Raw genomic sequence first — 57,671 nt, 5'->3', positions numbered from 1 at the left:
ACGTGCGCGCCAAGGTCGACCTGCCGCACTTCGACAACTCCTCGATGGACGGGTATGCCGTCCGCGCCGAGTCGCTCGCGGCCGCCGGTGACAGCCCGGTGCGGCTGCGGATCGTCGGCGAGGTCGCGGCCGGCAGCCACCCCACCTTCACGGTCGGTCCCGGGGAGGCCGCCCGGATCATGACCGGTGCGCCGATCCCGGCCGGGGCGGACGCCGTCATCGCGCTGGAGGACACCGACGGCGCCGCGACCGGCGAGGTCGAGTGCCGCACGTCCGTGCCCGCCGGCCGCTACATCCGGACGCGCGGCGAGGACGTCGCCTCGGGGGCCGTCATCGTCCCGGCCGGTGAGGTCGTCGGCGCCCGCACCATCGCGCTGCTGGCGGCCTGCGGGCTCGCCGAGGTCGAGGTGCACCGGCGGCCGCACGTCGTCGTGCTGTCGACAGGGGCCGAGCTCGTCGCGCCGGGAGGAGCCCTGGCCCCGGGCCAGATCCACGACTCCAACTCCTCGATGCTGTGGGCGGCTGCCGTGGGAGCCGGGGCGTCTGCCGAGATCCGCGATGCCGTCGGCGACTCGGAGGAGGAGCTGCTCCGGGTGCTCGCGGAGATCGTGGCGGACGCCGACGTGGTGGTCACGAGCGGCGGTGTGTCGATGGGCGCGTACGACGTCGTCAAGGGCGCGTTGAGCGGCAAGGGCATCGAGTTCGTCAAGGTCGCGATGCAGCCGGGCAAGCCCCAAGGCTACGGGCTGCTCTCCGGCCCCGGTGGCAAGCGCGTCCCGCTCTTCGCCCTGCCGGGCAACCCGGTGTCGTCCTTCGTGTCGTTCGAGGTCTTCGTGCGTCCGGCCCTGCGCCGGCTGATGCGGCTGACCCCCGAGAAGCGCCGCCTGCGTCCGGCCACTCTCATCACCGGCGTCGAGTCCGTCGGTGGCCGAAGGCAGTACGGCCGCGCCGTCGTGTCCCGGTCGGCCGAGGGCACCCTCGTCGCCGTGCCCGTGGCCGGGCAGGGGTCGCACTTCGTCGCCGACCTCTCCCGGGCCAATGCTCTCTTCGTCGTTCCCGAGGACGTCACGGACCTCGTCGCCGGGGAGGTCGTCGACGTGCTGGTCCTCGACAAGGACGCCTGATGGGCGACCCGACCGGACCACGCGAGCCGACCGCGCTGACGCACGTGCGTGCGGACGGCAGCGCGCACATGGTCGACGTGTCTGCCAAGGCGGTGACGACCCGGGAGGCCAGCGCGGCCGGGCGCGTGCTCCTGAGCGCGGAGGCCGTCGCGGCACTCCGCTCCGGCCGGGTCCCCAAGGGCGATGCCCTGGCCGTCGCGCGGATCGCCGGCATCCAGGCCGTCAAGCGCACCCCCGAGCTGATCCCGCTGGCCCACCCGATCGCGGTGCACGGCGTGGAGGTGGACGTCACCGTGGCCGACGACGGCGCCGACATCACCGCGACGGTCCGCACGGCGGACCGCACCGGCATCGAGATGGAGGCCCTCACCGCCGTCTCCGTCGCCGCGCTCGCCCTCATCGACATGGTCAAGGCCGTCGACAAGCATGCCCGCATCACCGACGTGCGGGTCACCGCGAAGTCGGGCGGACGCTCGGGCGACTGGCATGAGTGACCGCCCCGGCCTGGGCCGCCGCGCGGTCGTCGTCACCGTGTCGACCCGCGCTGCGGCCGGCGTCTACGCCGACACGTCGGGCCCGGTCATCGTCGAGCGGCTGCGCGGCTGGGGCTTCGAGGTCGGCTCACCGGTCGTCGTGCCGGACGGCGACGAGCTCGGCATGGCGCTGCGCGAGGTGCTGGGGAGCGAGCCGGAGCTCGTGCTCACCACGGGCGGCACGGGTCTGACGCCGACCGACCTGACCCCGGAGGAGACCGCGCCACTGCTCGACCGTCTGGTGCCGGGTGTCGCCGAGGCGATCCGCGCGGCCGGAGTGGCCAAGGGCGTGCCGACCGCCATGCTGTCGCGCGGCCTCGTCGGCCTCGCCGGGCGCACACTCGTCGCCAACCTGCCGGGCTCCCGGGGCGGAGTGGCCGACGCGCTCGATGTGCTCGAGCCGGTGCTGGGCCATGCCCTCGACCAGATCCCCGGCAGTGACCACTGAGGTGATGCCTCGATGACCTTGTGGCTCAGGCAGATCCCGCCGGTCCTCACCCTGATGGACCGGCACCTGTCGACGACGTCGACCCTGCGCGCCGACACCTCGTGGAGGCTCGCATGAGGATGCCGTGGCGTCCCCATCTCGATGGTCAGGCCCGCTGGCCGGTCCTCCTGGGAGACACGTCGGCCACGCCGCCCATCGTGCTTCGGCCGCTGCTCGTCGCCGACGAGCGTGACTGGCAGCGGGTGCGGCGGGAGAACGCGGCGTACGTCCAGCCCTGGGAGCCCACGCTTCCCCCGGGCTCCCCGGCACGCGCCCCCGTGACATTCCGGCAGTTCGTGCGCGACCTCGACGTGGAGGCGCGCGCCGACCGGGCGATGCCCTGGTGCATCGAGGTGGGCGGGCGAATCGTCGGTCAGGTTCACCTCTTCGGGATCGTCAGGGCCGCGCAGCAGTCGGGGGCGGCGGGCTACTGGCTCGACGAGGCGGTCACCGGTCAGGGCATCGCCACCCGGGCGCTGGCGCTCGCCATCGACCATGCGCTCGGTGCCGGTGGTCTGCACCGCGTCGAGGTCAACATCCGGCTCGACAACGTGCCGTCGCTCAGGGTCGTCGAGCGGCTCGGGCTGCGCGACGAGGGAGTCCGGCAGCGCTTCCTGCACATCGACGGTGCCTGGCGCGACCACCGGTCCTTCGCCATCACGTCCGAGGAGCTCGCGGGCTCGAGCCTGACGGAACGGTTGTCACACCCGTAACACCAGCCTCTTGCGCGACACGCCTCGAATGTGCAGGGCCGTCGCGGACCGGGGTCATACCGTGGGTCACGTGCCCGTCAGCAGCCTGATCTTCGTCGTCATCGTGGCGATCTGGGCCGCCTATCTCGTGCAGCACTGGGCCCGCCGCCGCGAGGATGCAGCCGCCTCCCGCTCCGTCGAGGGATTCTCCGAGGCCATGCGGGTGCTCGAGAAGCGCGCGTCCCTGCCGACCACGGAGCTGCGCACCCCGCGGCCCCACTCGTTCGCCGTCAAGCCCGCCGTCGCCGTCCGGCCCACGGTCGACATCAAGCGCGCCGTCCCCGCCGGGACCTCCCGCCGCCACTCGCCGCTCGTGGCCCGACGTGGTGACGATCGCGTCGCGGTCTCCGCGTCCGCCCACCACGACGCCGGCTCCGCGCGGGGCCACGCCGTGGACGACATCGCCCCCTACGCCACCGAGGTTCCCCGCATGCCACAGTCAGCGCGCCCGTCGAGCAGCTACCGGCGCCAGTCGCGAGCGGGGCGTCCCGCAGCGGTCGCTCCGGCGCGGGTTCCGATGGCACAGCGGCGTATCCGCGCGCTGCTGCTCCTCGTCGCGGTTGCCTGGCTGCCCGTCTCGGTGGTCCTCACGGTCACTCGTGTGCTCATGTGGGTCTCCATCCCGTTCGCCGTCCTCACCGTGGTCGCCGTGCTGGTGTGGCTGCGGGCCGAGGCGCAGGCCGACCGGCTGCGCACCAGCAGCACCGCGGAGCCCGGTGCGCAGGCGCGTGGCCGTCGCGCCGGCCGTCGCCACGACGAGGCTCACCAGACCCACGATGCCTGGACGGCCGCGCACCACCTGCCGATCGTCTCGATCGAGGACACCCAGGTCATCCGCAGCGCGGTCGGTGCCGGTCACGGCGAGGTCCTTGCGGCCTCCTCGCAGTCCCAGACGGTCGTGGCTGCCGAGCGGGCCGAGCCTGGCGTCTTCGACGTGCAGGCCCCCATCTCGGCGCAGGCCGTTGCTGCGCCGGTGGCCGAGCCGGCCGCCGAGGGCAGCTGGAGCCCTGTCCCGGTGCCGCGGCCGACCTACACCCTCAAGGCCAAGGCGGAGCCGCGCTACACCGAGTCCGGGATCCCGGCCGACGTGTTCGACACCCCCGAGTTCGCCGAAGAGGCCGAGGAGCTCGACGACCGGGCCCTCTTCGCGCGACGCGCCGTCTCCCAGTAGGGACGGCGCCCAGTCGCCGCGGACTACACGCTCGGCTTGGTGGCACGCACGATCGCCGAGTGCATCCCCGGCGCGACCGCGTGCGCGAACTCCACTGTGGCGTCGACGAATCCGGCGCGTGTCAGTCCGTCCACGTACTCGGTCCGGGACAGGGCGCCGGCGATGCACCCGACATACGAGCCGCGTTCGGCCCGGTCCGCCGGGTTGAGCTGGTCCTCGGCGACGACGTCGGAGATGCCGACCCGCCCGCCCGGGGCCAGCACGCGGAACATCTCGGCGAGAACGGCCGACTTGTCGGTGGAGAGGTTGACCACGCAGTTGGAGATCACCACATTGACCGACCCGTCCGGGAGAGGCACGTCCTCGATGGCGCCCCTGAGGAAGCGCACGTTGGTGGCGCCGGCCCTGGCCTTGTTCGCCTCGGCGAGCTCCAGCATCTCCTCGGTCATGTCGAGCCCGTAGGCGAAGCCGGTGGGCCCGACCCGGCGGGCAGAGAGCAGCACGTCGATCCCGCCGCCCGAGCCCAGGTCCAGGACTCGCTCGCCCTCGTGCAGGGCTGCGACCGCGATCGGGTTGCCGCAGCCGAGGCTGGCCGCCAGCGCCTCGGCCGGGACCTCGCCCTGCTCCGCCAGGCCGTACGAGCCCGCCCCGAACTCCTCATCGAGCACGCCGGAACCCCCTGCGGTGCAGCAAAGCTCACCACAGCCCGCCTCTGCGGTACCGCCCGCCGTGACCGCACGAGCCGCTTCCGCGTACCGCGCTCGCACCTGCTCCCGCAACACGTCACTTCCGGTCATCAGGGTCACTCCTCCATCGATGGACATCAATACGTCTAACCTCCATCACGCATCGATGTTTGTCAATGGATGTGCGATGATCGGTGCCATGACCCACACCCGTACCAGCGCTCCTGAGACCGTCGGGCGAGCGCAACCCCTGCCGGCCGGAGCGTGCTGCTCCAACGTCACGGCCGGCATCCTGGGCGAGGATGACGCCCAGCGCCTGGCCGCGTCCTTCAAGGCCCTCGGTGACCCGACCCGGGTCCGGCTGCTGTCCCTCATCGCAGCCGGCGGGGGCGGAGAGGCGTGCATCTGCGACCTGACCGAGGTCGTGGGGCTGTCCCAGCCCACCGTGTCACACCACATGCGCCAGCTCGTCGACGCCGGGCTCGTCACCCGCCAGCAACGTGGCAAGTGGGCCTACTACGCCGTCGTCACCGATGCCCTCGACGCACTGGGCGGCTCACTCAGCACGGCCGGGTGAGCAGCGACCCGCTGGCCGACCTCGCCCGTCGCTGAGGACACGCGTGTCGGGCGCCTCGGCACACGGCATACGCCCTCGAGTCAGGCGTTGAGCGGTCCGCCGCCTTCATCGGCGGCGGCCTCCATCTCACGGTCGATCCGACCCTCGGAGTCGTCGCTGAACAGGTGTTTGCCGACGGCGTTGAGCACCGCGGCGAAGGGCACGGCGACGAGGGCTCCGACGATCCCGGCGATGATCGACCCGGCCGCGATGGCCAGGATGACGGCGAGCGGGTGCACGCTGACCGCCTTGCCGAGCAGGAACGGCTGCAGCACGTGCGCTTCGAGCTGCTGCACGCCGATGACGACCGCCAGCATGATCAGCGCGATGCCGGGGCCGTGCGCGACGAGCGCGAGCAGGACGGCGACCGCGCCCGAGAGCAGCGCGCCGACGATCGGGATGAAGGCCAGCAGGAAGACGAGGATGCCGATCGCGAAGGCGAAGGGCACCTTGAGGATCGCGGCGCCGACCGAGATGCCGACCGCGTCGACGAAGGCCACGATCATCGTCGCGCGCACGAAGGCCGAGAGCTGGTGCCACGCGATGGCGCCCGACGAGTCGACGCGGGGACGGGTGGCCCGCGGGAAGAGGCACACGACCCAGCTCCAGATGCGCGGGCCCTCGTAGAGGAAGAAGAAGAGGGTGAACAGCGCGATGAAGAGGCCCGCGAGGAAGTGCGTCGCCGTGAGGCCGACCGACGTGGCGGTGTCGCCCAGGTTGCCGGACTCGCTCACCTTGTCCCGGACGGTGTTGAAGTACGAGTCGAACTGGGCGTCGCTGACCTTGAACGTCGTCCGCACCCAGTCGCGGATGCGCTCGAGGCCGGTCGCGACCTGGCTGGTCAGGTCGGCGAAGCCGCTGCTGAACTGCGACCCGACGAGCGTGAAGAGCGCGCCGATGAGCAGGATGGTGCCGAGCAGCGTGAGTCCGGCAGCGGCGCCGGGCTTCATTCGCTGGTGCAGCCAGTTGGTGACGGGTCGCAGCAGCGCGGTCAGCAGCAGCGCGATCGCGACCGGCACGACGATCTCGGACACGGAGCGGATCGCGAGCGACAGCACGAAGACGGCCGCCCCGATGAGGAGCAGCCGCCACGCCCAGTCGCTCGCGACCTTGATGCCGGGCGGCACCGCGGCCGCCTCGACACCGGGCAGCTCGCCCGTGGCCGCAGTCGCGTCCGCGTCGGGGCGCCCGGTGCCGGCGACGTCGCGGGTCGGAGCGGGCACGGTCGGCTGGGGATGCGTGGCGGCGGCGGGGTTGTCGGTCACCACCACACCGTATGCCGCGGGGCGCTCCTCGCGCGCGACCCACGCGAGCGGCGCCGCTTCCCGCGTACGCTCGGCGGATGAGCGCACCCGACGAGCGCAGTCGCCCCACTCTCGGTGTCACCGGCTCGACGGGATGGCTGGGCGGCCTGGTCGCCAGGGACCTCGCCGCGCGCGGTGTCGCACAGCGGCTCCTCGTGCGCGACGTCGCGCGCGCGCCACAGCTGCCTTCGTCGGTCGCGGCCCAGTGCAGCTACCGTGACGCCGACGCTGCGCGAGCGGCCCTGGACGGCGTCGAGACGCTCTTCATGGTGTCGGCCGCCGAGAACCAGGACCGGCTGGAGGAGCACCGGGCGTTCGTGGACGCCGCGGCGGCGGCCGGGGTGCGCCACGTCGTCTACGTCTCGTTCTTCGGAGCCGCCCCGGACGCGACGTTCACGCTGGCGCGGGACCACGCCGCCACCGAGGAGCACCTGCGGGCCTCGGGGATGGAGTGGACGTTCCTGCGCGACAACCTCTACCTCGAGTTCATGGACCAGATGGTCGGGCAGGACGGCGTCATCCGGGGTCCGGCGGGCTCCGGTCGTGCCGCCGTCGTGTCGCACGACGACATCGCCCGGGTCGCCGCCGCGGTGCTGCTCGACCCCGCCGCGCATGCCGGGGTCACCTACGAGCTGACCGGGCCCGAGGCGCTGACGTTCGCCGAGATGGCGTCGGTGATCTCGGAGGTGACCGGCCGGCAGGTGCGCTTCCAGGACGAGACGCTCGAGGAGGCGTATGCCTCGCGCGCGGCCTACGGGGCGCCGGACTGGCAGGTCGACGCCTGGGTCTCGACCTACACCGCCGTCGCCGAGGGGGAGCTGGGCGGGGTCACCGATGACGTCGAGCGGATCACTGGTCGCCGCCCGATCTCGCTGCGGGAGCACCTCGAGTCCCAGCGCGCGTCGAGGTGATCCCGTCTGCCCCGTGCGTGCCGGCATCACCTCGATCGGTGATCGGCGGTGCGGGGCGGGTCAGCCGACGAGGGCGGCCGTCTGGCGCGCGATCGCCAGCTCCTCGTTGGTCGGCACGACCGCGACGGTCACCGCGGCGCCCTCGGGTGAGATGACGCGGGCGTGCCTGGAGCGGGCGGCGTTCCGCGCGCGGTCGACCTGGATGCCGAGCCCTTCGAGTCCCTCGGTCACAGCAGCCCGCACGGAGATGCTGTTCTCCCCGACCCCGGCGGTGAAGACCAGGGCGTCGATGCCACCGAGGATCGCGAGGTAGGCGCCGACGTAGTGCTTGAGCCGGTGGACGACCACGTCGAAGGCGAGGCGGGCGTCCCGGTCGCCCGACGCGAGCCGCTGCTCGAGCTCCCGGAAGTCGTTGACGCCGCTCAGCCCGAGCACCCCCGACTTCTTGTTGAGCAGCGTGTCGATCTCATCGAGCGTGAGACCTGCTTCGCGCGCGAGGTAGGCGTGCAGCCCGGGATCGACGTCGCCGGAGCGGGTGCCCATGACGAGACCCTCGAGCGGAGTGAGGCCCATCGAGGTGTCCACGGCCCTGCCGCCACGCACGGCGGAGGCCGAGCAGCCGTTGCCGAGGTGGAGGATCACCTGGCGCAGGTCCGGGAGCGGGCGACCCAGCAGGTCGGCTGTGGCCTGCGCGACGAACTGGTGCGACGTGCCGTGGAAGCCGTAGCGGCGGATCGAGTGCTTCTCCGCGAGGTCGCGGGGCACGGCATACGTGGACGCCTCTGCGGGGAGGGAGGCGAAGAAGGCGGTGTCGAAGACGGCGACGTGGGGCACGTCGAAGCGCTTGCGTGCTGCCTCGATGCCGATCGCCGCAGCTGGGTTGTGCAGTGGCGCAAGGGCGCTCAGCCGGCGTATGCGATCGAGCACTTGGTCGTCGATGACGACCGGCTCGGAGAAGTCGGGGCCGCCGTGGACCACCCGGTGGCCGACGCCGCGCAACGGCAGGTTGCCCAGGTCGAGCCCTTCGTCGCGCAGACTGGCGGCCATCGCCTCGAGCGCGGCCGCGTGGTCGGCGACGTCGCTGCCCGACTCACCGATGCGCTCGACCACCCCGCCCGTGCGGACCTGGCCCGACTCGGGAAGGACCAGCTGGTACTTCAGCGACGACGACCCCGCGTTGAGGACGAGGACGGGACGGTCGTCCGTGGCCTGGCTCATCGGGTGCCTCCGTGCTGCCCCGGCACGCCCTGCGCCTGGATCGCGGTGATGGCGACGGTGTTGACGATGTCGTCGACGAGCGCGCCGCGGGACAGGTCGTTGACCGGCTTGCGCAGGCCCTGCAGCACGGGCCCGACGGCGACGGCGTGGGCGCTGCGCTGCACGGCCTTGTACGTGTTGTTGCCGGTGTTGAGGTCGGGGAAGACGAAGACGGTGGCATGACCGGCCACGTCGGAGTCCGGCATCTTGGCGCGGCCGACACCGGGGTCGATCGCCGCGTCGTACTGGATCGGCCCGACCAGCGCGAGTTCCGGTGCGCGCTCGGACACGAGCTGCGTTGCGGCGCGGACCTTCTCGACCTCGGCCCCCGAGCCGCTGGCACCCGTCGAGTAGGAGAGCATCGCCACCCGTGGCTCGATGCCGAACTGCTGCGCTGTCTGCGCGGACGAGACGGCGATGTCGGCCAGCTGCTCGGCGGTCGGGTCGGGGATGACCGCGCAGTCGCCGTAGACGAGGACCCGGTCGGCGAGGCACATGAGGAAGACGCTCGACACGGTCCTGACGCCGTCGGCCGTCTTCACGAACTCGAGCGCCGGCCGGATCGTGTGGGCGGTCGTGTTGACCGCTCCGGACACCATGCCGTCGGCGAGGCCGAGGTGGACCATCATCGTGCCGAAGTAGGAGATGTCCGTGACGACCTCACGGGCACGCTCGATCGTCATGCCCTTGTGGGTCCGCGCGGCGGCATACGCCTGCGCGAAGCGTTCGACGAGCTCTGGGTCGGTGGGGGAGACGACGCGCGCGGCGTCGAGGTCGAGGCCGAGGGCTGAGCCGCGGGCCCGCACCGTCGTCTCCTCGCCGAGCAGCGTGAGGTCGGCGACGCCGCGGCGCAGCAGCACGTCGGCCGCCTCGAGGATCCGGTCGTCCTGGCTCTCGGGGAGCACGATGTGCTTGCGGTCCGAGCGGGCGCGCTCCATGAGCTGGAACTCGAACATCAGCGGCGTGCGCACCTCGGAGGCGGACACGTCGATGGCCTTGAGCAGGGCAGCCTGGTCGACGCTCTCGGAGAAGAGGCGCCGGGCCGTCTCGATCTTGTTGCGCGAGGCCTTCGTCATGGGACCGCGCACCTGCATGAGCCGCTCGGCGGTGCGGAAGGTGCCGTCGTCGGTCAGGGCGATCGGCAGGTCCTGTTGCACGCCGGCGGACAGCCGCGAGATGGTCTCGGGGATGGGGTAGCCGCCCGTGAGGATGATCCCGGCCAACGTCGGGAAGGTGCCGGACTGGTGGGCGAGCAGGAGCCCGGGTATGAGGTCGGTGCGGTCGCTCGGCGCGATGACGGTGACGTCCGGGCCGAGCCGCGCCAGGACGTTGGGCAGGCTCATCGCCGCCACGATGAGACCGAGGCTGTCGCGGTCCATCCACGACTCGCTGCCGAGGACGAGTTGGGCGCCGATCGCGTCGGCGAGCGCGCGGAAGCTCGGGGCCGAGAGGAGCGCGTTCTCCGGCATGGCTGCCGTGACGGGGAAGGGCAGGGCGGTCAGCACGGCGCGCACCTCGTCGAGATCGGCCGGGTCGACGCGGTTGGCGACGACGGCGACCGTCTGGGCGTGGTTGGCGCGCAGCTCGGCGACAGCGCCGTCCGCCGCTACCCGGATCTGCTCGGGCGTGCGGTCCCGACCATGCACGACGAGCACGACGGCCGATCCGAGGTTGGCGGCGACGCGCGCGTTGAAGGACAGCTCGGTGCCGGTGGAGACATCGGTGTAGTCCGAGCCGAGCACGAGGACGACCTCGAACCGCGCTGCGAGCGCCCCGAAGTGCTCGACGATCGAGTGGAGCGCCTCGTCGGGGTCCTCGTGGGCCTGGGCGTAGGTGACGCCGAGGGCCTCCTCGTAGGTCTGGTCGACGCCGGGCCGGCTGACGAGCATCTCGACGATGTGGTCGACCCCGTCGTCCGGGCCGGCGCCGCCCAGGGTCGTCAGGGGGCGGTAGACGCCCACGGACCCGACCTCGCGGATGAGGGCGTCGAGCAGGCCGAGGGCCACGGCCGACTTGCCGGTCAGGCCCTCCGGCGAGGCGACGTAGACGCTTCGGCTCACACGCCGAACCTATCGGGCCGCAGCGGGCCGGGCAGGGAGGCTCAGGCGGTGGTTCGCACCCCCAGGCGCTCGAGGAGGCGCACCGCGTCATGAGGCGCGTGCCCCTTGGCGTCGTTGTCGAAGTAGACGTGGACGTCGTGCCCGTCCTCCATCCACGCGCGGCACGAGCGGGCCCACCGGTCGAGGGACTCGTCGGTGTAGCCGCTGGCGTAGAGCTCGGTCTCCCCGTGCAGCCGCACATAGCGGAAGTCGCTCGTCGCGTCGTCCATGACCGGCCACTTGCCGGCGCTGTCGGCGATCACGAGGGCGACGCCGTGCTCGGCGCACAGCGCCCGTGCCTCCTCGGAGTCGAAGCTGTCGTGTCGCGGCTCCAGCGCGTGCCGGATCCGGACGTCGACCTCGCACGTCGTGAGAATGCGGTCCGCCTTGAGCTTGTCGTCGTGCTTCTCCGCGAGCAGTGCCGCTTCGGCCGTCGAGCGTGGCAACAGCTCGAAGAAGCGCCGGACGCGCTGGGGGTCGAAGCGGACTCGCTCCGGCAGCTGCCAGAGCACCGGGCCGAGCTGTGGCCCAAGGGCCAGCACGCCGCTCGCGAAGAAGTTCGCCAGCGGCGTCTCGACGTCACGTAGCGCCTTCATGTGGGTGATGAAGCGGCCACCCTTGACCGCGAAGTCGACGTCGGCGGGGACGGCGGCCCGCCACGCGGCATACGAGCTCGGTCGTTGGAGCGAGTAGAACGAGCCGTTGACCTCGATCGAGGTCATCCGCTCGGCGGCATACGTCAGCTCGAGGCGCTGGGGGAGGCCCTTGGGATAGAAGTCGCCCCGCCAGGACGGGTATCGCCACCCGGAGACACCGATCCGTGCGTGCGGCATGTCCGGTCCTTACCCTCGGGCCCGCCCCCAGCCCCCGTCGCACCCGGTGAGGGGGTGTCAGTCCGGGGTGGACGCGTCGCGAGGATGGTCGTCCTCGTCCTCGTCGGGCACGACGGCGAGCTGTTCCAGACGGTCCGCGTCGTCGACCTCTGGGGACGCCTGGTCCGCGAGTGGCACTCCAGCCTCTGCGTCGACGTCCGCATCGGGGTCGAGTGCGGTCTGCTGCTCCAGGAAGTCCGCCTCAGGGGCGTCCCCGGTGGGGTCAAGACGTCCTGCGGTCATCACTTCCTCCTCTCTCGTGGTCCTGCCATGCCCGCCACGATGACGCCCACAGTGCCGCCCTGTCACGTTCGCGCGGCCACTGCAGATCCTGGCGTCGTTCCCTTGATCCAGAATGCCGCAGGTGCTACACCAAATCCATAGAGCGAAACACAGATTGACCTCCAACCGCGCGCTGGCGGCGCTCAGCTTCTCAGCTTCTCAGCGTCGCCGCGGTGGCGCGGTGGCGCCGCGTCTCGTAGTAGGTGCGCAGGAGACGGATCGTGCGCGAGGATCGGGACATGGGCCGTTCACACGATGAGACCGAGCGCAAGTACGACGTCGGCCCGGCCACCATCTTCCCGAATCTCGCCGGGACGGAGGGCGTCGACTCGGTCGGCCAGCCCCAGACGTTTGAGCTCGAGGCGGTCTACTTCGACACGCCCCGTCTCGATCTCGCCCGCAGCGGAGTGACCCTGCGCCGTCGCACGGGCGGCAGCGACGCAGGATGGCACCTGAAGCTCCCGGCTGGCCCGGACACCCGCACGGAGCTGCAGGAGCCGCTGGGGTCCGAACGCGCTGTGCCACAGAGCTTCCGGACGCGCGTGCGCGCCCTCGCCCGCGGGCGAACCCTCGAACCGGTCGCCACCCTGCGGACGCAACGCCGTCAGTACCCCCTCGCCGACGGTGCCGGTGCGGTGCTCGCTCTCGTCACCGACGACAACGTGCGGGCGCAGCGGCTGGGCGACGACGAGGAGGAGATGGTGTGGCGGGAGTGGGAGGTGGAGCTCGGTGACGGATCACCCAGCCTGCTGGACGCCGTCGAGGGACAGCTCTTGGACGCCGGCGCTTCTCCGGCCACCGTCAGCTCGAAGCTGGGGCGTGTCATCGGAGAAATGCTCCCGGCCGGGTCGTCCCGGCATTCGACGGTCGACCAGGCCTCCGGAAAGGGGAAGCCCACCGTCCGACAGCTGCTGGCCGCACAGCTGGGCCAGCACCTGGCTCAGCTGCTCGAGCAGGACGCCGGCGTCCGCGCCGACCACGCAGAGGCGGTTCACCGGCTCCGCATCGCCGCTCGACGGCTTCGATCGACACTGACGACCTTCCGCCCCGTGCTCGACACCTCGGTCACCGACCCAGTGCGCGAGGAGCTTCGCTGGCTGGGTGAGGAGTTTGCACGGGCCAGGGACGCGCAGGCACTGCGTGAGCACCTGGACGCCGCCCTCGCCTCGGAGCCTGTCGAGCTGGTCATCGGACCGGTGAGGGCCCGCCTCGACGACGAGCTCAGCGCTGCGTACACCACCGGCAGGAAAGCGGCGGCCAGCGCCTTGGACAGCGACCGCTACGTCCGACTGCTCGACTCCCTCGAGGAGCTCGTCGCCTTCCCGCCGCTGCAGTCAGCGGGCGACCGGGGCGCCAAGAAGGTGATGCCCGGCCTGCTGGCCCGAGATGTGAAGCGTCTGAGGCGAGCAGTACGAGGAATCGACGCAGCCGACCCCACGGAACGTGACGCCGCGTTCCACGAGGCACGCAAGAAGGCCAAGCGCCTGCGATACGCCGCCGATTCCGCCACCCCCGTCCTCGGCAAACGCGCCCGCTCCCTCGCGGCCGACGCGAAGAAGCTCCAGGAGGCCCTCGGAATCCACCAGGACACGGTCGTGGCTCGTGGGCGGCTCCGGGACTACGGAATCCAGGCTCACCTCGACGGGCAGAACGGCTTCACCTTCGGCCGCCTGCATGCCCTGGAGCAGGCCCGAGCCGAACGGGCTGAGGCAGACTTCGCGGCCCTGTGGGCAACGTTCGACGAGAAGCAGCTCGAGCGCTGGACCCGGTAGGCCGAGGGTCGCCACGCCCTCGCGTCCGCGAGCGTTCAGGGCTCGTTCACCTCCCCGGGCTCTTGGGCGCCGTTCGGATGGGTAAGAGCAGTTACATGTCACCCGCAGGAACTGGTTCCCCGTCCCGGCGCAAGAGGCAGTCCGTCGTGGGTGCGGCCATGGTCCTCACCTTGGGCTGCGCCGCCGCCGGATCAGCCGGCTCCGCACACGCGGCGCAGTCGGTTCCCGCTGGACACGCGTCGAGCCCCTGGCCGGCCACGTTGCCGCTGGGCCCTGGCGGCCTCCGCGAGACCCGGACGACGGCGACCGTCGAGCCCGGCGTGACGATGACCCACATCCTGCGCGGCGCCTACGACCCCAGCACGCCGTGGGTCGTGGAGCTGAGCATTCCCTCGAGCAGCACCAGTCCTGACCCCGATGCGCCCCCACGATCGGTCCAGGACCGTGCCTCCGCCGATGACCTGGTCCGTCGCCTGACGGCTGCCGGCTTCGACGCGCAGAGCCAGCCGGTGCGCCAGCCCGCCGTCGCCGACGTCCCGGCCGGTGTCATCGGCTACCGGGTCCGGGCAGCGTCCACGTTCCCGTCCCAGGCCGACGCCACGGCATACGTCACCCGGCTTGAGGCCGCGGGCTTCACGGCGCGTTCCTGGTATGCCGGGTGGGACGGCGCCAGCATGGCCAAGGGCCAATGGAGCATCAACGTGCTCACGATCGACCCGCGCCAGTTCCGCGGACACCTGGGTGCGACCTTCGGGCCGGACCTGGTGGACCGCGAGACCACCACGGCTCTCGGCGCGTACGCCCACGCCAAGGCTGCGGTCAACGGCGGCTTCTTCGTCCTCGACCCGCAGGCGGGCGCGCCTGGCGATCCCGCCGGGGTGGGCGTCTACGGCGGCGTCCTGGAGTCGGAGACGGTCGCCGGCCGCCCGGCTCTCGTCCTCGACGACCGAGCCCGTCACACGCGCGTCGCCCGACCGGTGTGGAGCGGCAGCCTGCGCACGGGGTCCTCGAGCCTCGCCCTGGACGGCATCAACCGGGTGCCCGGCCTGATCCGCAACTGTGGTGGGGATGCCAGCGACCAGCCGACCGACCACCCCATGCACGACACCACCTGCACCGACCAGGATGAGCTCGTCGCCTTCACCAGCGCCTACGGCCCCTCCACCCCGGCAGGGCCCGGCGCGGAGGTCGTCGTCGATCGCAACGACCGCGTCCTGCGCGTCGAGGCACAGCGAGGCACGACGCTTCTGCGGGGTCAGCGCTCGGTCCAGGCCATCGGGACCTACACCTCGAACCTCTCCGGCCTGCGTCCAGGCCAGGTTGCGCGGCTCGACCTGCGCCTCACGGAAGCCGGCAGAGGCACCCTGGTTCGACCGGGAACGACCGTGGTCAACGGGGGTCCGCAGCTCCTTCGCGACGGCGTCGAGTACATCACCCAGAACACGGACGGGATGGTCCACCCGGGTGACCCGTCCTTCGCCTACGGGTGGGTCCTACAGCGCAACCCGCGCACCTTCGCCGGTGTCGATGCAGCGGGACGCACCGTGCTGGTCACCGTCGACGGCCGCCAGCCCGACCAGCTCGGTTTGTCGATTCCGGAAACAGCACAGGTGGCACGATCGTTGGGCATGCGCGAAGCCGTGAACCTCGACGGCGGCGGCTCCACGGCCATGAGTATCGACGGTCGCCTCGTCACCCACCCCTCTGATGCCTCGGGAGAGCGGCCCGTGGGGGATGCGATCGTCGTGCGCTAGTCCGCGAAACGCCTCACGCTGATGAGCGGACGTCTGCTCACCGCCTGCACGAGAGCCGCCTGTTGCCCGTGCGAAATCTGGCCGCGCGCCATCAGGCGGTGGACGCTAGAGGCGATGGGTGCGCAGCCGGAGGGCGTTGCTGATCACGCTGACGGAGGACAGGGCCATGGCGGCTGCGGCGATCATCGGAGAGAGAAGCAGACCGAAGGCCGGGTAGAGGACGCCGGCGGCGAGGGGGATGCCGGCTGCGTTGTAGACGAACGCGAACACGAGGTTCTGGCGGATGTTCGACATGGTGGCCCCGGACAGTGCCCGGGAACGCACGATGCCGGTCAGGTCACCCTTGAGGAGGGTCACGCCGGCGCTCTCGATGGCGACGTCGGTGCCGGTGCTCATGGCGATACCGACATCGGCGGCGGTCAGGGCGGGGGCGTCGTTGACGCCGTCGCCGGCCATGGCGACGACCCGGCCTTCGGCGCGGAGGGCCTGGACGACGTCGCTCTTGTGGTCGGGAAGGACCTCGGCCTCGACGCGGTCGATGCCCAGGCTGCGGGCGACGGCCTGTGCGGTGACCTTGTTGTCGCCCGTGAGCATGACGACGTCGATTCCGTCGTCGCGCAGTGACTTCAGCGCGGCTGGTGTCGTCTCCTTGACCGGGTCGGCAATGGCGAGCACGCCCGTCACGCGACTGTCGACCGCGACGTAGACGGCGCTGGCGCCGTCGGCCCGCAACCGGTCCGCTTCGGCGTCCATGCTGGCCGTGTCCACGTCATGACCGGCCAGGAACCTCTGGCTGCCCACGAGGACACGCCGGCCGTCAACCGTGCCGGTGACGCCCTTGCCGACGGGCGCGTCGAAGTCCGTGACATCAGGAATGCTGAGGCCGGCGTCGGTGGCGGCCCGCACGATGGCCATCCCGAGCGGGTGTTCGCTGGCGCGTTCGACGCTTGCGGCGAGCCGGAGGACCTCGTTCTCGTCCGTGCCGTCAGTGGCGGTGACGTGGGTGACGGAGGGGCGGCCCTGTGTCAGGGTGCCGGTCTTGTCGACGACGAGGGTGTTCACCTTCTCCATGAGCTCCAGTGCTTCGGCGTTCTTGATGAGCACACCGAGGGAGGCGCCACGGCCGACTCCGACCATGATCGAGACCGGCGTTGCGAGGCCGAGGGCGCAGGGGCAGGCGATGATGAGGACGCTGACCGCGACCACGAGGGCGTGCGCGAGGCGGGGCTCGGGTCCGACGGTGGCCCAGACGATGAACGCGACCAGCGCGGCGACGATCACGACGGGCACGAACACGGCCGAGACCCGGTCGGCGAGGCGCTGGATGGGCGCGCGGGAGCGTTGCGCGTCGGCGACCATCTGCACGATGCGGGCGAGCATCGTGTCGCGGCCGACGTTCTCGGCGCGCATGACGAGCGACCCGGTCTGGTTGACCGTGCCGCCGATGACGGCGTCGCCCGCCTTCTTGGTGACGGGCATCGACTCGCCGGTCACCATGGACTCGTCCAGGGTCGAGCGGCCGTCCTGGACGGCTCCGTCGACGGGGACGGACTCGCCGGGGCGGACGCGCAGCAGGTCGCCGACCTGGACCTGGTCGAGGCTGACGTCGGCTTCGGTGCCGTCCTGGCTGATGCGGTGTGCGGTCTTCGGAGTGAGGTCGAGCAGGGCGCGGATGGCGCCGGACGTGCTCTCCCGGGCGCGGAGCTCGAGAACCTGCCCGAGCAGGACGAGCGTGGTGATGACGGCGGCCGCCTCGTAGTAGACGTCGACCGTCCCGTCCATCCGGAAGGCCTCCGGGAAGATCTGGGGCGCGACGGTGGCCACGACGCTGAACAGCCAGGCCACGCCGGTGCCCATCGCGATGAGGGTGAACATGTTCAGCTTCATCGTCCGGACCGAGGTCCACCCGCGCTCGAAGAACGGCCATCCGGCCCACAGGACGACCGGCGTTGCCAGGACGAGCTGGGCCCAGGTGGCCACGGATGCCGGGATGGCGTCGTGCAGGGCGGGGATCAGGTCCCGACCCATCGAGAGGATGAGCACGGGGATGGTGAGGGCGACGGCGACCTTGAATCGGCGGGTCATGTCGGCCAGCTCGGGGTTGGGGCCGCTGTCCGCGGTCACGGTGACCGGTTCGAGGGCCATGCCGCAGATGGGGCAGGTGCCAGGGCCCGGCCGTCGGATCTCCGGGTGCATCGGACAGGTCCACTCCGCGACATCCCGGGCGGCTACCGCGCTGTCGGAGGGGTGCTCATGCTCATGGTGCGGACGGGCTGCGTGGTCGTGCGCGCTGGGGTCGTGGCCGGAGCTCGCTTGCCGTGCCGGACTGTCCAGGTATGCGTCAGGTTGCGCCTCGAACGTCGCGCGGCAGCCGGCGGAGCAGAAGTAGTAGTCGTGGCCGTCCCGCTCCAGGTGCTCGCTGGTGGCGGGGTCGACGTCCATGCCGCACACGGGGTCCAGCTCCAGGGAGCTCGTCGAGGAGATCGAGTGTTCGCCGTTCCTGTCCATGCGGCCAGCATACCCCCGGAGGGTATAGTCGCAAGGTGTCGCGGTCAGCTGTGGCCGGCCCGCCACGACTGGTGGGCGCTCTCCCTCGTTGACCTGGACCCGGGGGCCGGCCGCACCAGGCAGCGGTCCACGGCTCCACGCCGTGCAGTTCAAGGCCGCCCCCGAGGCGGCCTTCGGCGCCTACGTCGCGGCGACAGTTCCAGGTGTCTGCGAAACGGTGCGCAGGCTTCGGCAGCGGGCCTAGGTTGAGCACTGTCGGCCCGCCTCACTGCTGGGCGCAGCCACCGGTGGACCAGGATCAGCCAGCATGCCGAGGGCGGTCCCTTCCCGAAGGGGGATGATGACCGTGGTCCGTGAAGCCGCTCGCGAGGCGCCCGGCTCGCCGGTGTTGTTCATCGTGGACGCCGATCCGCAGGCTCGGGTCGCGGTGGAGTCCGCGCTGGTAGGCCGCTTCGGCGCCGACTACCGAATCCTCGTTTCCGCAACGCCCGAGGACGCGCTGACCGAACTGCAGTCCCTGGCGGCCCAGGGCGGCGAGGTGGCGCTCGTGGCAGCCGATGCGCATCTGCCCGGCATGGACGGCGTTGACCTTCTTGGGCGTGCCCACGCACTCCATCCCGGTTCCTGGCGAGTTCTGTTGGTGGCCATGGACCGCTACCACACGACCGTCCCGGTGACCGAGCTGGCGTCGCTTCGACGGGCGGCCGCGTTGGGGCAGATCGACTTCTCGGTCGTGAAGGGATGGGTCACTCCAGAGGAGTGGCTCTACCCGCAGATCCAGGACGCGCTGTCGGCCTGGACGATCACGCACCGGCCGACTCACGTGGTCTACCGGATCGTCGGCGAGCGGTGGGCCCCACGCAGCCACGAGCTGCGTGACCTGCTGACCCGAAACAGCGTCCCGTTCGAGTTCTACGCCCCCGACTCGGAGGCCGGCCAGCGGCTCATCGAGGACGTCGGCATAGACGTGAAGCGCCTTCCCGCCGTGATCCACCATGACGGGTCGGTGCAGCACGACCCGAGCCTCGCGGAAGTGGCAGCCGCCCACGGGATCGAGACCCGGCCGTCGCCGGACGTCTATGACCTCGCGATAGCGGGTGCAGGCCCGGCCGGTCTGGGGGCTGCCGTGTACGGCGCCTCGGAGGGGCTGCGTACCGTGGTCTTGGAGCCGCACGCCATCGGAGGGCAGGCCGGCACGAGCTCCATGATCCGCAACTACCTCGGCTTCCCCCGAGGAATCAGCGGCGGTGGGTTGGCCCATCGGGCCTGGGAACAGGCTCTGCTCTTCGGCGCACAGTTCGTCTTCATGCGCGAGCTGACCGGGCTGACCCCACGCGGTGACAACGTCGTGATGGCGCTCGGTGACGGGAGGGAGGCGGTCGCGAGGGCGGTGTTGATCGCGACCGGTGTGACCTACCGCCGGCTCCACATCCCAGCACTTGACCGCATGGTCGGGGCGGGGGTGTTCTACGGCGCGCCGGGCGTCGAAGCCCCCGCCATGGCGGCTGAGCACGTGTGCGTTGTGGGTGGGGCCAACTCAGCCGGTCAGGCCGCCCTCCATCTGGCCAGGTTCGCCTCTCGAGTCACCATGCTCGTCCGCGGGCAGTCCCTCGCCTCGAGCATGTCCGACTACCTCATCACCCAGCTGGAGGCGACTCGCAACATAGACGTACGACTCGGCACCCGCGTTGCCGACGGCGACGGCAACGCGCGCCTGCAGAGCCTGACGCTCGAGGACGTTCGGACCGGCCAACGTGAACAGGTCGCTACCGCAGCCGTATTCGTGATGATCGGAGCCGAGCCGCACACACACTGGCTCAGTGGTCTGGTCGAGGTGAACGATCGTGGATTCATCCTGACCGGCCGCGACATTCCCCAGGGCGTGTGGCCGCTGCACCGCCAGCCGCTGCCGTTCGAGACCAGCCTGCCGGGCGTGTTCGCGGCCGGTGACGTGCGGTTCGGCTCCGTCAAGCGCGTCGCCGGGGCAGTCGGGGAGGGCTCGGTCGCCGTCGGCTCCGTCCACGAGTACCTCACTGCGCTCGACTCACGTGACCGGCGGCCCTCCGCTTCGGACCGATGAGACGCCGGCGGACGTCGGTCTCAATCGGTCAGCAGAGGACCCGGGAGAGCGCCTGCGTGCGCATGACGGAGCCGACCCGACTGCCGCGGTGGTCACTTGGACAGTGGTCGGCCGTTTCGGACCGAGGACACGACATCGAGGATGGCCTGCGTTGTGGCTGTGGCGTACCGCTCGTCGGTGATGAGCCCGACATGGCTGGCACCCTGAACCACGCGGTGCGAACTGTCCGTCGACAAGGTGGCCAGCTTTTTCTGCGCAGCGTCGTGGGTGGCGTCGGTTTCGGCGCCGGCGGTGAGGACTACCTGCGGTTTGTCGCCGAAGTCGGTGAGCATCGCGGCTTCTGCTCCGGAGGCGTTGGCCTGGACGAACTCGTCGATCCAGCCGGGGACGTAGCCGGCGGTTGCGGTCTTGGCGCGGATCTCGTCACGCGGCTGCGGGGGCAGATCGCCGTAGCCCAAGGTCCCGATCAGCCGCACCACGCCGACCCTCGCAGCCGCGGCCCCGAGGGCTGCGACCCGGGAGGTGGCGGCGTCGTAGGAGCCGGGGTCGAACGCTTTGGCGTTGGCCGGGTCGGCCTGGGTGGCCGGGTTGGTGGCGTCGATCAGCACCAGGCCGGCGACGTCGTCGGGGTAGCGGTCGGCGTGGGTGAGGACGTAAAGGCCGCCGAAGGAGTGACCGGCCAGAACGTACGGTCCGGGAACGTGGGCGCGTTGCAGCAGCGTGTGCAGGTCAGCGGCGACCTGGGTGGCGTCCTGCGGGCTGTCTGTGGGCTCGCTCCAGCCGCGACCCGGACGGTCATAGACGCAGACCCGGGTTCGGGCGGCCACGGCGGGGGCTATCCGCGCCCAGACCGACGAGAAGTCGCCTCCTCCGGGTTGCAGGACGACCGTCGGGCTGCCGGAGCCCGTGCAGTCCAGGTGCAGGCGGTGTCCGCCCACGTCGACCAGTTGACCCGTCATCGGGTAGGCCGTCGCATCCGCCTGTTCCCGAACGGTTTCGTAGCCGCCGCCGACGGCGGCGAAAGCCATCACCGCCAGGACCGGGTAGAGCAGCCAGAATCGGCTCTTGCTGTGCAACTGTCGGCGCGCCTGGAAGTAGATCCAGATCACCAGTGCCAGCAGCACCGGGGGCCATGCCCAGTTCAGCACCGTCCGTACGGAGTCGCCGAACGCGATCAGGAGAAGGCCACTCACGCCCATCACCAGCGCTGGTACTGCTGCCCATCGCTGGGGTTGATCCGTGTACCGCGTCGAGAGAACCGCCAGCATCGCCCAGCCCACGGCAAATCCACAAAGGGCTGCACCCGTCACGTGGTTCTCGTCGGGCGAGACGAACGGGGCGAGAACGAGCAGCAGGGCGGCGAAGAGCCCTGTGGCCAGTGACACGGCGACAATCCGGCCGATATGACCTTGCCCTTTGGGAGCTGGACCATCGTCCGGACGGACGCGCCCTGGCACGGTGGGCGTGGTAGCCATGGCGCCTCCTACCGCATGCGGCGCAGCGCCAGCACCGCCGACTGCGGTGAGTACGTTCCGTCATCTCCGACGGTACGCTCGCGCCCGTCGCCTTGATCCGACATGGCAAGATCCGCGCCAAGAGCACATCGCTTGGATCGCCTTGAAGAACAAGTGGACTCAGGCCGCTCCTCGGTAGAACGCCCTGCCGATCCCAAAGTCGCGGACGACCTGATGCTGCGGCACGCCGTCCGCGACCCGCCGACGGATCAGAGCCCAGTCCTCCACTGAGATCACCCTGCCGGCGACAGGTGGGACGGGGTTTCTGTCTGGTGGAGCTGAGAGGACTCCGTCGCCTCGGCTGCCCTCCGGTTACTCCTCGAATCACTGAGTCGCAAAACGGCAGAGAGACCTGACGAAAAGCGTGTCCGGTATCTCTGCCGTTGGTGGAGCTTGTCACGCCGAGGCATCGCAGGTGCGGTTGAGACCGAGTAACGCCTACGCGCGGCCAGAGCTGGTTCCCGTGGGCGGGTTGGCTCTTGGCGGAGTGGAACCGGACGATCACCTGACGAATCCGGTCGGCGTTGACGTCGACGTGAAACGTCAGGTGGTCGTTGCGGACGCTCTCGTGCTTGTCGAGGAGCGACAGCGGTTCGGGGAACATCCCCATCCGCAGGCGCGCGTCCAGGCTCATTCGCGTGTCATGGTGCTCGATGGTGCGTCAGACCCGCGACGCATGGCGTCCCGCACGGTCAGGGATGCCCACTTGGAAGAGGCGGCCGTCCATCCCCGGTCAGAAGATCACGTCGTGGCTGAAGACATCGACGGGGCATCTTCCTGGTCGCCGCCAGGTGCTCCTCAGCGTCGCGGACGGCGCGCGCCGGCTCCGGAGCGGCCCTTGGTTGCTCAACCACTGGTCACGCCGCCGAAGATCAGCCGGAGGCTCTCGCCTCAGCCTCGCGCAGACGCGCGCAAAGGGTTTTGAGAAGGCGCCGGGCGAACTCGGGATCCTCGTCGATCACCGCCTCGAACTCCTGGTGGGGAATCGCCATCGCCTTCAGGGGCTCGAGCGCAGTGACGGTCGCGGATCGCGGTCGACCGTCGATCATGCTGATCTCGCCGAAGTAGTCGCCCGGGCCGAGGGTGTGCAGCTCACGACCGTCCTTGCTGACCGTTGCTGATCCCTCGATGATGAGGTGGAAGGCCAAGCCACCGCGGCCCTCCGTCGCCACCGCCTTCCCCGAAGGGTGCGAGACCTCAATCGACGCGCTGGCCAACCGCTTCAGCTGCATCTTCGACAGGTCCCGGAAGAGGTCCACGTTGGCGATGACCGCCTCGTGCGCTCGATCTCGTGCCATGACGGGCTCCTCTCAAGCCAGTCCTGCACATTATGCCCCGGCTGCGGTCTGGGCCTGGCCAATCGGGGTAGATTCCGTCCGGCGCAACGCAGAAGACAAGAGCATCCGCAGAGTCTTGGGGATTCGTATAGCGACCGCACAGTGGCTACTTGCGGACTGGTTGCAGGATCGGTGTCCGGCCAGACTCGGTCCAGGTGCTCGGCGAGACGCTCTCATATGCGGCTGCCCACCAGCGTCATTGGTGTGGCTCTCTCATGGCATGCGCTCTCGTCGGGTACCGCGCGAGGAGAGGCTCGAAGGGGGTTTGTCCTGCTCGGAAGTGGCAATCCTCCCCGCTTCCACATCACCTGGGTGAAGGAGGAGGTGCAGGGCGATGGGCGTGATCATCGGGATGGACCCGCACAAGCGTTCAGCCACGATCGAGGTCATCGTGGCGTCGACCCGGGACGGTCCAGGCGTGGATGGGTCACGAGTCCATCGGCACCACGAACCGCTACCTGCACTGCCTCGGAACAGGGGTCGATCTGGCCGGTCTGGCGAGGCTCAATGTGACCCGGGGGACACCGGGGGGACACCGGGGGACACCGGGGGACGCCGGGGGGACACGTCGACGAGAGGCGCGCGAACGACAAAGAGAGGCCCCCGCCCTCTCCCGCGAGTTTCCGCAGGTGGGACGGGGTTTCTGTCTGGTGGAGCTGAGGGGACTCCGTCGCCTCCGCCGCGCTCCGGCTCCTCCTCGAATCACTGAGTCCCAAAACGGCAGAGAGACCGGACGAAAAGCGTGTCCGGTCTCTCTGCCGTTGGTGGAGCTGAGGGGATTCGAACCCCTGACCTTCTCATTGCGAACGAGACGCGCTACCAACTGCGCCACAGCCCCTTGGTGCGAAGGAACGATAACACCAGGCCGACCGGCATACCCAATCGGTCGGAGGGCCGCGAGCGCCTTCGGGGGCGCGTCGTTCAGGTCACGGCTGGAAGGTCAGGACCAACGCAGCCCAGGTCCCCGAGGTCTGCCCATCGGCCTTGAACGTGCCCGTGGCGGTCGGGAGCTGGTATGCCCGCCCGAGGCTCGTGCTTGCTGCGGAATGGGGGGTCAGTCTGGTCCAGGACGTGGACCACGTAGGACTGGTGGAGGCGGTGAACGAGGCGACGGCCGCGAACACGACTTCACGCGCCGATGTGGTCGTAGGGGTACTGCCGGACGAGAACGCCACGGTGGTGCCTGTCGCGGAGGCGACCCGGTCCACGCGGGTCACGCCGGTCAGCTCGTCGGCAACCAGCCGGTAGGTCGTCGAACCGGGGAAGGTCGCCGTGATCCTGGCGCCGGCCGGCAGGGGCTTGGTGGCCAACCCCGTCAGGACGACGAGGCGTCCGCCACCGGCCGGCACGTCCCGGGCGACGGTGTAGCTGTTGCCCGCCGTGTCGGTCACGGCCACGGCGCCGCTTGTCGACTTCGCGAGGATCTGAAGCGTGACCACCACGAGGTCACCCTGACGCACTCCGGCTGCGGGGCCCACAGTGACCACCCCCGAACTGTTCCTACTGGTCGCTGAGCTGGTCCCCAGTGAGGCCACGTAACCGGGCAGGGGAGCCGCCGTGGTGACGGTCTGCTGGGCGGTGGTCCTGAGGCCCGAGGCGTTGGTGACGGTCACCTTCACGGTGAAGGTGCCAGCGACGGTGTAGGTGCGGGTCGCCGTGGGGCTGGCCTGCGCGACCACGGTGCTGCCGTCGCCGAAGTCGAACGCATAGCTCAGCGCCTGGCCCTGTGGGTCGCTCGAAGCAGATGCGTCCGCCGTGACGGCCAGCGGCGTCGTGCCGCTGCTGGGTGTCACGGACAGTTTGGCGACGGGCGCCTGGATCGGCGCGCCGGTTGTGACGGTCTGCTGCGCAGTGGCGCTCAGACCGGAGGTGTTCGTGACGGTCACCTTCGTCGTGAACGTCCCTGCGGTGGTGTAGGTGTGCGTCGCGGTCGAACCACTTTGCGCGGGCAGCGTTGTGCCGTCACCGAAGTCGAACGCATACGCCAGCGCCTGCGCCTGTGGATCGGTCGACGCGGAGGCGTCAGCCGTGACGGTAAGCGGTGTCGTGCCGCTGCTCGGCGACACGGTCAGCTGCGCGACCGGTGCCTGGGGCGGCGGGTCACTCACCGCGACCGTCTTGGCCGCCGTGTCGTTGAGCTTCGCGGTGTTGGTGACGGTCACGCTGACCGTGTACGCGCCCCCAGCGGCATACGTGTGGGTGGCGGTCGGACTGGACTGCGCCGGCAGCGTCGTGCCGTCCCCGAAGTCGAAGGCGTAGGTCAACGCCTGGCCCTGCGGGTCGCTCGAGGCGGACGCATCAGCCGTCAGGGCAACGGGGGCCGTGCCGCTGCTCGGAGTCACGGTCAGGGCGGCGGCCGGCGGCAGGACCGTCGGCGGCGTCGTCGGGGTCACCGTGGCGGTGCTCGAACTGCTCAGGCCAGTCGCGCTGCGGACCGTCACCGTGGCGGTGAACGTGCCCGGGTTGACGTAGACGTGCGTCGCCGTCGGGCCGCTCTGCGCAGGCAGCGTCGTGCCGTCACCGAAGTCGAAGGCGTAGGTCAACGCGGCTCCCTGCGGGTCGCTCGAAGCAGAGGCGTCCGCCGTGACGCTCAGCGGCGCCACCCCGTTGGAGGGCGTCATGAGCAGGGTTGCGGCCGGCGGCTGCGTGGCCGGCGGCGCGGTCACCGTGACGGAGCCGCTGGCGATCCCGGTCACCCCGGAGCTGTTGCGGGCGGTGACCGTGACGGCATACACGCCCGCGTTCTGGAACGTGTGGCTGGCGACCGGGCTCGCCTGGGCGGGCAGAGAGGTCCCGTCACCGAAGGTGAAGCTGTAGCTCAGCGTCTGACCCTGGGGGTCCGTGGACGCGCTGGCGTCGGCCGTGACCGCCAGGGGCGCAGCCCCTTGGACGGGCGTGAGCACCAGGTCGGCCGATGGCGCCTTGACGGGCGCCGGGGCGGCGGGCTGGAACTCGTACGCGCCGAGGTCGTCGAACAGCCGCGGACCAGCGGCGAACTCGTTGCTGACGCTGGGGTCTCGCACCCGGGGATAGCCGAGGATGTCGGTGGGCTGTTCGCCCGGTATGCCGCTGTCCCCACGATCGATCGCCGGTGAACCCTCGGTGAGCCGCAGGTCCCACGCGCCGGCGTCCGCGAACTTCGGGTCGGCCTGCACGCCGGCTCCCTCCTGCCCGGAGGCCCGCTGCATCGAAGCGAGGCTGGTGTAGGTGGAACCCCACGCGTACATGACGCCGCTCTTGCTGAGGTTCACCAGGTTGTGGTTCGCCGTGGTCGTGCTCTGGGCACCGTCCCAGACGCCGATGTTGCCGGCGCGACGCGCACAGCTGATGCCTCCGTATGCCGGGTAGACCGCGTTGTCGACCACCACATTGTTGGCGATCGCGTAGGTGCCGGAGGTCGCGCCCTCCAGGTTGAGGCCCGTCGTGCAGTTGCGGAACACCGTGTTGCCGAGGATCGTGCCGCCGGTGACGTTGAGGTTGTCGATGCCGTGGTCACCGTTGTCATAGGTCACGTTGAGGGTGACGAGGTTGTTGTTCGCTCCCGTGTAGAGCTGGATGCCGGTGTCCTCGTTGTCGTGGGTCACGTTGCTCGTGATGATGTTGCCCGGACTGGTGACGTTGATGCCGTTGGCGTTTCGCTGCCAGCCCTGGGCGTTGTAGCTGGACTCGTTGTTGGCGACGGTGTTGCCCGTCGACGTGTTGGTCACGTAGATGCCGGTGTCGCTGTTGTGGTTCGTGTTGTTGCTGGACACGGTCGAGCTGTTCGTGGCGCGGATGCTGATCCCGGGGGCGGTCGCGCCCTGTACCTGCCGGCCCGTATTGGTCACGGTGTTGCCGCTGACGGTGATGTGGTCGCTCTTGCTGACGTAGATGCCGTCGCCGGTCGTCCCCGTGAAGGTCAGGTTGGACAGCGTGATGTAGCTCTTCGTCGCGAGGTAGGCCCCGTTGGCGACGCCGTTGCCGATAACGGGGCTGCGGCCGGGCCAACTGGTGATCGTGATGGGTGCGCTCGCCGTGCCCGAGAGGGACGGCTTGATCGTCTCGACGTAGGTACCCGCGCCGATGTAGAGCGCGCTGCCCGCCTGCAGCCCGGTGACCGCCTTGGTGATCGTGCAGAACGGCGCGCTCGGCGTGCCGTTCCCGGAGTCGCTGCAGGACGGGCTGGTCTTGTCGACGTAGAAGTCGTACTGCACCTGGTCCACCTGGGTGGCTGCCCAGCTGGCGGAGGCCTGCGTGCCCAGGGCCAGCACCAGCACCGCGACGAGCACTGAGGCAAGGCCACCGAACAGTCGGCGACGACGGTGCCCATGGCCACCGCTCCTGGGAGGGCGTGCACGGCGTGCGGGTCGGGCCCGGACTGGCGACTCCATGCCCAGCACGCTAGGTCGGTGGGCTGCCCGAGGGCACCGCCGAACAGCCGACGGTCGGCTACGTCGTTCTGCGTACCCGTGCCGACCCGGCGGGTCGCCTCACACCCAGCTCGGGAACCACATCCGGGCCTGCCACTCCGAGAGGGGGATGACGTCGGCCACGTAGATCGGGAGGAAGAAGGCGAACAGCCCGATCGTGAGGAGCACGAAGGTGCCCATGACGCCGTAGCCGACGCGGCGACGGGTCAGCGACGCCTCCCGCCCACCGACGACGAGGCCGAGGACGTAGACGCAGGCGAGCACGACGTAGGGCACGAAGGCCACCTCGTAGAACGAGTAGATCGTCCGGTTGCCGAGGAAGAACCACGGCAGGTAGCCCGCGAAGAGGCCGCAGAGGGTCGCGCCGGCACGCCAGTCGCGGCGCAGCGCCCACATGAAGAGCAGGACGAAGATCGCGAGCGTGCCGCCCCACCAGATGGAGACGGTGCCAAGCGAGGTGATCGCCTTGCTGCACTGGTCGACGAGGCACCCGTCGGCGCCCTTCTTCGGGCCCTCGTAGAAGAAGGACGTCGGCCGTCCCTGGATGAGCCAGGACCACGGGTTGGTCTGGTAGGGGTGTGACGAGGTGATCGACTGGGTCGAGGCGTACATCTGCTGGTGGTAGGCCCAGAGCGAGCGCCACCAGTCGGGCAGCCAGGTGTACGGCGTGTCCGGGTTGTTCTGTGCCCACGTCCGGAACGAGCCACCCTTGGTCAGGATCCAGCCCGTCCAGGTCGCCACGTACGTGACGACAGCGGTGACGACGAGCTGGACGAACGCGTACGGCGCGTCCCTGACGACCGCGCCGGCCGGCCAGCCGCGAATGCCGGCGGTACGCCGTGCGCCGAGGTCCCACAGCACGGTGAGCAGCCCGAAGAAGACGAGGAAGTAGAGCCCCGACCACTTCACGCCGGTGGCCAGCCCGAGCATGATGCCCGCCACCCAGCGCCACGGTCGCCAGCCGAGCCCCGGCCCCATCCACGAGGTGGCCGCACGCGAACGGTCGCCGACCCTGCGGGCCAGCACCTCCCGTGCCTTGTCGCGGTCGATGAGCAGGGCCCCGAAGGCGGCGAGGCCGAAGAACATCACGAAGATGTCGAGCAGCCCGGTGCGCGAGTGGACGAAGTGGTGCCCCTCGAAGGCGAGCAGTGCGGCCGCGACCGTGCCGAGCAGGTCGGAGCGGAGGAGCCGGCGGGCGATGCGGCCGAGCATGAAGATCGAGATCGTGCCGGCCAGGGCCACGGCGAAGCGCCAGCCGAAGGAGTTGAGGATGCCGAAGGGCGCCTCACCCCACCCGATGAGCCACTTGCCGACGGGCGGGTGCACGACGAAGTCACCTTCGGTGCCGTAGACCATCGGGTCGTTGGCGGTGAAGTGCTGGTCGACCTGGTTCGCCTGCTGGAGAACGTCGTCGTTCTTCATCTCGAACCAGTAGAGCACCATCGACCAGCCCTGCTTGACGTAGTACGTCTCGTCGAAGACCAGCTGGTGCGGGGCGCCGACGTGCCAGAAGCGCATGACGCCGCCGACGACCATGAAGAAGAGAGGGCCGGCCCAGCCGAGCCATGCGACCCGGCCGGCGGTGCGGCGGGTCAGCCGGAAGTCGTCGGCCGGGTCCCCGAGCAGGCGGGCACGCACCTGCCGGGCCGAGTTCATGGGCGCCATCGTATGCAGTGTGGCCGGGTGGACCGTGCAGCCGGCCCGGGGGAACGCGCCTCAGATGGAGACGCCGCGGGCCCGCAGGACCGAGTAGCCGACGAAGGCGACGATGTCGAGGATCGAGTGGCACACCACCAGGGGCATGACCCGGCGGGTGCGCACGAAGACCAGCCCCAGGACGAGCCCCATGACGATGTTGCCCGCGAAGCCGCCGAAGCCCTGGTAGAGGTGGTAGCTCCCGCGGATGAGCGCCGAGAGCCCGATGACGAGCGGCCAGGACCACCCGGTCTGGCGCCACCTCGTGAAGAGGTAGCCGACCATGATGACCTCTTCCAGGAGGGCGTTCTCGATGGCGGCGAGGACGAGCACGGGCGCCGACCACCAGACCGCCTGGAGGTTGGCGGCCGAGACCTGGGTGTTGATGCCGATCGCCTTGGCGAGGAAGTAGAAGCCGAGCCCCGGGATGCCGATGACGGCGGCCAGGCCGAGGCCCCGCAGCAGGTCGCGGCCGGGCTCGCGCCGGTCGAGGCCGACGAACCGTCCGGCGCGCACGTCGACGGCCGGTCGGTGGATGTGGTTGAGCAGGTAGAGGGCCAGCGCGACGGCCACCAGGGGCAGCACGATGCCGGCGAGCTGGTAGGCGAGGTCGAGCCAGGGCCGTCCGGGCGTCGCCGACTGGTTCATCGCGGTGGTCTGCTGCGACAGCGGGACGGGCCGCGTCAGCTTCTCGATGATGCTGAGCACCGCGTAGACGGCGGAGGAGCCGAGGCTGACGCCGAGGACCAGCACGGTCTCCCAGCGCAGCCCGCGCTGCACTTCCGGCTCGGTCACGCGCGACGGGTCGCGATCCGATGCCGCCAGCAGCCCGGCGAACCGTCCGCGGCCTGCGCTCGCCTGGGTCACGGTCGCTGGGGTCGACATGGCGCCAGCGTAACTTCGCGACCGGACGCCGACGAGGCACCGGCGTACGCTCGACGACATGTCGCTGCTGTCCGGCTGGCGCCGTGAGCCGCATGCGGCAGACGGGTTCGAGTTCCCGACCTACCGCGACGGGGCGGGGCCGGGAGTCATCGTGATGCACGAGAGCCCGGGGCTGACCCCCGAGGTGGTGCACTTCGGTCGGGACCTCGTTCACGAGGGCTTCACCGTCGTCATGCCGCACTTCTTCGGCAGCGCCCACCGTGCCCCTCGGTTGCTGGAGGCGGCTCGCGTCCTCCCTCGGGTGTGCGTCGGCCGGGAGTTCACCATGGTGGCCACGGGCCGCACGACGCCGGTCGCAGCCTGGCTGCGCAGCCTGGCGCGGCACGTGCACGCCGAGGCGGGCGGCGCCGGTGTCGGCGCGGTCGGGATGTGCATCACGGGCGGCTTCGCGCTGGCGATGATGGTGGATCCTGCGGTGGTGGCACCGGTTGTCGCCCAGCCGGCTCTGCCCATCCCGCTCGGCGCGCGCCGGGCGGCCGACATCGGGCTGGACGCCGGCGACCTCGCGGCAGTCCGGAACCGGGTCCGGGCCGGGTGTCCGGTGCTCGGGGTCCGCTACCGCGACGACTGGGCCACCGGGACTCGCTTCGAGACCCTGAGTGAGGTGCTCGGCGACGGCTTCGTCAAGGTCGAGCTCGACGGGCCGGGCCACGCGACGCTCACCGCCGAACGACACCCGGACGCCGTGGACGCCGTCGTGGCCTTCCTCAGGGCGCGTCTGCTGACCGACCCTTGATCCGGCGGGACGCTGTGGCCGCGGTCGAAGTCGTTGGCGCCCAGCATGGCCCGCGGCATACCCTCGCCCGCATGTCCTCGATGCTCCGCGCAGCCCTGCGGTCCCGGCTCACCACGGCGATGCGCGAGCGTGACCGTGACGCCGTCAACGCGCTGCGCTCGGCGGTGGCCGCCATCGAGAACGCGGAGGCCGTGACGGTCGATGAGGGGAAGATGGCCATGACGTCCGCCGACGTCGCAAGGGCCGCCGTCGGGGTGGGGGTCACCGAGCGCGACCGCCGCCGGCTGGATGCAGAGGCGGAGCGGGCTCTGGTGAATGCGGAGGTCGCGGCGCTGCTCGAGGCGGAGACCGCGTATGCCGCCGGCGGGCACCCCGACCGGGCGCGGTCCGCGGCTGCCGGGGCCGCGCTGCTCGGCACCGTCCTCGCCGAGGTCCAGGCCGTCTCCGGCTGAGTGTCGACCGTCCACAGGGCCGGTGCACAAGCTGTGCACCGACGCGGTGGCCGTGTGGAGAAGCGCGCTTCTCCTGTGGACAACGGCGGCCAGCCTGTGGAGGACCGAACGAGTTTCCGCAAACCCTTGCGGGGTCGACGGAAGCGGGATAGACATCTCTCACGCGCTCCCCTCGGGGGGTGCGGGACGACTCGGAGACGAGGGTCCACACGGTGGGGCAACCCACTGCGGCAGCCGGGTGACGAGGCGGCCGGGACCGGAGACGATGAGAAGTGGATCGGGAGCGTCACCATCGACCGATCACCCAGAAGGGCCCTTGGGACTCATACTCCCGAGGGCCCTTCGCCCATCTCCTGCAAGGGATCCCGCGTCACTCCCGCGCGGCTGCGGTCGGGCGCCACGGCTTGAGCCACTGCGTCTCGGGCCAGCCCTCGCGCGCGGCGACGAGCTCATACATCGTTGCGCCGTCGATGGACTCGCGGATGATGTCCGCGTGACCGGCGTGCCGGGCCAGCTCCTCGACGAGGTGCATCGCGACCCAGCGCACCGACCACGCCTCGACGTCCTTGGGGAACCAGGGTGCGTCGCGAGGCACGGGCACGGGGGCGCCCAGGTCGGCACGGCGCAGGACCTGGCGCGTGACGTCACCCTCGGCAGCCAGCCCCGCCAGGAGTGACTCGAGCGTGTCGCTGCCGGTGACGCGGAAGTCGTCTCCCCACGCGGTCGCCAGCTCCGCGACGGACCGGTCGGGCGGCGGCGGTGCCTCGGGGGCAGCGGCCATCCGAGCCGTCCAGCCGCGCTCGCACGTGGCGACGTGCTTGAGGAGCCCACCGATGGACAGGGTCCCGGCGGTCGGCGAGCGCCGGATCTGCTCCTCGGTGAGGCCGTAGGAGACGGAGACGAAGGCGTCCCGCTGCTGGTCGAGGTAGGCGATGAGGCTCTCGCGCTCGTCGGCGACGGGAGGGACGTGGGCTGCCATGGCTGTGCTCGCTCTCAGTCGTTGCGGTGGGCGTAGAGGTCACGGAGCAGCGCGATCTCCGCCCCGTGGTGAATGATCTCGCGGTTGATGTGCAGCACGAGCTCGACCCGTGGATGTTCGGACCACGGGCCCTCGGTCGCGCCGCACGGCTGGGCGAGCGCGGCCTCGTCCCAGCCGCGGACTCCAGCCGTCCACGCCTCGAAGGCCTCGTCGAGCTGCGCCAGCGCCTCGTCGGCGGCTCCCGCGTAGTCGAAGGAGAGGTAGTCGACCGCGGGACCGCCGAAGTGGCTGTGCACGCGGGCGCCGAGGACGCCGACGATGATGTGCGCGAGCCGCCACGCGATCGTCGTCATCGGCGCCGGGACGGGCTCGGGGAAGGCCCAGTCGATGGTGAGCTCGCCGCTGCCGCCCTGCATCTCGGTCTTGCCTCGACCGCGCGGGTGGACGTTCCACGCCCCGGGCGTCGGCTCCCAGAGGTACTCCTCGTCGGTGAGCCCGTCGAGCCGGGGGCGCAGCTGGTTGGTCCAGTGCCAGGCGGTCTGGTCGACGAGGACGGAGGGCCAGTCGATGGAGGTCTGTGTCGTTGTCATGGCACGAGGCTCTCAGCCATATAGGACAGCTTCTGTCCGCAGTCGGTGACAGACTTCAGCCATGTCAACCTCCGACGGCGCCGGCACCACCGCCCGGGTGCTGCGGCTGCTCGACCTGCTCCAGAGCCGTCCCGTCTGGAGCGGCACCGAGCTCGCCGAGCGGCTCGGTGTCACGACCCGCAGCGTGCGTCGCGACGTCGAGCGCCTGCGTGAGCTCGGCTACCCCGTCAATGCCGCCCACGGCGCCGGCGGCGGCTACCAGCTCGGCGCCGGGCGCCGCCTCCCACCGCTGCTCCTCGACGACACCGAGGCCGTCGCCGTGGCCGTCTGCCTGCGGCTCGCCGCCGGCGGCACCATCGAGGGACTGGGCGAGGCCGCGGTGCGCACGTTGGCCAAGCTCGACCAGGTGCTGCCGGGACGCCTCCGCGCCCAGGTCGAGGCCATCCACGAGGCCACGGTGACCCTCGACAGCGGCGTGGCCACCGTCGACGCCGCGACCCTCCTGCTGCTCGCGCGCGCCTGCCGCGAGACCGAGCGCGTCACCTTCGCGTATGCCGGCCCGCGTGGTTCGGGTGAGCGCCGGGTCGAGCCGTACCGGCTCGTCGCGACCGGGCGTCGCTGGTACCTGCTCGCGTACGACCTCGAGCGCGAGGACTGGCGTACCTTCCGGCTCGACCGGATCACGGGTGCGGAGTCACGGGGCTGGCGGTTCCGGCCGCGCGACGACGCACCCGATGCGGCGGAGCACGTGCGCCGCTCGATCTCGCGCGGCGCGTACGACCATGTGTGCCGTGTCCGCATTCAGGCGCCGAAGTCGTTGGTGGAGAAGCACATTCCCGCATCCGTGGGCACAGTCACAGCTGACGGCGAGTCGCGCTGCATCTTCGAGGCCGGTGGCAACCACCTCGGCTGGATGGCCATGCACCTTGGTGTGCTGCCGTGGGAGATGACCGTCCTCGAGCCACCTGAGCTTCGCGACGTCATGCGCGAGCAGGCCGCCCGGATGCTCCGAGCGGCCGCGCCTGCCGGAGCCCCGGTCGAGGCCGGTGACGCCACAGCGGGCTGACGGGAGCGGCGAGCGCGGACGGGCCGGACGCATACGGGATCAGCCGGTGTTGCGCAGCCCGGCGGCGATGCCGTTGATGGTGAGCAGCAGCGCGCGCTGCACGTCCGGGTCGGGCTCGGCATCGTCGGGGACCGCGCGCGAGCGCGCGAGCAGCGAGGTCTGCAGCGCGTGCAGGGGAGCGAGGTAGCTGTCGCGCAGCTCGAGCGTGCGGCGCAGCACGGGCGCCGACTCGAGCAGCTCCTTCTGGCCGGTGAGGCGCAGCACCTCCTCGACGGTGCGCGCGTGCTCATCGCGGATGGTGTCGAAGACCGCCACTACGTCGTCGGGCACGAGGGCGCGCACGTAGCCGGCCGCGATGTCGAGGTCGGACTTGGCGAGCGTCATCTGGACGTTGGACAGGAAGGTGCGGAAGAAGGCCCACGAGCCGTACATCTCGCGCAGCGTCTCCTCCCGGCCGTCCTCCCGGGCGGCGGCGAGACCCGAGCCCACGCCGAACCAGCCCGGCAGGATGATCCGCGACTGCGTCCAGCCGAAGACCCACGGGATGGCGCGGAGGTCCTCCAGGCCGCCCAGCCCGCCGGGTCGCTTCGCGGGGCGCGAGCCGATGTTCATCCTGCCCAGCTCGTCGACCGGCGTCGCCGACACGAAGAACGGCACGAGCCCCGGGTCGCGCACCAGGGCGCGGTAGGCGTCCTGCCCGCGGCCGGCGACGAGGTCCATCGTGCCGTTCCAGCCGTCGAGGACGTCCCGGGGCAGCAGTGACTTCCGGTGCAGCACGGAGGCCTCGAGCACCGCGGCGAGCGCCACCTCGAGGTTGAAGCGCGCGAGGCCGGGCAGCGTGTACTTGTCGCTGATGACCTCACCCTGCTCGGTGATCTTGATCGGGCCGTCGAGCGTCCCGTAGGGCTGGGAGAGGATCGCCTCGCCGGTGGGGCCGCCGCCGCGTCCGACCGACCCGCCCCGACCGTGGAAGAGACGGAGCACGACGCCGTGCTGGCGGGCGACGTCACGCAGCGCCCGCTGGGCCCGGTGGATCTGCCACTGCGACGCGGCGATCCCGGCGTCCTTGGACGAGTCGGAGTAGCCCAGCATGATCTCCTGGACGTCGCCGCGGGCCCCGACGACGCGGCGGTAGGACGGGTCCGAGAGCAGCGCGTCGAGCAGCGGGCCCGCGGCCTCGAGCTCGGCGACGGTCTCGAAGAGCGGCGCGAAGCCGATGCGGGCGGTGGCGGGTGTCGTGTCGGTGCCCGTGTCGACGAGGCCGGACTCGCGGGCGAGGACGACGACGGCGTAGAGGTCGTCGACGTCGTGGGTCATCGACACGATGTACGTCTCGATCGTCTCGGGTCCGTAGGTGTCGAGGGCGCGCCCGATCGCCGTCATGAGCGACAGGGACGCCGATGCGGCCTCGCCGACGTCGTGGACCCCGACGCCGGTGAGCGGGCGCCGCGACGCCATCTCGCGGGACAGCAGCTCGATTCGGGCCGCGGGCTCGAGGTCCGAGTAGGGGGTCTCGAGCTCACCGATGCGGTCGTAGAGCTCGGCCAGCGCCGCATGGTGCTTCGCGCTGTGCTCGCGGATGTCGAGCGTGGCCAGGCCCGTGCCGGTGGCGACGGCCGCCCGGATGAGCCGGAGGATGGCGCCGTTCGCGGTCAGGGTGTCGCCGCCGGCGAGCATCGACTCGCGGATGAGCACGAGGTCCGCGAGCAGCTCGTCGAAGGTGGCGTAGTCGCGGCCGGGCTCGTGCGGGGTGCCGTGGGTGAGCCGGTCGCTGGTGCGCAGCAGCCGCACCCGGACGAAGCTGAGCTTGAGCCGGTAGGGCTCCTCCGCGTTGAGGCGGCGGACGGCGGCATACGTCACCGGCAGTGCCTCCGCGTCGTGCTCGAGACTGTCGCGGAGGGCGTCCGTGACGTCGACGAACCGGGTCGACGAGGACAGCTCGTGGAGCATGTGGTCGAGCTTCTCGACGAGCTCGGCGAGCCCGGCGTCGTGCTGCATCCCGATGACCTCGAGCGTCACCGCGGGGGTGACGTTGGGGTTGCCGTCGCGGTCGCCGCCGGCCCAGGCGCCGAAGCGCAGGGGCCGGGCCGACTCGGGCAGCTGCACGCCGATGCCGGCAAGGGTGCGGTCGAGCTCGGCGAGCAGGTCGGGCACCACCTGGCCGGCGAGGAAGCGCAGGGTGTGCATGGCCGTGCGCGCCTCGTCGGTGGGCTCGGGCCGCACGATCCGCAGCTCGTCCGTCTGCCACAGCATGTCGACGAGCTCGGCCAGGCGCCGCTCGGCGAGCGGGCCCTCCGACGCCGGGCGGCGCGGGTCCTCCAGCTCGCTGACGGTCACGGCGATGCGCCGCAGCAGGTTGAGCACCGTGCGGCGGGTCGCCTCGGTGGGGTGGGCGGTGAAGACGGGCCGGTACTCGAGCCTGCCGAGCACGTCGTCCAGCTCGGCGCGCTCAAGGGTCCCCGTGTCGAGGGCGGCGCCGATGCGCCGCACCGTCGCGGCCAGGGGCGCCTCGTCGACCGCGCTGAGCTCCTGCCACCGGTGCAGCTGCTCGGTGACGTTCACGAGCTGGAAGTAGGCGGTGAACGCGCGGGCCAGCACGACGGCGGTGCGCGCGTCGACGCCTTCGAGCACGGCCCGGAGGTCGTCGTCCTGGGGTTCACGGGCCAGACCTCGCACCTTCTCGACGAGGGCGAGCAGGTCTGCGCCCTCGTGACGCTCGAGCGCCTCGCCGAGCAGGGCGCCCAGCTGGCGCACCGACGCGCGCAGTGCGGCATGCTGCTGCGCCGACGAGACGCCCGAGGCGAACGTCGCGACGTTGGGCTCGCGGCGGTCGGCCTCGAGGAGCTGCTCGGTGGTGGTGCGGCCCGCATCCGTCATGGCTCTGTCGTACCGCGTGGAGGTTTCGACGGGGTTACGCGTCCACCATGGGGAACACCCGGTGGACACCGAAGTCCGCCATGTGGACGGTTGTCGGGGTTGTCCGTGGTGCCCGGCCCCGACAAGCCGCCGTCCGGTCCGTTGTCGCGGAGGCCGTGGTCGGTGACCCTGCGAGGATGGCGGCATGACCACCGGCACCCTCGTCCTCGCGGCCACCCCCATCGGCGACCCGCGCGACGCCGCGCCCAGGCTGGCGCAGGAGCTCTCGACGGCCGACGTCGTCGCCGCCGAGGACACGCGCCGGCTCCGTCGCCTGCTCACCGACCTCGCCGTCACGCCGGCGGGGTCCGTCGTCAGCTACCACGAGCACAACGAGGCCGCCCGCACTCCCGACCTCGTCGCACGGCTCGTCGCGGGGGAGCGTGTCGTCGTCGTCACCGACGCCGGTATGCCGTCCGTCTCCGACCCCGGCTACCGCCTCGTCGCCGCTGCGGTCGAGGCGGGCGTACGCGTGACCTGCGTCCCCGGGCCGAGCGCGGTCCTCATGGCGCTCGCCGTGTCCGGGCTGCCGGTCGACCGGTTCTGCTTCGACGGCTTCCTCCCGCGCAAGCCGGGCGAGCGCGCCAAGGTGCTCGCCGACGTTGCCGACGAGCGCCGCACCATCGTCTTCTTCGAGGCGCCGCACCGCCTGGCCGAGACCCTCGCCGCGATGCGTGACGCCTTCGGTGCCGATCGGCGCGCGGCCGTGTGCCGCGAGCTGACCAAGACCTACGAGGAGGTGCGGCGCGGCACCCTCGAGGAGCTCGTCGCCTGGTCGGAGGGCGGCGTCAAGGGCGAGATCACGGTCGTCGTGGCCGGCGCCGAGCGGGTGGTGCCGTCCCTCGAGGAGGCCGTTGCCGGCATACGCACGCGGGTGCAGGCCGGGGAGCGGCTCAAGGACGTCGCCGCCGACGTGGCCGCGCAGACCGGCCTGTCGAAGAAGGCGCTCTACGACGCGTCGCTCGCCGCCCGCTGACCTCCCGGCCCGTCTCGACAGGCGGTCCGCTTGCCGCCGCGGGAACAGCGCGGAAGGCTGGTGCCGTTGCCTCCACGAGGGCCGGCGACTCGTCCGGCCGAGCCGAAAGCACAGCGAAGGAGCAAGGCATGGGCACCACCCGCACCGCCAGCACGCACTGGGAGGGTTCCCTCTTCGAGGGCTCCGGCCAGGTCAGCCTCGAGAGCTCGGGCGTCGGCACCTACGACGTCAACTGGGCCTCGCGCGCCGAGTCGGCGAACGGCAAGACGAGTCCCGAGGAGCTCATCGCGGCTGCGCACTCCTCGTGCTACTCGATGGCGCTGTCGAACGGCCTGGCCAAGGCCGGCACGCCGCCGACCACCCTCGACACGACGGCGAACGTCACGTTCGTGCCCGGCACCGGCATCACCGAGATCGCGCTCAGCGTCGTCGCCGACGTCCCAGGCATCTCCGCCGAGGACTTCGAGGCCGCCGCCGAGGACGCCAAGGCCAACTGCCCCGTGAGCCAGGCCCTCAAGGCCGTGCCGATCAGTCTCGAGGCGCGTCTGGGCTGACAGCCCTGCCACGTGGACCGGCGCCGACCCGCACGGGCCGGCGCCGGTCGCGTTGTTCGGCAGACGTGCTCGTCTCGACGCGGTCAGGCGGACTCAGCTGCCCGCTTGAGCGCCTCGAGCATCGACTGCCAGTTCTGCCCGAACTGCTCGGCCTGCTCCGGCGACTCGTTGCCGTCCTGCTCCAAGGTCACCGTCGTCGGGCCGGAGTCGCCCGCGGCGTCGATCGTGTAGGTGACGGTGTGGTAGTTCTCCGGCCGGTCCGGCTGGCCCATCAGCGGGCTGTAGTGCGTGACGGAAAGACGGCGGGGAGCGTCGGCCTCGAGCACCTCGCCCTTGTCCTCGTAGGGCCTGCCGTTCATCTCTCCCTTCCAGGTGATCGGGCTGCCGACCTGCCAGTCGGTGCTGACGTCGGTGCCCACCATCCACCGCCGGATCGTGTCCGGGTCGGTGAGCGCATGCCACGCCCGTTGCGGCGTCGCGTCGATCCTGACCTCTGCGTGTGCAACATGGCCTCTCATCCCTCCGTCATACCCTGCGGGCGAATGCGGCGGGGGAGCTTCGCGCCGGTCGGTGACCCGGGGCCGGCCGCCCGGCGGGAACGCGTGAGCGGCGGCCCGCGGCGCCCGCCTAGGATTCACGCCATGACCAATGTCCTGTCTGCCGTCGCCTGGCCGTACACCAACGGCCCGCGCCACATCGGCCACGTCGCCGGTTTCGGTGTGCCCTCCGACGTCTTCAGCAGGTACATGCGGATGGCCGGGCACGACGTCCTCATGGTCTCCGGCACCGACGAGCACGGCACGCCGATCCTCGTCCTCGCCGAGGAGGAGGGCCTGACGCCGCAGGAGCTCGTCGACAAGTACAACGCCGTCATCGCGCAGGACCTCACCGACCTCGGCCTGTCCTACGACCTCTTCACCCGCACCACGACGCGGAACCACTACGCCGTCGTGCAGGAGATGTTCCGCCAGGTCCACGCCAACGGCTACATGGTCGAGCAGACGACGCGCGGAGCGATCAGCCCGTCGACGGGGCGCACCCTGCCCGACCGCTACATCGAGGGCACCTGCCCGATCTGCGGCTTCCCCGAGGCGCGCGGCGACCAGTGCGACAACTGCGGCAACCAGCTCGACGCCGACGAGCTGATCAACCCGCGCAGCAAGATCAACGGCGAGACGCCCGAGTTCATCGAGACGCAGCACTTCTTCCTCGACCTTCCCGCGCTCGCCGGCGCCCTCGGCGAGTGGCTCGACGGCCGCGAGGCGTCGGGTACGTGGCGGCCCAACGTCATCAAGTTCTCCCAGAACCTCCTCAAGGACGTCCGCCCCCGGGCGATGACCCGCGACATCGACTGGGGCATCCCGATCCCCCTCGAAGGCTGGGAGGACAACCCGTCCAAGCGGCTCTACGTCTGGTTCGACGCCGTCATCGGTTACCTCTCGGCCTCCATCGAGTGGGCGCGCCGGGTCGGCGAGCCGGAGCGCTGGCGCGAGTGGTGGAACGACCCAGCGGCCGTGTCCTACTACTTCCAGGGCAAGGACAACATCACCTTCCACAGCCAGATCTGGCCCGCCGAGCTGCTCGGCTACGCCGGCAAGGGCGACAAGGGCGGCCAGCCGGGGGAGTACGGCGTCCTCAACCTCCCCACCGAGGTCGTGGCCTCGGAGTTCATGACCCTCGAGGGCAAGCAGTTCTCGACGAGCCGCAAGCACGTCATCTACGTCCAGGACATCGTCGCGCGCTACGGTCCCGACCCCATCCGCTACTTCATCTGCGCGGCGGGGCCGGAGAACCAGGATGCCGACTTCAGCTGGGCCGAGTTCGTCCAGCGCAACAACAGCGAGCTCGTCGCCGGCTGGGGCAACCTCGTCAACCGCACCGCCGCGATGGTCGCGAAGAGCTTCGGCGAGATCCCGAGGGCGTATGCCGTCGAGCCCGTCGACGAGGAGCTGCTGGCCACCGTGCAGGGTGCGTTCGCCACCGTCGGCGCCTCGCTCGAGCGGCATCGGCAGAAGGCCGCCCTCGGGGAGGTCATGCGGGTCGTCGGGGAGGCCAACGCCTACGTCTCGAGGACGGAGCCGTTCAAGCTCAAGGGCGAGGACCAGCGTGAGCGGCTGTCGACGGTGCTCCACACGTTGACCCAGGCCGTCTCAGATATCAATACGCTCATCGCGCCCTTCCTGCCGCACGCGGCCAACCGCGTCCACGCGGTCCTCGGCGGCCCGGGCGAGTTCATGCCGATGCCCCGGCTCGAGGTCGTCCGGGACCTCGACGACGAGGCGCGCAGCTACCCGGTCATCACCGGCGAGTACTCCGCGACGCCGCGCTGGGAGTCACGGCCGGTGGTCGTCGGGACGCCGATCGCCAAGCCGACCGGCGTCTTCGTCAAGCTCGACGCCGAGCAGGTCATCGAGGACGAGCGCTCCCGGCTCGGTGACTCCGCGCCCGGGGGCACTCGTCACCACTCCGACCCGCTCGCAGCGCCGAGGATGGCCAGGCCGAGGCGCGACGGTGAGGCTCCCGGCACGGACGAGGCGTCGACCGCATGAGCCCGAACGCGTCGGGGCAGCGGGGCCGGCCTGAGGCCCTGCCCGATCCACTGCCCGTCGACGTCGTCGACAACCACGTCCACCTCGACATCACCCGCGAGGGCGACGAGCCCTTCGCCGTCGCCGACGCGATCAAGGCCGCCCGTTCCGTCGGCGTGACGCGGCTCGTGCAGGTGGGCTGCGACCTCGACGGCATCCGGTTCACCATGGACGCCATCGAGGCGCACGACGAGGTCGTGGGCGGAATCGCCTTGCACCCCAACGAAGTTCCACGACTTTCGGGTGCCGGCCGCCTTGACGAGGCCTACGCCGAGGTGGAGCGCTGCGCCGCGCACGACCGCATCCGCGTCATCGGCGAGACGGGGCTCGACTACTTCCGCACCGGACCTGAAGGGGTCGCCATCCAGCAGGACGGCTTCCGCTGGCACATCGACCTCGCCAAGCGGCTCGGCAAGGCTGTGCAGATCCACGACCGCGACGCCCACGACGACGTGCTCCGGATCCTCGACGAGGAGGGCGCACCCGAGCACACGGTCCTGCACTGCTTCTCGGGCGACCTGGCGATGGCGCGCGAGTGCGTCGAGCGGGGCTACCACCTCAGCTTCGCCGGCACGGTCACCTTCAAGAACGCGCGCGGACTGCGCGACGCCCTGACGGCCGTCCCGCTCGACCGGCTGCTCGTCGAGACCGACGCGCCCTACCTCGCGCCGGCGCCGCATCGCGGGGCCACGAACGCGTCGTTCCTCGTCCCCGTGACCATCCGCGCCATGGCCGGGGTGCTCAACCTCGACGTCCCGACGCTGTGCCGTGCGGTCTCCGAGAACAGCGAGCGCATCTACGGGCCGTGGGGTGCTGAGCGACGCGGGATTACCGCCTAGCGCACCGAGGATCGCTGCGTCCAGCGACACCCTTGGCCGTTACCGAAATTTGACCTGGCGTGGGCCTTTCGGTCACTGTGGACGACTGTTGGCCGGTTGCCACCCCGCATCGACCTCCTCCCGACGACGTGAGGAGGACGGATCGAGAGCGCGTTGCACCCGGATCGTTCGACCTTCGGAGTGCCTTGATTTCTCGAAACGCCAAGATCCTGGCCGCCGCTGGCGCGGCCGTCGTCCTCACCGGTGGTGCGGTCGGCGCAACCCAGCTCGACAAGACCGTCAACCTCTCGGTGGACGGCGCCGCCCGCTCGGCGCACGTCTTCGGCAGCAGCACCGTCAGCGACGTCCTCGACGACCAGGGGATCGCGGTGAAGCCGGGCGACGTCGTCGTCCCCGCCGCGAACGCTCCCGTCAGCGACGGCGAGACGATCACCGTGAAGTACGCCCGCCTGCTCAAGCTCACGGTCGACGGCAAGACCCGCGAGCTGCGCACCACCGAGACCACGGTCGACGGGGCCCTGCTCGCGCTCGGCCTTCGCGGCGACGGTGCGCGTCTGTCGGTGTCGCGCTCGGAGACCATCGGTCGCCAGGGCCTGTCCGTGACCATCGTCACCCCCAAGGCCGTCACCGTCACGGCCGACGGCAAGACCACCACCAAGACCATCGCCGCGGCCACTGTGGGCGAGGCGCTGACGCAGCTCGGCGTGACCCTCGGCAAGGCCGACAAGGTCAACCCGCCCGTCACGACGGCGCTCACCCCTGGGACGAAGATCGCCGTGCAGCGCGTGCAGACCAAGGACAAGAAGGTGGCCCAGCCCGTCGCCTTCGGCACGACGAAGCAGAAGACGAACGACCTCTACGCCGGCCAGACCAAGATCTCACGGGCCGGCGTCGCTGGTGTGCGCACCGTGACCGTCCGCACCACCGTGCTCGACGGCAAGGTCGTCTCCACCAAGACCATCTCCTCGACGGTCACCAAGGCCCCGGTCGACCGGGTCGTGCTCGTCGGCACCAAGCAGCGGCCCGCGCCGAAGGCCCCCGCCCCCGCGCCGGCGCCGACCAGCAGCCCGAAGACCAGTGGCTCCACCTCGGGCGCGGGCATCAACCTCGCCCGCGCGTCGATGTGGGACAGCATCGCCCAGTGCGAGTCGAGCGGGAACTGGCACATCAACACCGGCAACGGCTACTACGGCGGCCTGCAGTTCCTCACCTCGACCTGGCTCGCCTACGGTGGCGGCGACTTCGCCGGCCGCGCCGACCTGGCCAGCCGTGAGCAGCAGATCACCGTCGCCAACCGCGTGTATGCCGACAACGGCACCTCGCAGTGGCAGTGCAAGGCCTGACCTGACACCAGCCCGACCGAAAGAGCAACCCGTCCTGGGCGTGGTTCGGCGCATGTCGCCTGAATCGGGACGGGTTGCTCTTTCGATCGTGGCCATAGGGTGAGCGCATGACGAAGAAGGACGCCCCGGCGCAGGCCGAGGACGCCGCGCTCCTCGGGCCGACACAGGTGCGCGAGCTCGCCGAGCGCCTCGAGGTGCGGCCCACCAAGCAGTGGGGTCAGAACTTCGTCGTCGACGCCAACACCGTGCGCAAGATCGTCCGCGTCGCGGGCGTCGGCCCCCGCGACGTGGTCGTCGAGGTCGGCCCCGGTCTCGGGTCCCTGACTCTCGCCCTCCTCCCGGTCGTCAAGCGGGTCACGGCCGTCGAGGTCGACCCGCGTCTGGCCGGGGCCCTGGAGGAGACGGTGCGCTCCCTGCAGCCGCACAACGCCGACAAGCTGCGCCTCCTCGCGGCCGACGCACTGACGGTCACAAAGCTCCCGGGCCCCGACCCGACGGCCCTGGTGGCCAACCTGCCCTACAACATCTCCGTCCCGGTCGTGCTGTCCTTCCTGCAGCACTTCCCGACCATCGAGCGAGTCCTCGTCATGGTCCAGCTCGAGGTGGCCGAACGGCTCGCGGCCAAGCCGGGCAACAAGACGTACGGCGTCCCGAGCCTCAAGGCCGCCTGGTACGCCGACGTCGAGCTCGCAGGCAGGGTCGGGCGCAACGTCTTCTGGCCCGCGCCCAACGTCGACTCGGGGCTCGTGGCCCTGCGCCGGCGCAAGCCGCCGAAGACGACGGCGAGCCGCGAGGACGTCTTCCGCTGCATCGACGCCGCCTTCCTCCAGCGGCGCAAGGCGCTGCGCGGCGCGCTCGCCTCGTGGGCCGGCTCGCCGGACGCCGCGGAGCAGGCGCTGCTCGCTGCGGGGATCGACCCGCGTACCCGTGGTGAGCAGCTCGACATCACCGCGTTCGCCCGGATCGCGGAGGCGCGCCCGGCGGGCGTCGGCCCGGCCCAGCCCCGGGCACGTCGCGGCAGCCATGTGCCCTGACGGAGGACGTCCGGACCATAGGGTGGGCGCATGACTGTCGCTCCGACCCTGCCCGGCGCGGTGACCGTGCGGGTCCCGGCCAAGGTCAACCTCGAGCTTCGCGTGGGGCCCCGACGGCCCGACGGCTACCACGCGCTCGCGACCGTCTACCAGGCCGTGTCCCTGCACGACGAGGTCTCCGTCGCGCGCTGGGAGGACTGGCAGGTGGTGGCCGCCGGCACGTATGCCGACCGGATCCCGATCAATGGCCAGAACCTCGCAATGCGCGCCGCGCGGCTGGTCGCCGACCGGTGGGACGTCGACGAGCGCCTCTCGATCCGCATCGACAAGGACATCCCCGTGGCCGGCGGCATGGCAGGAGGCTCTGCTGACGCCGCCGCGGCGCTCGTCGCCTGCGACCAGCTGTGGGCGCTCGGCCTGGACCGGGAGGAGCTGGCCGAGCTGGCCGCCTCGCTCGGCAGCGACGTGCCGTTCATCCTCACCGGTGGCAACGCCATGGGCTCGGGAAGAGGCGAGCAGCTCGCGCCCGTGCTTGCTCGGGGCACCTTCCACTGGGTGCTGGCGATCAGCGACACCGGTCTGTCGACCCCCGAGGTGTATGCCGAGTGCGACCGGCTGCGCCAGCAGGAGGGGGTCGTCGCCCCTGAGCCCCAGGTCAGCCAGGAGCTGATGGCGGCCCTGCGATCCGGCGAGCCCGCGGCCCTCGGCGCGGCGCTCCACAACGACCTCGAGCCGGCGGCGTTCTCGCTGCGCCCCGAGCTGCGCGACCTGCGCGACGCCGGCGTCGAGTTCGGCGCCCTCGGCGGGATCGTCTCGGGGTCGGGCCCGACCGTCGCCTTCCTCACCGAGAGCCACGAGGCCGCGCTCGACCTCTCGGTCTCGCTCGCCGCCTCGGACCTGTGCCGCGACCTGCGGCGCGCCAAGGGCCCCGTCCACGGCGCCCACGTCGTCACCACGCCCCGCGCCGACTGATCGGGGACGGATTGCTCTCTCGATCGGGGGAGCGCATAGGGTCAGTCAGCGATGGCCAACCTCATCTCCCTCGAACGCGTCTCGCTCGTCTTCGGCACGAGCCACGTCCTCGACGACGTCAGCCTGGGCGTCCTCACCGGCGACCGCATCGGCGTCGTCGGTGTCAACGGCGGCGGCAAGTCGACCCTGCTGCGCATCATGGCGGGCCTGCAAGAGGCGGACTCCGGCCGCATCACCAAGCAGGGCGGCGCGGACGGCATCCGGATCGGCATGCTCTCGCAGGAGGACGCCCTCGACCCCGGCTGGACGATCCGCGAGGCGGTCCTCGGCGACCTCCAGGAGCACGTCTGGGCCGGCGACCCGCGTATCCGTGACGTCCTGACCGGTCTGCTGGGCGGCATCGACGCGCAGAACGTCGGCGGCCTCGACAGCAGGGTCGGCCCCAAGTCCGGTGGCGAACGCCGCCGCCTCGCCCTGGCGCGCCTGCTCGTCTCCGACCCCGAGCTGCTCCTGCTCGACGAGCCCACCAACCACCTCGACGTCGAGGGTGTCGCCTGGCTCGCCGACCACCTCGCGACCAAGCGACCCCGCCCCGGCAACGCGACAGTCGCGATCACGCACGACCGCTGGTTCCTCGACGCGTACGCGACGATGACGTGGGAGGTCGAGTCCGGGAAGGTCAGCGCCTTCGAGGGCGGGTATGCCGCATACGTCCTCGCCAAGGCGGAGCGGGACCGGCTGGCCGGGGTCGTCGCCGACCGGCGCTCCAACCTCATGCGCAAGGAGCTCGCCTGGCTGCGCCGTGGCCCACCGGCGCGCACGAGCAAGCCGAAGTTCCGCATCGACGCGGCCAACGCGCTCATCGCCGACGAGCCGGCGCCGCGCAACAGCGTTGAGCTCGCGTCATTCGCCAGCCGGCGCCTCGGCAAGGACGTGCTCGACCTGGAGGACGTCACCGTCACCGTCGGCGAGCCGCCCCACGAACGCCGGCTCCTCGACCACGTGACGTGGCGGCTCGCACCGGGGGAGCGCATCGGGATCGTCGGTGTCAACGGCGCCGGCAAGTCGACGCTGCTGCGTGCCCTGACCGGCGAGATCCCGCTCGATGGGGGCCGGCGCAAGATCGGCAAGACCGTCGCGATCGCACACCTGACCCAGGAGGTGCGGGAGCTCGAGCGCTTCGAGCAGTGGCGCGTCATCGAGGCCATCGAGGACGTCAAGCAGTGGACGACCCTCGGCGACAAGGAGATCAGCGCGAGCCAGCTCGCCACCCGACTGGGCTTCCCCGGCGGGCGCCAGCAGTCGCGGGTCGGTGACCTGAGCGGTGGTGAGCGGCGGCGGCTGCAGCTGACCCGGCTGCTCCTCACCGAGCCGAACGTCCTCATCCTCGACGAGCCGACCAACGACCTCGACATCGAGACCCTGACGTCGCTCGAGGACGTCCTCGACGGCTGGGCCGGGACCCTCGTCGTCGTCTCGCACGACCGCTACCTGCTCGAGCGGGTCGCCGACAAGCAGCTGGCCCTGCTCGGCGACGGCAAGGTGCGTGAGCTGCCGGGCGGCGTGGAGGAGTACCTCCGGCTCCGGGCGGCGGACATCGCGAGCCACGCCGCCCGCTCAACGGCCCCTGCGTCGAGCAGCCCCGCGGCCGCCTCCGGCCAGCACGACAGCGCGCCCTCCGGCTCCGCGCCCACGGCCAACCCCGCGGAGGTGCGGGAGGCCCGCAAGTCGATGGCGCGCATCGAGAAGCAGCTCTCGCGCCTGCAGGACCGCGAGGAGCGCCTGCACGGTGACATGGCCGAGAAGGCCACGGACCCGGCGGCGCTCGCTGACCTCAACGCCAAGCTGCAGGCCGTGGTGGCCGAGCGCGAGGAGCTCGAGCTCGAGTGGCTGGAGGCCGCCGAGATCGTCGGCTGACCCGCCGCCGACGACCCCCTTCCCCGCAACACACCGAGTAGGTCACAACCCACCGGAATCCGATCCCGGTGGGTTGCGACTTTCACGGTGTGTTGCGGGGGTGTGCCCTGTCGCCTCAGCGGTTGTCGACCGCCGTGACGTCGACCGTGACGTTCGCACCGGTGTAGAGGTGCGTCAGGACGTAGACCGACCCGGGCGGGATGGCCGCCGACTCGTCGGCCGCGGCCGTTGCCGTCGACCCCGTCAACGCACACGCACTGTCGAGGAAGTAGAGGTCGAGGTCGTGACCGACGGTGTCGTCGAGCGGGCTGGTGCCCTTGACCGACACGGAGTGCAGACCGTCAGAGAAGCCGGACGGGAGCTTCGTCACCCAGCCGTCGACGCCCTGCGACGCGGGCGGGAAGGTGCACGTCGTGTTCATCTCCGTGCCGGTGACCCCGAAGACGTTCTGCAGCCCGGTCGGGTCACCCGCTGCCGGGTTGTTGGCCGTGATCGTGCCGTGGTCGCGGTAGGGAGCGTCGGGCGTGACCGTGCCGTTGGCGACGGTGGCTCCCGAGCCGAAGGCCTCGATCTCGGCGACCTGCGCGTACGTCGCGGTGTCGCCCTGCACCGAGTCGACGAAGAAGCGCAGGTAGGCGGCCTTGGTCGGCGTCGTCAGGGCGAACGTCGTGTAGTTGAGGTCCGGCGCAGCCGGCCGCGGCGCCTGGTAGCCGAAGGCACCGGTGCGGGCGGTCTTCCAGGTCACCCCGTCCAGCGAGGTCTGCACGGTGAAGCCCTTGAGCGCGGCGAAGCGGGACGCGTTCGTCGCCTTGTACGCGCTGACCCGCACCGAGCTGACGGTCGCCGGTGCAGCAAGCTTCACCGTGACCCTCTCGTCCGGACCGGCGTTGTATGCCGTCGCGCCGGCCTTCGTCGACCACACCGATGCGGCGGTGTCGTCGAAGGCGAACTTCGCCGGTGCGCCGTCGTCCTGGCTCGAGACCGAGACGACCTGCGCGCCGGCCGCGGTGGAGGCCAGGTTGGGAGCGAGCGAGATCCTCTTCGCCACGTTCTTGCCTGCGGCGACGGAGAAGCCCTCGATCGTCTGGGTTCCGAAGCCGGGTGCCTGGATGGTCAATGGGTATGTGCCGGCGACCGCCTTGACCGTCGCGCCGCCCGCCGAGCCGGTGCGCGCGAGCGGGGTCACGCGTGCCTCGAACCGTCCGAGGATGACTCGGGCGTTGGAGATCGGCTGGCCCGTCGTGGCGTTGACGAGGCTCAGCGCGACTGTGCCGTTGCCGGAAGCGGCGGGCACGTCGAAGGCCGGCTTCGGGTCGGTGTCGTCACCGGTGTTGCTCGAGGCCGAGACACCCGCGCCGCGCTTGGCGAAGACCGACCAGATGAGCGCCGTGTTGTCGCCGTGGTAGCGGTCGAGGTCGGCGGACAGGATGCCGTCGCGCGCGTCGAGGAACGACGGGTTCGGGGCTGTGAGCGGCATGCCGTCGGTGATGAGCCTGGCTGCGACGTCGGCGCCCTTGGCAGCGCCGTAGCGGGCGACGAGGGCCTTGCGCAGGTCCCACAGGGTGGCCGTCCAGATCTCGCCGTCGGCGTGCACCTCGGGGCCGGTGAGGTCGTAGCCGATGTCGCCGAACGTCGTGGGGTTCTGGTCGTAGTTCCAGTTGCGGATGCCGCGGGTCGCGTTGCCGGTGACGTAGTCGCCGACGACCGGCTTGGTCAGCAGTCCTGCGGAGAAGCCGTGGTTGAGGGCGTACCAGTCGGACCAGCCCTCGCCCATCGAACCGGCCTGCTGGGAGGCGAGGCCGGCACCACTGGCGACGTAGCGGTTCGACAATCCGTGGGTGTACTCGTGCTGGATCACCGACATGTCGAAGGAGCCGTCGCGGTAGGGACCCTCGAAGGCGTCGTCGATGGGCTCCCACAGGAACATCCCGCTCCACGGCGGGATGCCGTCGTCGAGCGTCAGCATGTACGCGTTGTCCCGACCGGTGTAGGTCGGCGCGCCACCCGACGCGGCACCGGCCTGGACCAGGCCACGGACCGCGTCGCCGCCCTGACCGCCCTTGCCGGCGTTGTCGGCCTGGAAGTTGCCGGCCGACTCGGTGAACCCGAGCGCGTAGTACTCGTCGTGGATCCGGTTGTGCTGGAAGAAGAGGTTGGTCGCTGCCGCGTTGAGGTCGTCCGCGTAGGACGGCGGCACGGTCTGGCCCTTGGTCGCGGCCCAGCGGTTCGCGTACGCGTAGTCGAAGGCGCCCGTCGGCGCGACCGGTCGCGGTGCGTTGTCCACGGGCGCCAGGTAGTTGGACCAGTTGGCGTAGGTGTCGGCGTTGTTGCCCAGCGTCGTCACCCCGGTCCCGGTGGCCCCGGTGAGGTCGACCCAGCCCTTGGGCGACGCGGCGGTGGGGCCGAAGGACTGCTGCCGCGGCTGGCCGCCGTTGGCCGCGCCGGGGTAGTTGTCGTAGACGGTCCCGTGGGCGTCGTCGAACTGGACGACGCTGACCCGGTGCAGCACCGCGCCGGTCGTGCCGTCGACGATGACCTCCCAGGCCTCCGTCTGGCTCTTGATGAAGAAGACCTTGTACGCGGCGACGGGGCCTGACCGGGTCGGGAAGGCCACCCTGCGCACGTAGCCGGGACCGGCGAACGGCCCGCGCGAGAAGGTGGTGAAGCCGGCCTGCGTGCCGTCCACGACGGGCGCGTACGCCGTCCCGGGGGCGAGCGTGCCCGCCACCTTGACGAGCGCTCCCGCTTCGCCGAGCACCCACGCTCCGGCCAGCGTCGCTCCTGGGGCCGACTCGCCGGCATACGACAGGATCCGTCCGTCGGAGGCCACCGCGACGTTGAGCCGGCCGCCGCGAGCCGCCGGCACGCCGGCGAAGGTCTGCGCGAAGCTCACCACGTGCGTGCCCGTCCCGGGGAGCTCGTGGTCGCGCGCGACCTGGAGGGACTGGATCTGCGCGGTGCTCAGCCCGAAGGCCGAGGGCTGCGAGGCGAGCCAGTCGCGTGCCACGTCGACGGCCGAACCGGCGCGGGCGGCGGACAGGTAGCCGGTGGCGTGCACTGCCCGCAGCGTGCCGAAGCGGGGGTCCCACGTGGCCCGGGCCCCGGGACCAGCGGACGCGAGCAGGCTCGTCACCGCGGTGCGCGCGGCGCTCGCCGGGAGGACGGACTTGGTGACGGCTCGGGTGTCGAGCGTCTTGAGCAGGTCGGACACGGTGTCGGTGAGCGTGTCGCTGACCGGGGGCAGGGCGGCCGACGTCGTCGTCGCCGCAGCGAGCGGGGCCCCCGCCGCCGCCGTGACCAGGCACAGTCCCACAGCCAGGACGTGCTTGCGAGTGCTGTTCACGCAGATCTCCTAGGAGTGCTCGTCGGGCCGCGCCGAGGTGGGCGATCCGGTGCACGAGAAACGACGCAGGGTCGCCAGAAGGTACGAAGGTCTTTCGCGAGCCGTCGAAAGGCGTTGAATTTATCTTGACGTCAAGATAAATTGGAGGCATGGAGATATTCCTGCACCACGTCCAGGTGTCCGGACCCGCCGGCTGCGAGGACGCCATGCGCGCCTTCTACGTCGGAGTCCTCGGCATGGTCGAGGTGCCCAAGCCGGAGCGGCTCCGGGCGCGGGGTGGGGCGTGGTTCCGGGCGGGCACGGCCGAGGTGCACGTCGGCATCGAGGACGGCTTCCGTCCTGCCCGCAAGGCACACCCGGGCATTGCCGTCGCGGATGTCGACGTCCTGGCCGCCGCAGTTGAGGGGGCCGGCGCGCCGGTCACCTGGGACGACGCCATCCCCGGACTGCGCCGCTTCCACACCGCCGACCCGGTCGGCAACCGGCTGGAGTTCCAGCAGGCTCGGACGTGAGCCGGGTGCCCAGCTCAGCCGTGTGCGTCGCCGCGCCGGGTCTCGCGCCTCTCGAGCGGGGCGAGCATCCGGCGCAGCAGGCCGGCGAGCTGCGTGCGGTCGGTCGCGGACAGCTCGGACAGCAGCGACTTCTCCTGCTCGATGAGGTCGGCCATCGCAGAGTCGACGACGTCACGACCTTCCGGCGTCAGCCGCACGAGCACCCCGCGGCGGTCACCCGGGTCGGGGCGCCGCTCCACGAACCCGCTGCGCTCGAGCCGGTCGACGCGGTTGGTCATCGTGCCCGACGTGACGAGCGTCTGCTGCACGAGCTGGCCGGGGGAGAGCTCGTAGGGCTCGCCGGCACGGCGCAGTGCGGAGAGCACGTCGAAGGCCCAGCCGTCGAGCAGGTGCTCGGAGAAGGCGGAGCCCCGAGCCAGGTCGAGCCGGCGTGCAAGGCGCGAGACCCTCGAGAGCACCTCGAGGGGCGACACGTCGAGGTCCGGGCGCTCGCGGCGCCACGCCGCGACGATCTCGTCGACGTCGTCGGCTGGCCTGCGGTCGGCGCTCATGGTCCGACTGTAGTGCTCGTCAAGACTCTTGACATCGAAAGAAAGTGAGGTCGCCATGACCGACTCCGCCTGGGACCCGCGACAGTACGCCGTCTTCGCCGGACACCGCGGCAGGCCCTTCGCCGACCTGCTGGCTCGCGTCGACGCCAACGAGCCCCGCCTGGTCGTCGACCTCGGCTGCGGCAGCGGCCAGCTGACCCTCGGACTTGCCGAGCGCTGGCCCGAGGCCCAAGTCGTCGGCATCGACAGCTCCCCGGAGATGCTCGAGCAAGCCCGTGAGCTGGACACCGGTGGCCGGGTCGAGTGGGTCGAGGCGAACGCCGAGGACTGGGACCCGACGGCCACTGGGGCAGGCGCCGACGTCCTCGTCACCAACGCGACCCTCCAGTGGGTGCCCAGTCACCTGCGCCTCATCCCGTCCTGGGTCGGGAGCCTCGCGCCCGGCGGCACGTTCGCGATGCAGGTGCCGTCGAACTTCGACGCACCCTCCCACCGACTGATGCGTGAGGTCGCAGGGCGCCACCCGCGCGCGGACGATCTTCGTCCGGGACTCGACCGTGCCCGGGCCGTCGCCCATCCTGGCACGTATGCCGCGCTCCTGCTCGACCTGACGCCTCACGTCGACGTGTGGCAGACGACCTACCAGCACGTGCTGCCCGCCGACCCGGAACAGCCCCACCCGGTCCTCGAGTGGGTGCGCGGAACCGGCCTGCGTCCGGTGCTGGGGGTGCTGGACGAGAAGGAACGCGACGCGTTCGTGGCCGACTACGAGCGCGAGCTCGAGACGGCATACCCCCGTCGGTCGTTCGGCGTCCTCTTCCCATTCACGCGTACCTTCGCCGTGGCGCGAACGCCGTGCTGACCCGGAGCCTTCGGTGACGCCGGTAACGACGTGGTCCGTCGGTGGTAAGGGCCGGGGCTTGTTGCCGGACACCTGCCGGGGTCCGGAGAAAATATTCGGTCAATTTCTGGCATTTCGACCCATTTGGCAAAACCATGTCATGAAATAGGGCCTGGCACGTCATACAGGTGACGGCGCCGCAGGGGTTTCCCGCTTTGTCAGGGGAGGGAGTGGCTCCTACGGGGCTGTGTCTCCGGTGGTGCTGTCAGGTTTCGTCCTTCCGCGTGGTTTCGTGGAGGGGATCATTCGGAAGGACGAAACCTGCTCATCCTCTGCCGGCGACTCGGCGCTGGCCGCGACCCTTGGCAGACTGGTTCCCGGCGGGAGCAAGGGGTCGCCGACGCCACGGGGGAGACCTGGACCAGGACCGCCGTGCCCTCGTGACGCCGGTCAGCGGTGGGGGAGGGTGACCAGCCCCGGGCTGCGGTCGAGGCCCGACAAGCCGTTCCACGCGAGGTTCACCAGGTGCGCCGCCACCTGGTCCTTCTTGAACTTGCGACGGTCGAGCCACCACTGTCCGGTCAGGGCCACCATGCCCACGAGCATCTGGGCGTGGATCGGCGCGGACTTCGGGTCGAGACCCCGCTGCTTGAACTCGGCCGCGAGCAGGTGCTCGACGTGGACGGCGACGTCACCGAGGACGCTCGCGAACGAACCCGTGGACTGTCCGGGCGGTGAGTCGCGCACGAGGATGCGAAAGCCGGAGGGGTCGCTCTCGATGTAGTCGAGCAGGGCGAGGGTGGCCCGCTCGAGCAGTACCCGGGCACCCTCCGGCTCCTCCAGGGCGGCGCTGATGCCACCCATGAGGGCTTGGATCTCCCGGTCCACGACGACGGCGTAGAGGCCCTCCTTGCCGCCGAAGTGCTCGTAGACGACGGGCTTGGAGACGTTGGCTCGCGAAGCGACCTCCTCGACGGTCGTCGCTTCGAAGCCCTTGTCGGCGAAGAGCCTGCGGCCGACCGTGATCAGCTGCTCGCGGCGCTCCGGGCCGGTCATGCGGGCCCGGGGGCGGGAGCGCTCGGTGCGGTCAGCGTTCACGAAGCCATTGTGCAGGGCTGCGTGTGCAACCGATGGCCCCCCGGGGCGCGGGCGCGCGACTTTGCGGAATCACGTCATGAAACGAGGCCCCATCCGTCTTGTTAACGGCGGGAGGACGCGGCCGGCGCCGGGCATGGGGGGACCAGAACGTCGCGAGGCCGCCGACGGGCCGGTCGCATGACCACCGGGAGGGTGGCCACGCGACCGGCCCGCTGCCGTTGCCCCGCGCAGACCGATGTGCCGGCATGCACGGAAACCACCCCCGGCGCGCCCGCCTGCCCGACAATGGAGTCTTCCCTGCCCCTCGGGAGGACCGCCGGTGTCTGCACACACGATCGGATCGCCCCTCGGGTCCACGTCAGCCGTGGAGCCCGACGGGACTGACTCGGCCACGCCGAGTGACACGGAACTGCTCGCGCGCGCCCGCCTGGGTGACGACGCGGCGTTCGCCATGCTGTGGCGCAGGCACCTGCCCGCGGCGTATGCCGTGGCGACGCGCTTCCGGGGACGCGTGACGGCCGAGGACCTCGTTGCAGAGGCGTCCGTCCGCATCCTTGGCCTGCTGCGTGCGGGAGCAGGCCCCACCGACAATTTCCGGTCCTATTTCACGTCGACGGTCCGCACGGCCGGGGTCGACGCCGTGCGCCGCGAGATGAGCGCGGTTCCCACCGAGGCGCCCGACCTGGAGCTCCTCGCCGATGCGGTGCCGGCGGTCTCGGTCCTGGGGGCGAGCGGGGTCGACGGCGACCTGGTGCGAGAGGCGTTCCGACGCCTCAGCGACGCTGACCGAATCGTCCTGTGGCACACCACTGTCGAGGGCTCCACGCCGCGTGTCGTGGCGCCGTTGCTGGGGGTGTCCGCCAACGCCGTCAGTGCACGCGCGATGCGGGCCCGCGATGCCCTCCGGAAGAGCTACCTCGACGTCTGGGTGCAGCGACGCGTCCCCGTCTGTGGGGCGCCGGAGTGTCGTTGGACGCTCGATCACCTCGGCGGTCTCGTCCGTGGGAGGCTGACGGCTCGGCAGCGCACGCGAGCGACGACCCACCTCGAACAGTGCCCACGCGATGCCCGCCTCGCGCGTGAGCTCCAGGTCGTCCACGACCGCTTCGGCGCCATGACCGGCCCGCTCGTCCTGCTTGCGGGGGCCGCGATGATCGGCCACCTGGGGCACGGCACGATGGCCGGCCTGGTGAGCACCACGGCAGCAGGCGCCACTGCGGCCGGCCCGGCCGCCATCGGAGCCACGGCCACGGGCGCGACAGCCGCCGGGGCCAGTGCGGCGACGACCTCCGCGGCCACCGTCGGTGCCACCGGCGCGACGGCGGGCGCCACCAGCGCAGGCGTCGCGTCGTCCGGTCTTGCCACCGGCGTCGGGGCCGTCACCACAGGGGCGGCTTCGTCCGCCACGGCAGCGGCCACGGCCACGGCAGCGGCCACGACCACGGCAGCTGCCACCGCTGTGGCCGGCGGGACGGCGGCCACGGTCTTGCCCGCAGCGGCAGGAATGGCGGGCTCGGCGGCCCTGGTCTCCGGTGCAGGTGCAGTCGCCGGTGGTTCCATCCTCGCTGGATCGACCCTCGGGCCACCTCTGGCCACCGCCCTCGCCGGACTCGTCGTCGGGCTGGGCGTCACGGTGGCCCCAGCGGCTGCGCACGAGGCACCGACGCTGCCTCCGACTGCCCTGGTGATCGGCTCTCACGCGAGCCTCACGGCGGCCGGAACGAGCGCGCGCTCGGCCCCGACCGACCTGCTCCAGCTCGTGGACCTCGGACCGGCGCTCGCCGGCGGCGGGGGGGCGACGAGCTCGTCCGACGTCGCGCCCGTCCTGACGCCGCAGGCCGTCGTCGGCAATGCGGCGCCGCCGGCATCAACGGCATCTCCCGCGCCGGACGCTGTGACGGCGCCCGTGGCAGGGACGGCACCTGCGGCAGGGACGGCGGACACGCCTCCGCCGGCATCGTCCGCGACGGCGGCGGACCCGACCGCACCGGCCGCGGCAAGTGCGCCAACGGCCTCGAGTGCACCGGCGGCCCCGACGGAGTCAGCGCCGGTGGTCGAGACTGCGCCGTCGACGGTCGCGTCGTCGCCAGCGGCCGAGAGCCCGGCTCCTATGGCCGTCACGCCGACTGCCACGTCCCCCGACCCGTCCGAGACGTCTTCGGCGGACCCCGTGACGTCGGCGCCTGCTGACCCCGCTCCAGCAGACCCGTCGCCGGCAGCTCCGGCTGACACGGCCAGTGGAGATCCCGCTCCTGTCGTCCCGGCCGACCCCGCACCTGCGGGCCCGTCCGAGGAACCTGCTGGCTCTACTGCCGTCGTGGATGCGCCCGTGGTCCAGCCGCTCGGAGAGCTGCAGCCCGGGGGCGCGCCGAGCGCGCCCTGACCCTCTGGGTCCGCGCCCTGACCCTCTGGGTCCGCGCCCTCACCCTGCTGGTCCGGGTGTCGTGCGCTGCTGCACTACTCTGTGCTCGTCCCTCGACGATCCCCGGTTGGTCTGCCGGCAGGGCCCGCCTGACTTTGAATCAGGACAAGCGACGCAGGTTCGACTCCTGCCCGGGGAGCACTCGATCTGTGATTGGGCGGAAACGTGTGCCCCTCCGCACGACACCTCCAGGTCCGCTCGGCCGGCGTTAAGTGTTTGCAGTGCGCCGGCCGGCCTCACTGTCAGCGATTGCTCACTGGGCGTCGAAGACGACGTCGACCCAGTAGTTGGTGGACTGGTAGGTGTTGTTGGGGAAGGTGCTGGTTCCGTTGTACGCGTAGGTGCCGTTGCCGCCGCTGGTGCCGTCCTTGATGGCGTGCAGAGGCGGGTTGTCGACTCCGGCGGTGGCGAAGGCGTTGCTGTCGCCGGCGTAGCGTCCGACGGGGGCGAAGTAGGAGGCGACGTAGACGGTGCCTGCGGTGATCGCTACCGGGGTGGCGAAGTTGACTTGTTGCCAGCCGGTGGTGGTCTCGTTGGTGAAGCTGGCGGAGGCGAGCTTGGTGCCGGTCGAGGTCCACAGGGTGCCGATGTGGGTGCCGGTGTTGCCCGTGCCCTTGTAGAAGCGGATGCCGGTGATCTGGCCGGCCACGTCCGAGGTGAACTTCACGCCGAGCTCGACGGAGGAAGTGTCGGCGATGCTCGGGACGGTGGGGACGGCGGTGGTGGACCAGATGGTGCACGCGACGCAGCCGGTCGGCGTTGTCGGGGTGACCGCCGTTGAGGCGGCCGAGTCGGGGCTGGTGCCGATGGTGTTGGTGGCCGAGACCTTGAAGGTGTAGGCGGTGCCGTTGGTCAGGCCGGTGACGGTGCCGGTGGTGGCCGGCGGGGAGCCGGTGACGGTGGTGGGCGTCTGGGCGGTGGTGCCCGCATACGGGGTGATCGTGTAGCTGGTGATCGCGCTGCCGCCGTTGGCGGGCGCGGTCCAGGACACGGTGGCCTGCTTGTCCCCGGCCTTCGCCGTCACACCGGTCGGCGCCCCCGGCGATGTGATGCTTCCCGAGAACACCACGTCGACCCAGTAGTTGGTGGACTGGTAGGTGTTGTTGGGGAAGGTGCTGGTTCCGTTGTAGGCATAGGTGCCGTTGCCGCCGTTGGTGCCGTCCTTGAGGGCGTGCAGGGGTGGGTTGTCGACTCCGGCGGTGGCGAAGGCGTTGCTGTCGCCGGCGTAGCGTCCGACGGGGGCGAAGTAGGAGGCGACGTAGACGGTTCCTGCGGTGATCGCGACCGGGGTGGCGAAGTTGACTTGTTGCCAGCCGGTGGTGGTCTCGTTGGTGAAGCTGGCGGAGGCGAGCTTGGTGCCGGTCGAGGTCCACAGGGTGCCGATGTGGGTGCCGGTGTTGCCGGTGCCCTTGTAGAAGCGGATGCCGGTGATCTGGCCGGCCACGTCCGAGGTGAACTTCACGCCGAGCTCGACGGAGGAAGTGTCGGCGGTGCTCGGGACGGTGGGGACGGCGGTGGTGGACCAGATGGTGCACGCGACGCAGCCGGTCGGCGTTGTCGGGGTGACCGCCGTTGAGGCGGCGGAGTCGGGGCTGGTGCCGATGGTGTTGGTGGCCGAGACCTTGAAGGTGTAGGCGGTGCCGTTGGTCAGGCCGGTGACGGTGCCGGTGGTGGCCGGCGGGGAGCCGGTGACGGTGGTGGGCGTCTGGGCGGTGGTGCCGGCATACGGGGTGATCGTGTAGCTGGTGATCGCGCTACCGCCGTTGGCGGGCGCGGTCCAGGACACGGTGGCCTGCTTGTCGCCGGCGGTTGCGGTGACGCCGGTCGGCGCGGC

At 71.0% G+C, this 57,671-nt stretch carries 44 protein-coding genes and 2 tRNA genes (1 of these 46 running past the window's edge); 25 read left to right on the top strand and 21 right to left on the bottom strand.

Annotated elements, in window-relative coordinates; translation table 11 throughout:
* The 5 genes from AC3WRT_RS10815 to AC3WRT_RS10795 all read left to right on the top strand — a co-directional run.
* On the top strand, positions 1-1,124 hold the 3' end of the coding sequence (locus tag AC3WRT_RS10815) for a UTP--glucose-1-phosphate uridylyltransferase (protein ID WP_492721746.1). The gene continues 1,519 nt to the left of window position 1, outside the view; 1,124 of the gene's 2,643 nt are visible here — the last part of the coding sequence; its start codon lies off the left edge, out of view; it ends in the stop codon at positions 1,122-1,124.
* Positions 1,124-1,618 carry a cyclic pyranopterin monophosphate synthase MoaC gene (moaC, locus tag AC3WRT_RS10810; RefSeq protein ID WP_492721745.1) on the top strand — a complete coding sequence of 165 codons (495 nt, stop codon included), beginning with the start codon at positions 1,124-1,126 and terminating at the stop codon, positions 1,616-1,618. Before AC3WRT_RS10815 ends, moaC begins: the two co-directional genes overlap by 1 nt.
* The gene (locus tag AC3WRT_RS10805; protein ID WP_492721743.1) at positions 1,611-2,105 is read left to right on the top strand and encodes a MogA/MoaB family molybdenum cofactor biosynthesis protein; all 495 of its coding nucleotides are present in this window, start codon (positions 1,611-1,613) and stop codon (positions 2,103-2,105) included. The genes moaC and AC3WRT_RS10805 overlap by 8 nt, the downstream gene beginning before the upstream one ends.
* Positions 2,106-2,218: 113 nt before the next feature.
* Positions 2,219-2,857, top strand: a complete 639-nt coding sequence (locus AC3WRT_RS10800; protein WP_492721741.1) for a GNAT family N-acetyltransferase — start codon at positions 2,219-2,221, stop codon at positions 2,855-2,857.
* 70 nt (positions 2,858-2,927) lie between these two features.
* Positions 2,928-4,067 (top strand): SepX/GlpR family protein, encoded by a 1,140-nt coding sequence (locus AC3WRT_RS10795; RefSeq protein ID WP_492721739.1) that lies wholly within the window; start codon positions 2,928-2,930, stop codon positions 4,065-4,067.
* A 23-nt stretch (positions 4,068-4,090) separates the two neighbouring features.
* On the opposite strand, the gene arsM is transcribed toward AC3WRT_RS10795, so the two are convergent.
* Complete coding sequence (gene arsM / locus AC3WRT_RS10790) at positions 4,091-4,864, bottom strand: arsenite methyltransferase (RefSeq protein ID WP_492721737.1); 774 nt, start codon at positions 4,862-4,864, stop codon at positions 4,091-4,093.
* Between the two features lie 88 nt (positions 4,865-4,952).
* Between arsM and AC3WRT_RS10785 the strand changes: the two genes are divergently transcribed.
* Positions 4,953-5,330, top strand: a complete 378-nt coding sequence (locus AC3WRT_RS10785; RefSeq protein ID WP_492721735.1) for an ArsR/SmtB family transcription factor — start codon at positions 4,953-4,955, stop codon at positions 5,328-5,330.
* 80 nt (positions 5,331-5,410) lie between these two features.
* Here AC3WRT_RS10785 and AC3WRT_RS10780 read toward each other — a convergent pair whose 3' ends face one another.
* On the bottom strand, positions 5,411-6,634 hold the full coding sequence (locus tag AC3WRT_RS10780) for an AI-2E family transporter (protein ID WP_492721733.1): 1,224 nt from the start codon (positions 6,632-6,634) through the stop codon (positions 5,411-5,413).
* A 77-nt stretch (positions 6,635-6,711) separates the two neighbouring features.
* Between AC3WRT_RS10780 and AC3WRT_RS10775 the strand changes: the two genes are divergently transcribed.
* Positions 6,712-7,584: an SDR family oxidoreductase gene (locus AC3WRT_RS10775; RefSeq protein ID WP_492721731.1), complete on the top strand. Its 873-nt coding sequence runs from the start codon at positions 6,712-6,714 to the stop codon at positions 7,582-7,584.
* A 60-nt stretch (positions 7,585-7,644) separates the two neighbouring features.
* On the opposite strand, the gene AC3WRT_RS10770 is transcribed toward AC3WRT_RS10775, so the two are convergent.
* From AC3WRT_RS10770 to AC3WRT_RS10755, 4 genes are read right to left on the bottom strand one after another with little or no spacing between them, the layout of a single operon-like run.
* Positions 7,645-8,802, bottom strand: coding sequence for an acetate kinase (locus tag AC3WRT_RS10770; protein WP_492721729.1), 1,158 nt, complete (start codon positions 8,800-8,802; stop codon positions 7,645-7,647).
* A complete protein-coding gene (pta, locus tag AC3WRT_RS10765) occupies positions 8,799-10,901 on the bottom strand; it encodes a phosphate acetyltransferase (protein WP_492721727.1) in 2,103 nt (700 codons plus the stop codon). Before pta ends, AC3WRT_RS10770 begins: the two co-directional genes overlap by 4 nt.
* A 41-nt stretch (positions 10,902-10,942) precedes the next feature.
* Positions 10,943-11,773, bottom strand: coding sequence for a DUF72 domain-containing protein (locus tag AC3WRT_RS10760; RefSeq protein WP_492721725.1), 831 nt, complete (start codon positions 11,771-11,773; stop codon positions 10,943-10,945).
* A gap of 57 nt (positions 11,774-11,830) precedes the next feature.
* Positions 11,831-12,055 (bottom strand): Rv3202a family protein, encoded by a 225-nt coding sequence (locus tag AC3WRT_RS10755; RefSeq protein WP_492721723.1) that lies wholly within the window; start codon positions 12,053-12,055, stop codon positions 11,831-11,833.
* A 278-nt stretch (positions 12,056-12,333) separates the two neighbouring features.
* On the opposite strand from AC3WRT_RS10755, the gene AC3WRT_RS10750 reads away from it, so the two are divergent.
* Positions 12,334-13,866: a CYTH and CHAD domain-containing protein gene (locus AC3WRT_RS10750; protein WP_492721721.1), complete on the top strand. Its 1,533-nt coding sequence runs from the start codon at positions 12,334-12,336 to the stop codon at positions 13,864-13,866.
* 326 nt (positions 13,867-14,192) lie between these two features.
* A complete protein-coding gene (locus AC3WRT_RS10745) occupies positions 14,193-15,620 on the top strand; it encodes a phosphodiester glycosidase family protein (protein ID WP_492721860.1) in 1,428 nt (475 codons plus the stop codon).
* A gap of 105 nt (positions 15,621-15,725) precedes the next feature.
* Here the strand turns inward: AC3WRT_RS10745 and AC3WRT_RS10740 are convergent, their stop codons facing one another.
* Positions 15,726-18,128, bottom strand: a complete 2,403-nt coding sequence (locus AC3WRT_RS10740) for a heavy metal translocating P-type ATPase (RefSeq protein ID WP_492721719.1) — start codon at positions 18,126-18,128, stop codon at positions 15,726-15,728.
* Positions 18,129-18,474: 346 nt separating this feature from the next.
* Here AC3WRT_RS10740 and AC3WRT_RS10735 point away from each other — a divergent pair, with 346 nt between their 5' ends.
* Positions 18,475-20,208: an NAD(P)/FAD-dependent oxidoreductase gene (locus AC3WRT_RS10735; protein ID WP_492721717.1), complete on the top strand. Its 1,734-nt coding sequence runs from the start codon at positions 18,475-18,477 to the stop codon at positions 20,206-20,208.
* A gap of 92 nt (positions 20,209-20,300) precedes the next feature.
* Here AC3WRT_RS10735 and AC3WRT_RS10730 read toward each other — a convergent pair whose 3' ends face one another.
* From AC3WRT_RS10730 to AC3WRT_RS10705, 6 genes are all read right to left on the bottom strand, one after another.
* Positions 20,301-21,683 (bottom strand): alpha/beta hydrolase, encoded by a 1,383-nt coding sequence (locus AC3WRT_RS10730; protein ID WP_492721715.1) that lies wholly within the window; start codon positions 21,681-21,683, stop codon positions 20,301-20,303.
* 911 nt (positions 21,684-22,594) lie between these two features.
* Complete coding sequence (locus AC3WRT_RS10725; protein ID WP_492721713.1) at positions 22,595-23,020, bottom strand: Crp/Fnr family transcriptional regulator; 426 nt, start codon at positions 23,018-23,020, stop codon at positions 22,595-22,597.
* Between the two features lie 801 nt (positions 23,021-23,821).
* Positions 23,822-23,897 (bottom strand) — tRNA-Ala (locus tag AC3WRT_RS10720).
* A gap of 88 nt (positions 23,898-23,985) precedes the next feature.
* Complete coding sequence (locus tag AC3WRT_RS10715; RefSeq protein WP_492721711.1) at positions 23,986-27,327, bottom strand: PKD domain-containing protein; 3,342 nt, start codon at positions 27,325-27,327, stop codon at positions 23,986-23,988.
* A 201-nt stretch (positions 27,328-27,528) separates the two neighbouring features.
* The gene (locus tag AC3WRT_RS10710; protein ID WP_492721709.1) at positions 27,529-29,124 is read right to left on the bottom strand and encodes a dolichyl-phosphate-mannose--protein mannosyltransferase; all 1,596 of its coding nucleotides are present in this window, start codon (positions 29,122-29,124) and stop codon (positions 27,529-27,531) included.
* A 60-nt stretch (positions 29,125-29,184) separates the two neighbouring features.
* Positions 29,185-30,048: a CPBP family intramembrane glutamic endopeptidase gene (locus AC3WRT_RS10705; RefSeq protein WP_492721707.1), complete on the bottom strand. Its 864-nt coding sequence runs from the start codon at positions 30,046-30,048 to the stop codon at positions 29,185-29,187.
* A gap of 58 nt (positions 30,049-30,106) precedes the next feature.
* Between AC3WRT_RS10705 and AC3WRT_RS10700 the strand changes: the two genes are divergently transcribed.
* Both AC3WRT_RS10700 and AC3WRT_RS10695 read left to right on the top strand, forming a co-directional pair.
* Positions 30,107-30,844, top strand: coding sequence for a dienelactone hydrolase family protein (locus AC3WRT_RS10700; RefSeq protein ID WP_492721705.1), 738 nt, complete (start codon positions 30,107-30,109; stop codon positions 30,842-30,844).
* Positions 30,845-30,915: 71 nt separating this feature from the next.
* Positions 30,916-31,296 carry a hypothetical protein gene (locus AC3WRT_RS10695; RefSeq protein WP_492721702.1) on the top strand — a complete coding sequence of 127 codons (381 nt, stop codon included), beginning with the start codon at positions 30,916-30,918 and terminating at the stop codon, positions 31,294-31,296.
* A 370-nt stretch (positions 31,297-31,666) separates the two neighbouring features.
* Here AC3WRT_RS10695 and AC3WRT_RS10690 read toward each other — a convergent pair whose 3' ends face one another.
* Together AC3WRT_RS10690 and AC3WRT_RS10685 are read right to left on the bottom strand one after the other, a co-directional pair.
* Positions 31,667-32,275 (bottom strand): DinB family protein, encoded by a 609-nt coding sequence (locus AC3WRT_RS10690; RefSeq protein WP_492721698.1) that lies wholly within the window; start codon positions 32,273-32,275, stop codon positions 31,667-31,669.
* Positions 32,276-32,289: 14 nt separating this feature from the next.
* Positions 32,290-32,865, bottom strand: a complete 576-nt coding sequence (locus AC3WRT_RS10685; RefSeq protein ID WP_492721696.1) for a DinB family protein — start codon at positions 32,863-32,865, stop codon at positions 32,290-32,292.
* 61 nt (positions 32,866-32,926) lie between these two features.
* On the opposite strand from AC3WRT_RS10685, the gene AC3WRT_RS10680 reads away from it, so the two are divergent.
* Positions 32,927-33,931 carry a helix-turn-helix transcriptional regulator gene (locus AC3WRT_RS10680; RefSeq protein WP_492721692.1) on the top strand — a complete coding sequence of 335 codons (1,005 nt, stop codon included), beginning with the start codon at positions 32,927-32,929 and terminating at the stop codon, positions 33,929-33,931.
* Between the two features lie 39 nt (positions 33,932-33,970).
* Here the strand turns inward: AC3WRT_RS10680 and ppc are convergent, their stop codons facing one another.
* Positions 33,971-36,808, bottom strand: a complete 2,838-nt coding sequence (ppc, locus tag AC3WRT_RS10675) for a phosphoenolpyruvate carboxylase (protein ID WP_492721689.1) — start codon at positions 36,806-36,808, stop codon at positions 33,971-33,973.
* A gap of 184 nt (positions 36,809-36,992) precedes the next feature.
* Here ppc and rsmI point away from each other — a divergent pair, with 184 nt between their 5' ends.
* Positions 36,993-37,823 (top strand): 16S rRNA (cytidine(1402)-2'-O)-methyltransferase, encoded by an 831-nt coding sequence (rsmI, locus tag AC3WRT_RS10670; protein WP_492721687.1) that lies wholly within the window; start codon positions 36,993-36,995, stop codon positions 37,821-37,823.
* 128 nt (positions 37,824-37,951) lie between these two features.
* Positions 37,952-38,377, top strand: a complete 426-nt coding sequence (locus AC3WRT_RS10665) for an OsmC family protein (RefSeq protein WP_492721685.1) — start codon at positions 37,952-37,954, stop codon at positions 38,375-38,377.
* Between the two features lie 83 nt (positions 38,378-38,460).
* Here AC3WRT_RS10665 and AC3WRT_RS10660 read toward each other — a convergent pair whose 3' ends face one another.
* A complete protein-coding gene (locus AC3WRT_RS10660) occupies positions 38,461-38,895 on the bottom strand; it encodes an SRPBCC domain-containing protein (RefSeq protein WP_492721682.1) in 435 nt (144 codons plus the stop codon).
* Positions 38,896-39,018: 123 nt separating this feature from the next.
* On the opposite strand from AC3WRT_RS10660, the gene metG reads away from it, so the two are divergent.
* The 6 genes from metG to AC3WRT_RS10630 all read left to right on the top strand — a co-directional run bounded on the left by metG (position 39,019) and on the right by AC3WRT_RS10630 (position 47,070).
* Positions 39,019-40,926, top strand: a complete 1,908-nt coding sequence (gene metG, locus AC3WRT_RS10655) for a methionine--tRNA ligase (protein ID WP_492721678.1) — start codon at positions 39,019-39,021, stop codon at positions 40,924-40,926.
* A complete protein-coding gene (locus tag AC3WRT_RS10650) occupies positions 40,923-41,804 on the top strand; it encodes a TatD family hydrolase (RefSeq protein WP_492721676.1) in 882 nt (293 codons plus the stop codon). Before metG ends, AC3WRT_RS10650 begins: the two co-directional genes overlap by 4 nt.
* A gap of 185 nt (positions 41,805-41,989) precedes the next feature.
* Complete coding sequence (locus AC3WRT_RS10645) at positions 41,990-43,147, top strand: resuscitation-promoting factor (RefSeq protein ID WP_492721675.1); 1,158 nt, start codon at positions 41,990-41,992, stop codon at positions 43,145-43,147.
* Positions 43,148-43,254: 107 nt separating this feature from the next.
* Positions 43,255-44,181 (top strand): 16S rRNA (adenine(1518)-N(6)/adenine(1519)-N(6))-dimethyltransferase RsmA, encoded by a 927-nt coding sequence (rsmA, locus tag AC3WRT_RS10640; RefSeq protein WP_492721673.1) that lies wholly within the window; start codon positions 43,255-43,257, stop codon positions 44,179-44,181.
* Between the two features lie 30 nt (positions 44,182-44,211).
* Positions 44,212-45,153, top strand: a complete 942-nt coding sequence (locus AC3WRT_RS10635) for a 4-(cytidine 5'-diphospho)-2-C-methyl-D-erythritol kinase (protein WP_492721671.1) — start codon at positions 44,212-44,214, stop codon at positions 45,151-45,153.
* A gap of 51 nt (positions 45,154-45,204) precedes the next feature.
* Positions 45,205-47,070 carry an ABC-F family ATP-binding cassette domain-containing protein gene (locus AC3WRT_RS10630; protein WP_492721669.1) on the top strand — a complete coding sequence of 622 codons (1,866 nt, stop codon included), beginning with the start codon at positions 45,205-45,207 and terminating at the stop codon, positions 47,068-47,070.
* A gap of 115 nt (positions 47,071-47,185) precedes the next feature.
* Here AC3WRT_RS10630 and AC3WRT_RS10625 read toward each other — a convergent pair whose 3' ends face one another.
* Complete coding sequence (locus AC3WRT_RS10625; protein WP_492721668.1) at positions 47,186-50,413, bottom strand: M36 family metallopeptidase; 3,228 nt, start codon at positions 50,411-50,413, stop codon at positions 47,186-47,188.
* A 149-nt stretch (positions 50,414-50,562) separates the two neighbouring features.
* Between AC3WRT_RS10625 and AC3WRT_RS10620 the strand changes: the two genes are divergently transcribed.
* Positions 50,563-50,925 (top strand): VOC family protein, encoded by a 363-nt coding sequence (locus AC3WRT_RS10620; protein ID WP_492721666.1) that lies wholly within the window; start codon positions 50,563-50,565, stop codon positions 50,923-50,925.
* 14 nt (positions 50,926-50,939) lie between these two features.
* On the opposite strand, the gene AC3WRT_RS10615 is transcribed toward AC3WRT_RS10620, so the two are convergent.
* Positions 50,940-51,476: a MarR family winged helix-turn-helix transcriptional regulator gene (locus tag AC3WRT_RS10615; RefSeq protein ID WP_492721665.1), complete on the bottom strand. Its 537-nt coding sequence runs from the start codon at positions 51,474-51,476 to the stop codon at positions 50,940-50,942.
* Positions 51,477-51,531: 55 nt separating this feature from the next.
* On the opposite strand from AC3WRT_RS10615, the gene AC3WRT_RS10610 reads away from it, so the two are divergent.
* A complete protein-coding gene (locus AC3WRT_RS10610) occupies positions 51,532-52,338 on the top strand; it encodes a methyltransferase domain-containing protein (protein WP_492721663.1) in 807 nt (268 codons plus the stop codon).
* Between the two features lie 429 nt (positions 52,339-52,767).
* On the opposite strand, the gene AC3WRT_RS10605 is transcribed toward AC3WRT_RS10610, so the two are convergent.
* Positions 52,768-53,373, bottom strand: a complete 606-nt coding sequence (locus AC3WRT_RS10605) for a TetR/AcrR family transcriptional regulator (RefSeq protein ID WP_492721858.1) — start codon at positions 53,371-53,373, stop codon at positions 52,768-52,770.
* 361 nt (positions 53,374-53,734) lie between these two features.
* Here AC3WRT_RS10605 and AC3WRT_RS10600 point away from each other — a divergent pair, with 361 nt between their 5' ends.
* Both AC3WRT_RS10600 and AC3WRT_RS10595 read left to right on the top strand, forming a co-directional pair.
* Complete coding sequence (locus AC3WRT_RS10600) at positions 53,735-55,798, top strand: sigma-70 family RNA polymerase sigma factor (RefSeq protein ID WP_492721661.1); 2,064 nt, start codon at positions 53,735-53,737, stop codon at positions 55,796-55,798.
* Between the two features lie 99 nt (positions 55,799-55,897).
* Positions 55,898-55,976 (top strand) — tRNA-Gln (locus AC3WRT_RS10595).
* Between the two features lie 114 nt (positions 55,977-56,090).
* Here the strand turns inward: AC3WRT_RS10595 and AC3WRT_RS10590 are convergent.
* Positions 56,091-57,671, bottom strand: a 1,581-nt coding sequence (locus tag AC3WRT_RS10590; protein ID WP_492721660.1) for a DUF4082 domain-containing protein, incomplete at its 5' end; no start/stop codon positions are given.

It is taken from the genome of Terrabacter sp. FW104-15G4B, assembly GCF_058790095.1.
Note: the sequence above shows the minus strand (reverse complement) of the source record. Positions and strands in the feature narration are given on the sequence as shown.

Coding starts and splice junctions, on each gene's coding strand:
- AC3WRT_RS10615 (WP_492721665.1), bottom strand. CDS start 51,476: ATGAGCGCCGACCGCAGGCCAGCCGACGACGTCGACGAGATCGTCGCG.
- AC3WRT_RS10660 (WP_492721682.1), bottom strand. CDS start 38,895: ATGAGAGGCCATGTTGCACACGCAGAGGTCAGGATCGACGCGACGCCG.
- AC3WRT_RS10755 (WP_492721723.1), bottom strand. CDS start 12,055: ATGACCGCAGGACGTCTTGACCCCACCGGGGACGCCCCTGAGGCGGAC.
- AC3WRT_RS10685 (WP_492721696.1), bottom strand. CDS start 32,865: ATGACAACGACACAGACCTCCATCGACTGGCCCTCCGTCCTCGTCGAC.
- AC3WRT_RS10635 (WP_492721671.1), top strand. CDS start 44,212: ATGACTGTCGCTCCGACCCTGCCCGGCGCGGTGACCGTGCGGGTCCCG.
- AC3WRT_RS10705 (WP_492721707.1), bottom strand. CDS start 30,048: ATGTCGACCCCAGCGACCGTGACCCAGGCGAGCGCAGGCCGCGGACGG.
- AC3WRT_RS10800 (WP_492721741.1), top strand. CDS start 2,219: ATGAGGATGCCGTGGCGTCCCCATCTCGATGGTCAGGCCCGCTGGCCG.
- AC3WRT_RS10620 (WP_492721666.1), top strand. CDS start 50,563: ATGGAGATATTCCTGCACCACGTCCAGGTGTCCGGACCCGCCGGCTGC.
- AC3WRT_RS10750 (WP_492721721.1), top strand. CDS start 12,334: ATGGGCCGTTCACACGATGAGACCGAGCGCAAGTACGACGTCGGCCCG.
- AC3WRT_RS10665 (WP_492721685.1), top strand. CDS start 37,952: ATGGGCACCACCCGCACCGCCAGCACGCACTGGGAGGGTTCCCTCTTC.
- AC3WRT_RS10630 (WP_492721669.1), top strand. CDS start 45,205: ATGGCCAACCTCATCTCCCTCGAACGCGTCTCGCTCGTCTTCGGCACG.
- arsM (WP_492721737.1), bottom strand. CDS start 4,864: ATGACCGGAAGTGACGTGTTGCGGGAGCAGGTGCGAGCGCGGTACGCG.
- AC3WRT_RS10760 (WP_492721725.1), bottom strand. CDS start 11,773: ATGCCGCACGCACGGATCGGTGTCTCCGGGTGGCGATACCCGTCCTGG.
- AC3WRT_RS10650 (WP_492721676.1), top strand. CDS start 40,923: ATGAGCCCGAACGCGTCGGGGCAGCGGGGCCGGCCTGAGGCCCTGCCC.
- AC3WRT_RS10805 (WP_492721743.1), top strand. CDS start 1,611: ATGAGTGACCGCCCCGGCCTGGGCCGCCGCGCGGTCGTCGTCACCGTG.
- AC3WRT_RS10785 (WP_492721735.1), top strand. CDS start 4,953: ATGACCCACACCCGTACCAGCGCTCCTGAGACCGTCGGGCGAGCGCAA.
- metG (WP_492721678.1), top strand. CDS start 39,019: ATGACCAATGTCCTGTCTGCCGTCGCCTGGCCGTACACCAACGGCCCG.
- ppc (WP_492721689.1), bottom strand. CDS start 36,808: ATGACGGATGCGGGCCGCACCACCACCGAGCAGCTCCTCGAGGCCGAC.
- AC3WRT_RS10730 (WP_492721715.1), bottom strand. CDS start 21,683: ATGGCTACCACGCCCACCGTGCCAGGGCGCGTCCGTCCGGACGATGGT.
- AC3WRT_RS10610 (WP_492721663.1), top strand. CDS start 51,532: ATGACCGACTCCGCCTGGGACCCGCGACAGTACGCCGTCTTCGCCGGA.
- AC3WRT_RS10695 (WP_492721702.1), top strand. CDS start 30,916: ATGTCCTCGATGCTCCGCGCAGCCCTGCGGTCCCGGCTCACCACGGCG.
- rsmA (WP_492721673.1), top strand. CDS start 43,255: ATGACGAAGAAGGACGCCCCGGCGCAGGCCGAGGACGCCGCGCTCCTC.
- AC3WRT_RS10680 (WP_492721692.1), top strand. CDS start 32,927: ATGTCAACCTCCGACGGCGCCGGCACCACCGCCCGGGTGCTGCGGCTG.
- rsmI (WP_492721687.1), top strand. CDS start 36,993: ATGACCACCGGCACCCTCGTCCTCGCGGCCACCCCCATCGGCGACCCG.
- moaC (WP_492721745.1), top strand. CDS start 1,124: ATGGGCGACCCGACCGGACCACGCGAGCCGACCGCGCTGACGCACGTG.
- AC3WRT_RS10745 (WP_492721860.1), top strand. CDS start 14,193: ATGACCCACATCCTGCGCGGCGCCTACGACCCCAGCACGCCGTGGGTC.
- AC3WRT_RS10740 (WP_492721719.1), bottom strand. CDS start 18,128: ATGGACAGGAACGGCGAACACTCGATCTCCTCGACGAGCTCCCTGGAG.
- AC3WRT_RS10710 (WP_492721709.1), bottom strand. CDS start 29,124: ATGAACTCGGCCCGGCAGGTGCGTGCCCGCCTGCTCGGGGACCCGGCC.
- AC3WRT_RS10690 (WP_492721698.1), bottom strand. CDS start 32,275: ATGGCAGCCCACGTCCCTCCCGTCGCCGACGAGCGCGAGAGCCTCATC.
- AC3WRT_RS10700 (WP_492721705.1), top strand. CDS start 30,107: ATGTCGCTGCTGTCCGGCTGGCGCCGTGAGCCGCATGCGGCAGACGGG.
- AC3WRT_RS10725 (WP_492721713.1), bottom strand. CDS start 23,020: ATGGCACGAGATCGAGCGCACGAGGCGGTCATCGCCAACGTGGACCTC.
- AC3WRT_RS10775 (WP_492721731.1), top strand. CDS start 6,712: ATGAGCGCACCCGACGAGCGCAGTCGCCCCACTCTCGGTGTCACCGGC.
- AC3WRT_RS10605 (WP_492721858.1), bottom strand. CDS start 53,373: ATGACCGGCCCGGAGCGCCGCGAGCAGCTGATCACGGTCGGCCGCAGG.
- AC3WRT_RS10770 (WP_492721729.1), bottom strand. CDS start 8,802: ATGAGCCAGGCCACGGACGACCGTCCCGTCCTCGTCCTCAACGCGGGG.